Origin of the sequence: Ktedonospora formicarum (assembly GCF_016587355.1) — a bacterium.
GTDB classification, from domain to species: Bacteria; Chloroflexota; Ktedonobacteria; order Ktedonobacterales; family Ktedonobacteraceae; genus Ktedonobacter; species Ktedonobacter formicarum.
In genome coordinates this window covers 288,357-346,027 of sequence record NZ_BNJF01000002.1, presented here as the reverse complement: position 1 = coordinate 346,027, position 57,671 = coordinate 288,357, and the positions used below count along the sequence as shown (strand labels likewise).

Sequence of the window (57,671 nt, the reverse complement as noted above, 5' to 3'; positions counted from 1 at the left end):
TTGCCTGCCATGAATTGTCTACTTTGCCAGTCAGGTCCTGTAACAGTCCGCTGGCTGCTAGGTCCCATTGGCTCCCAGACCAATACGAGAGAATATCCGGCAACTGTTCTGATTGTCCCGCAGTGGTGAGTTTTGTACGGTAGGCATCATCAGGATTATAGGCTGATACTTTGACGGTAATACCGGTCTTGCTTTTGAAATCATCCGCGATGGCTTGCAAGCCGGGGATATGCGCGACCTTCCATGTCCACATGGTTAGCTCTGAGGAGGAGCCTGAAGAGCCGTCTCCTCCACAGGCCGCCAGCAAGACGCTAAATAATAAGAGACACATGCCGAGTAACTGTGTCCTCTTAGACATAGTGACCTCCTTGGGATAAAGCATGCTGTCCAAGCGGGTTGGGCCATCCGGTACCAGCATTCCCACTTGTGCTTCTTACACGACAATAGAGAAATAGAGAGCAAAGAATCAGGAATGGCCTGTAGAAAGGCCTTCCTCATCCAGACCCATATTGCCAGAAACATTATTATGGCAGGATGTCTTAAACTGAGTTTGTCTGAAACTCTAGTCTTAACGCGCATCTTCCTTGACGTTCAACGAGTAGATGGGGAATGAAAAAGCGCGCGGTGAAAGCAAGTGAGTGATAGACCTCCTTCGGTATCGGCATATATATCAAGCAACATTGCTAATGTACTAAAGTATGTCCAATAAATCTGTCTTTGTCAATATTTGTAGGGTACAAATTCGTACCATACAAAGCCGGACAAATATATCTGGCCTCAAGGAGAAGGCATAGAAGCAACTTCTCTAAAAACATGGAAAACCTGCTGAGGCTTTTCCAGAAGCCTTGCGAAATGGCTCTAATGGCTCTCAAACCTCGGAGTTTCCACCGCATCTGACTGGCATATTTGCATGGAATATGCTATGCTCTTTTCTAGACTTTGTATGCTTGTAGATAGCTGCTCCGGCAACGATACCTGACAATACTGTGCCTGGCGGCTCATAAGGACGGTTCACTTGACGCTGAAGCTGAATAAACACGAAAACGCAACGGCCCTCCACCGCCAGTTGCTCACCTATTTCCGTGAGCGTATTCTCGATGGGCGCCTTCCAGAAGGAACACGCCTCCCCACCGAGTTAGAGTTGGCTACGGAACATCAAATCAGCCGCGATACAATTCGGCACGCGCTTGGCCAGCTCGTCGAGGAGGGCTTGCTTGAGCGGGTACCAGGGCGCGGAACCTTTGTACGTCGTTCCACCGTTCCTTCTCCTCCCGTAGAAATTATCCCTACCCAGGATAAGCGGATCGGGATTGTCTTAAATAGACCCACGGGCGCCCAATTGAATATGGACATTCTGATCGCGGTCGAACAGGCTGTTAAAATGGGCGGCTACCACGCGAGTTTTACGTATGCTGAGGAGAATCAAGTTCAGTTCGCGCGCGACATTAAACGCCTGCGCGCGGACCATGTGCAAGGTTTGATTGTCTTCCCTATCTGCGATACAAGCTACGAAGAGACGATATGGCAGTTGCAAGCGGAGCATTTTCCGTTGGTCCTCATCGACCGTTATTACCCTGCCCTGGAGACCGATTATGTGGGATCAGATAATGTCGGTGGAGGTTTTCGAGCGACAGAACATTTGCTAATTCTGGGGCATCATCGTATTGGCTTCTGCCACTCGCCTATTGAAACGATCCAGACCACATCGGTTCGTGATCGCTGGGAAGGCTACTGCAAAGCGTTACAGGAGTATGGCATCCCATACGATGAAAGCCTTGTTGTGCCAAACAAGCAGGTGCCCAAAAACGAAATAATTGACCTCTATGAAGCTTTACTCCGGCGCCCCGACCGACCAACAGCCATTTTTGCTGCCAATGATCTCGCGGCGTTAGATGTGTTGACCGCTGCGCAAAATTGTGGTCTGCGTGTACCCGATGACCTGGCACTTGTGGGCTTTGATGATCTGGATTTTGCTCCCCGTGTCCACCCCCCGTTGACAACGGTGAATCAGCCTTTGGCTGATATCGGGTTATACGCGGGAAAACTTTTGATCAATCGCATTGAAGGTCAGGCTGGCCCTCCAAAACATATTGAACTTCCAACCCGCTTGATCGTGCGCTCTTCATGTGGAGCACGCCTGCGCGTCAAAAAGGCGACAGCCACGCTAGATCCCAGTTAATCAAGGCGGGCAATTTTTTGAACGAAACGAGAGGAAGGCATTGACGATGCTAACCATCAGGGATGTTCGAACTATTTTAACGATGCCAGACGGGTCGAATCGGCTGGTAATCGTCAAGATCGAGACCTCTGAGCCGGGAGTCTACGGACTGGGCTGCGCAACCTTTACGCAGCGTCCTCTGGCTGTGAGAACTGCCGTGGAGGAGTATCTCAAGCCATTTTTGTTAGGAAAAGATGTGCAGAGGATTGAAGACCTATGGCAAACAATGTGGGTCAATTCCTATTGGCGCAATGGACCCGTGCTCAACAATGCCATTTCAGGAGTCGATATTGCCCTGTGGGATATCAAGGGCAAGCTTGCCGGAATGCCCGTCTACCAACTACTAGGCGGCAAGTGCCGCGAAGCTGCGGCGGTCTACCGGCACGCGGATGGGAAAGACGAGGTCCAGGTGCTGGAGAATGTCCAGGCACTGATGGAGCAGGGATATCAATATATACGTTGCCAGATGGGAGGCTATGGCGGTAAGACCGAGCGCAAGCGCTCGCCAGAACAGGCACAGCCAGGGATATACTATGACCCCGATTCTTACGCGCGTAGCATACCACGGCTCTTTGAGTATATCCGTGGACACATAGGCTTCCAGGCAGAATTATTGCATGATGTCCACGAACGCCTGGTACCCATTGAGGCTATAAATCTGGCGAAGAAGCTAGAGCCATACGAATTGTTCTTTCTTGAAGATCCCCTATCACCAGAGCAGGGTAACTGGCTTGAGATGCTGCGACAACAGTGTGCCACTCCCATCGCGTTAGGCGAATTATTTAACAACCCGCATGAGTGGACGACATTGATTACGCGACGCCTGATAGATTTCATCCGCGTGCATATAAGCCAGATTGGCGGATTGACACCTGCCAAGAAGCTGGCGACCCTGTGTGAAGCCTTTGCCGTGCGTACCGCGTGGCATGGACCAGGCGATACGTCACCGGTCGGGCACGCGGCGAACTTGCACCTGGATGTAAGCTGCCATAATTTCGGCGTACAGGAGTGGAGCGGCTTCACTGAAACGGTGCGCGAGGTCTTCCCAGGCTGCCCGGAAGTGCGTAACGGGTATATGTATCCCAATGAACAGCCAGGGCTGGGTATCGATATCGATGAGCGACAGGCCGCGCGTTATCCTTGCTCAGATGGGCCACCACAGTGGACTTTGGCGCGCACACCAGATGGCACGGCGGCGCGCCCATAGCATTGAGCTTATTTGTATGATCAGGAGGGGTCTACCGCATCGGATGCGGCTAGCCTCTCCGTCCACTGATACTGAGGCTTGAAGCCTAGTATCTCAGCGGCACTCGTGCCGTCGAGCAAGGACCAGCGTTCAGGCCTATTGCCAGGACGACGTGGGACGGTAGGGAACCAACGGTCCACAAGCTCATCCGTAGGGAGCTCTGACGTTGTATCGTTGGCGGTAATATAGAAAGGATAGTGCCCCTTAAATGGCGCTGTAAGGGCGAGTTGGCAGGCCTGCGCGACATCACGAACGTCGACATATGACCACAACAAATGTGCCGAAGCCCCAGGATCATGTCTTACATGGGCGAGAATACGGGAAATATCAGCTTCATTCTGCACAACAGTAGAGATCCGCAGACTGGCTGCGCTGCCACCAGTGCGACGACAATAGGCGGCAGCGATCTCTTCCCCATTCGCCTTTGAGAGGCCGTAAGCATCTTGTGGGAGAAGGGGATGCTGTTCATCAATAGGGAGATAGAGAGGTTCGGACCAGCGATGCTGGTAGGGAAAGCCCAGAGCCGAAACGCTGGAAGCACTGACCACACGCTCGATCCCTAGTTGAGCGGCGGCCTCGAAAACGTTGAACTGGCCCATAATATTATTGCGATAGACAAGCTCCGGCGGACGACCAGTGGGGGCGGGAATAGCCCCAAGATGGATAACAGCGTCAGCACGAGCCAACGCTCCAAATACCTGGCCGAGATCACACAAATCAATCGTAATCATGGGCGCATCAGAAAAACGCGTGCCTTGCTGGTCTACTCCGATTACCGCGAAACCTTGTTGCATGAGATGAGTGACCACTATGCGACCAAGGTGGCCGTTTGCACCTGTTACTACAACACGCATACCTGCTCCTTTGTAAAGTTCTTAATACTACATTACACCATTCTTTATATAATTGTAAATGCTTAAGATGCTTTTTATTAAATTGAGGTTATAAGTGCTAAAGATTTGTTAGCGGTATAACTCATCGCACAAAACATCGACGCAGGGCCTGTCAGTACAAGAAATTCTCCACTCTCTCTTGACCCTTTCGCATCCGCTCTTTTGACGTATCCCTCACTCTTGATATACTCACCCATCGCTGCTTCATATATTCATCATGCTTGTGGATGTGGCGCAAGATTTTGCTTAAAGAGAGCAAGAATGTAAGTGATTGCTTAAACCCTCTAAGATACCCTTATATGGATGGAAACTGATGTGAGTCTGATTCACTGCTTTTCATGATCAACAAGCACTCTAAAGCTTGAACAAAGGAGATAATCCATGTCCGATAAGAAAACCGCTCTTGTGACTGGCGCCTCATCCGGTATCGGTCTTGAGCTAACCAATACCTTGCTTGCCAGGGGCTATCAGGTCGTTGCCAACTCACGAACGATTACGAGCGCGGGAACACTGACCGCCTCTGATCGCCTCGCTCTCGTTGACGGGGACATTTCCAAGCAGGAAACCGCTCAAAAAGTGGTAGAAACTGCCGTACAACGATTCGGCGGAGTGGACCTGTTGGTAAATAACGCCGGTATCTTTATCGCGAAACCTTTTACTGACTACACCACTGAGGACATTGATCGACTGATCAAGACGAACCTGCTTGGCTTCTTCTATGTGACGCAATACGCCGTTGAGCAGATGCAAAAACAGCATACCGGGCATATTGTAAACATCACAACGACACTGGCTGGTCAGCCTGTGGCAGGCGTTTCAGCCTCTATGGCCCTTTTAATTAAGGGGGGATTAAACACGGTAACCAAAGCACTTGCTATTGAGTATGCGAGTGAAGGTATTCGCGTCAATGCTGTTGCTCCAGGCAATATTGACACCCCTCTGCATAAGAACGATGATCATGGTTTCCTTAGCAAGATGCACCCCATTGCACGCATGGGCCATGCTTCCGAAATAGCCGACGCGATCTTGTACCTGGATGCTGCACCCTTTGTTACTGGCGAGGTCATTCATGTGGATGGAGGAGCACATGCAGGTAAATGGTGATCAAAGCAGCTTGAGGAATCACCGAGAAAGATTGGAAGCGCTTGGTATCGAGCTTCCATCTCCCCCAATGCCACTTGGGCACTATGTTGAAACATCGTTGGTAGGGAACCTTCTTTTTACCAGTGGTATTCTTCCTGTTGTCGATGGGAAACTCATGTTTACGGGCCGATTGGGTGCTGATCTGACGATAGAACAGGGACGAGAAGCAACCAGATATGCCGCATTGAAGGCACTGGCAGCGGTGAGTCATTTCCTGGGGGATGTGAATCGTATTCGGAAAGTGGTACGACTCGGAATCGCTCTGGTGACGACCGAGGACTTTACCCAGCATGCCGGAGTCGCGGATGGTGCCTCAGATCTGTTCGCACAGATCTTTGGGGATGAGCAGGGGCATACTCGCCTAGTCACTGGGGTCTATAGCTTGCCCGTTCAAACTCCAGTTGTCCTGGATACTATCTTCGAGATTGTTGGGTAAGATCTCGTTGTCTGGGTACTCACAACCCTTTCTACCTGCAATACATCTGCGATTTTCGTTTTTGCGGGCCAATCAAAGGATGTGATAAGATTGCAACCATTCCAAGATGAAGGCTCTCCACTTCTTAGTTTGCCTCCAAATTGGAATGGTCCCTTTCGCACTTAGCGCGAAACATTTCTCAGGGAGAAGTTATTGCTCGGTATGTGTGCTCCAATCTTCTAGAGATGGTCCGCCCCGGTTATAGGTTGTCGTATCCAGGACTGCCAACCAATCGAAATTGGTGAAACTTTGGGCATTGAGTGGTTCTACATAGGATCCGTTCTTCTTACTGCCAGAGCGAATCGGAAGCGCCGCTATTTCCTCTGCGGGAAGCCCCTGCCCTTGAGCGGTGGGAATGAATCGTCCGGGTCCGGGAGTCGAAGTCAATAGAGCCTCAAGCGCCCCGGCTTCTGGTTGGCCTATCCCGTTGGTTGGTGATTCGCCTATCGCTGAGCCAATGATGACATAGCTGCGACCAAACATTTCATGAAGATGTGCCCCAGCGGGCGACCATATCAATGTTTCATCTCCCCATTGCCATAGTGTCTTGCCACGCTTGACATGGCTATTGTGGGCAAACACTAATACATTGCCTCGGTTCTGTTCACGGGAGACGATGTACTCCAGATTCTCTGCCATCATTGTGTCACGTATGCCAAGCATTCTGGCCTGGCGATTAGCAGACGTTTTCGCTGACTCTGCATGATAGTGTAAGACCTGCCGTGCCTCCACAGCAAATTGTAATGCCTCCATGTAACTCATCTGGTCGCTCTTTTCCACTAATTCGGGACGTCGCATACGCAGTTCTGCTATGAGGTCCTCTGTTTCAATGCGCAATGCCTTCGCCTCAGCCGACTGACCTATCGATTGTGATGCATCGAATACTGCGGCAGGATTTTCCCAATTCGCATCTTCCCCAAGCAGCCGGTCGATGCGGTTTCGATACTCCTGGGCTAGTGCCTCATCAACTGAACTGAGATAATTAAGCGCGACGTGGAGTGTCTGGCGGGGACTATCTGTGCCGGTCATTTCGGTCGGACTATCAAAACCATAGAACTGAAGTTTCCTCTGGTGTGTTGGATCAGCATTGTAATGTTTCATCCACTCGATAAGTTCTCGATTCGCATCGAGCTTTCCGAAACCGTGGCTCAATCCAATCTCTTGCACCTCTTCATAGGAGGCCGTACTGCGCCCAAGCACATAGTCGTTGATGGTGAAGCCCCTGGGGAAACTGCTCTCAATGGCAATGGCGCTGTAGCCATAGGCTTCTACAAGGCGCTGGAAGAGTTGGTTGCGAAGGACAAGCAACTCTTCTCCTCCATGGAGTGCTTCTCCAAAGCCAAGTAATTTTACGGAATCTTCAAGTGAGCTGATCATCTTATCAATGGCGGCGTTGAAGTTTGGGCGAGAAGCGAGTGAGAATGGGATCGCCTTGTGTGCTATCCAATCGTTTAATGTTGCATATATTGCTGTCGTGTGTGTCATTGGTTTCACCTTTGTCGTTCCCTGTATCATTCACCCAATGAGAATTTCTCTCCTTCTGCTATCTTCCATGCTCACAGTTGGGCGATGAGGGCATGGAAGTCTGGACATGTGAGAATAATCTCCAGGTTCAAGCAGATTGAGTATTTGGCTGCATGCATGCATCTCCGATCCAAGCTGGTCGGGCTTTTTCTGGATCACGATTCTTACTGTACAACACAGATGCAAGATTAGAGGGTAGGAAGAGAGTTGGAAGCGCGTGTATGGATATAATTGGTCCATATTCTGCTCAATCTATCTGGCTTCCTCCGAGAGAACGAGGAAGATGCCACCAAAAAGCCTCAACAATAGAATTTAGAGTTTTGCTTGAAGCTTGAGTGTTGTTTTCAAGAGGGGAGAAGAGGTGAAACAGGAATGCTGGCCCTGTTTGTATTTACATTGTTAAATATTTGGTTGCTGTTCATTGGTATCGCGAGATTTAGCTCATTTACAATGGTGATAAATCGGATGGTTCCTGGTATTCTCTACTTGAAATCTTTCTTATGGAGGTATCTATTGAGATGAAAGCCAAACTTCCTTTCTCTCCTTTCATCGCCTATCTTTTCCTTTTTTATGGTTTATGGATTGGATGGGTCTATCTGATCTATCCCCCAATACAGGCACTGGGACCAGCAACTCCCACCTATGCGCTTGTCAATATTGTGTCGAGATTGTTGATCTGGGTCATTCCCGTGTTTGTCTACTTGCGCTATATTGACCATGTTCATCCCATTGCCTATTTGAAGCTCAATCAGTACTGGAAGAGGGGCGTCTTTCTTGGTTTTGCATTCTCTCTGCTCAATTTTGTAGGGATGTTGCTGCGTTTTGGTTCGCCGCATCCCAGTATATCCTCTATCACCTGGAATAACATACTCAGCACCTCTCTGCTGATCGGGGTATTTGAAGAAATTCCGTTTCGGGGCTTCATTTTCCAGAAACTCAAGGAGAAGTTTCCTGTCTGGATCGCGAATCTGCTTTCATCACTGCTGTTTCTAGTCATTCATCTGCCGGGCTGGATAATGCTGCACGTGCTGACATGGTCGAATGTGTTCTCCATTTTTGTGCTTGGAGTGATTTTCGCCGTCATTTTTTACTTTTCTAAAACACTCTGGAGTAGCATCATCACTCATAGCCTCAATGATTTTCTTTCTTCAGTCCTTTTTCATCTCTCATGAGCAAACTTGCCAGAAAATCACACAATGAGTCTGTACTGTGTATTGGCCTCTACCAGAAGATGCTTCCCTTCCATCAAATTCTCATATTATGAGAAGACCAGAAGCGCCGTATTTATTAGGCACGAAATTATGAAGCTCTTCATTGATGGTTAATCAACTGTCGACGAAGGGTTTCTGGTGGAGGCTGGTATCCATCTTCCTCGTAGGCGAGGAACACAGCACATCGTGCCGAAGGCGATCAGGATCAGGAACGCTGCCAGAAGAAAACTGTCATGTAGAGCTAAAAGTTCACTTTGTCGCAGCAGGGTCACTTTTGAGAGACCTTGTTCAACAAATGTTTGCTGAAAATGCTGACTTCGTATCTGGACGAAACTGGCAATGATGGCTACACCCAGAGGTGCTGCCGTAGCTCGCAATACCGAAAGAAGTGTCGAAGCATTTGCAATCGCCTGCCCTTCTTCCTTCTTAATCTGTGATAACGCGGAAACCCCTACCTGATTTGTCATGGCATTGGCAGCGCCTAAGAAGAGAAACAAGCATACCAGTATCCAGATAGGGGTATCCAAAGCCAGCATTACTAGCGCCGCGAGAGCGCCAGCCAGTAGGAGTAAGCCTGGAATGACAGCAGCGCGCGGACCGATCCGATCAGCGATCCATCCTCCGATGGGCAAGACAATCAGCGTCGCCAGAGAAATGGCCCCCTGGATTATTCCCGCTTGCAGTGGCGTCTCCTGATGCAGTGCTTGGAGATAAATAGGGAGAAGAAAGAGGACCCCAAACCAGACAAAAAAGATCAGAATCTGAGTGAGTACACTGAAAGTAAAGGCACGATCATGGAAACGACGCAGGTCCAGTAAAGGCATCCGACCCTGATGTATGAGTCGCCGTTCAAGAGCTACAAAGAGCGCCAGGGAAATAAAACTCCCTACAAGCAACAAGGTATTCCAGATGGTAGGCCCGTTGGTTATCATGTCAGGAGCCGCATATAGGAGCAGCGCAGTCCCACAAGCGGAGGCGAGAAAGCCCCCGCTATCAAAGCGCGTTCCAGCTTGCCCTTCCACAGGCTTTAAGACCTGCTGCGCTAAGATGACTGCGATTATTCCCAGGGGAATATTGATGAAAAAGGCCCATTGCCAGCCAAAGGAACCAACCAGATAGCCACCCAGAAAAGGGCCGAGCGTGGGGGCAACCATCAAGGCGAGACCCATAACACTGCCTGCCTTCCCACGTTCTTCATATGGGAATGCCTGCATTTGCAGAATCATCACCATTGGCAACAAGACGCCGCCTCCAATTCCTTGCAAACAACGAAAAACGATGAGGGAAGAAAGATTCCAGGCGCAACCACAGAGTACAGACCCCACCAGGAATGAACTCAATGACCAGAGATAGGCGCGTTTTGCTCCCAGAAGTGTCGTGAGGTAGGGAGCCAGAGGTATCACTATCGCTTGCGTGATCATATAAATAGTAGTAATCCACTGGACGTCATGAAGGCTTGCCGCAAAAGCTCGCTGCATCTGAGGAATGGCAATATTCACGATGGTGGAATCCATCATACTCATGAGCATGCCCAATGCAACGGTAAGCATGACCCACCATTTATAAGCAAGTCGTCCCTGAAAACGAGAGAGAGAAAGCATAGACCGTCACTTTCTTACCTTTATAAACTTACACGAGTAAGTAAGACATTTTATTTATGTCTCCCTCTTGACTTACTCGTGTAAGTTCTATTATAGTCAGGAATGAAGATGAGTGTCAAGGGAAAGGATGAGCGATTATGGCAAAGGCATCTGAAAAACATCGGGTAACGAGTGCAGATGTCGCGCGGGCCTGTGGTGTTTCACGGGCAACAGTCAGTTATGTCTTAAATAATGACCCGCGTCAGACGATTCCGCCGGAAACACGTGAGCGTATTCTCCAGGCAGCACAGAAGCTTGGTTATAGCCCTTTTGCTCCCGCACGGCTCCTCCGTTCTGGTCAGAGCCAGCTTGTGCTAGCGGTCTTGCCTTTTGAACAGGTTGATCCGGCGCTTGCCCGCTCTCTGAAGGAACTTGAGCAAAGGTTAGCGCGACATGATTTGACGCTCCTCTCTTATGTGGGGATGCATCCCAGTATCGGAACGACGCACCCATCAGCCCATATTACACCAAGTGTTCTCCTTTCTTATGCCGACCAGGATGATCCGCTAGTTGCTGCTTTTTTACAGCAATTCCATGCACCAATTCTCCACCTGTTAGGAGATGCTAGATTAGAAGAACAGATTGGGGCAATGCAAGCTGAGTATCTGATTCAGTGTGGCAAACGTTCTTTGATCTTCCTTGATTCTGAGCGTAAGGATGTGCAACGACTCTCATCCCATCGCTTTAGAGGAGTACAGCAAGCATGTCTGCGATGGGAATGTACAGAACCTGTGCTCCGTACTCTTCCTTCTTCACGCGAGGAGGCACGAACGATTTTGCGGGACACTCTCGCCTCATGTGACCATTCGTGGGGTATCTGCTGCTATAATGACGAGGTTGCCATTGCTGCTCTTGCAGCGTTGGCTGATGAAAATATCACAATTCCTCACATGGCAGCGGTAGTTGGATGTGATAATATTCCGCTTGCCCAATGGAGCCTTCCTGCCTTGACGACCATTGCGTTCCACAATGAATCTGCGCTTGATCCACTCATCGAGGCAATTGTGGCTCTGAGCCGTGGTGAAACCGTTACCTGGAAGACACAAAAGACGCTGACGCTTATCAAACGCGCATCCGCATAATAGGTTTCGATGGCATATATTCCTCTAGGTTCCATTGGAGAGAAGGTATAGAGGTTAGCATACGCTGGAATAGCGTGTCTATCCTCTATACTATGCTTTGTAACGAGGGGCGATGGGCTTAGAAAGAGACTGGTAGTGTGTTCAAGCCCATAATGAGCGAACCAGGGCGCCAGGTGAGTGTCTGGGGATCGGCATTCAGGCGCAAGTCTGGAAAGCGACGTACAAGGGTTCCGATAGCAATTTGGCCTTCGAGACGTGCGAGTGGCGCACCAAGACAGTAGTGGATACCTTTGCCAAAAGCCAGATGACGGTTCTCGCGGCGTGTAATGTCAAGTTTGTCTGCTGCGCCAAACTCCTCATCATCGCGATTGGCAGCGGAGAGGGCGATAAGGATATGGTCGCCACGTTGAATGTGCTTGCCTTCATACTCAGCATCCTCACGCGCCCATCGCTGAGTTGCTAGCATGAGTGGTCCTCGGTAGCGCAAGAACTCCTCGATAGCAGTCTTGATGAGTTCAGGCTGTTCTTTGAGTAATTGAAATTGTTCTGGATGTTCCAGAAGTGCCAGGACTCCGTTGCTAATGAGATTGACAGTAGTTTCATGTCCCGCGATGATGAGGAGGAAAATCATCGACACCAGTTCTTGCTGAGAGAGTTTGTTTCCTTCAGCTTCTGCCAGAATGAGTTTGCTCAGAAGATCATCGGCGGGAGTCTGGCGCTTATCTTCGATCAGTTGCACCATATACTGATAGAAGGCTAGAAGTTGATCCGCAGCCTGACGAAAAGCTTCTGGATTGCCTGCCGCTTCCACGACCAGATTTGACCACGAGCGGAACTTAGAGCGATCCGCATCAGGTACGCCAAGCATTTCAGAAATTACCATCATGGGTAGGGGGAAGGCGAACTGATCGATAAGGTCCATCTCCCCCTTGTTCTCAATAGCGTCGAGCAGTTCATCGGTCAATGCCTGGATGCGTGAGCGCCACTGCTCTACGAGGCGTGGCGTAAAAGAGAGATTGATAAGAGAACGCAGGCGTGTATGGTCTGGGGGATCAGCGTTGAGCATATGTTGAGAGAGAAAGTTAAAGGAGGACTGCTGCGAGAAGAGAGATTGTTGCTGTGCAATTTCTTCGGGTGTGAGCGAATTGCGCATACTTTTAACAAAGCGCTCGTCGCGAAGTAGCTTCTCCGCATCCTGATAGCGTGTGACCAGCCAAGCGGATCGTCCATTTTGGAGTGTAATCTTATGTAATGGATCATGCGCCCGCAATTCGGTGAAAACAGGGTATGGATTGGCCTTAAAGGTTGGTGATGCTAGATTAAGTTCCTGTGGTTGGTTCATAACTCATCCTTACCAGTGCCAACGAGCGTAGCTCGTTGTATGACAATGTTCTGTCCCCACTTTTTACCACTTCCATAGTCCTTGCGTACTATAGTACGCAAGAGCGTCAAGGTCAAGGTAAGAGTGTGGAAGCCAGAGCAATTTCATTTTCTCCCGACGAATGCCAAGGTCCGCACAGCAATCATTTAGGGGAAGGGGGAAGGGCACTAGCCTCCTTTCATCTTTTGGAGAGTACTAACGGGGATGGCAATCATCGGTTTCCAGATATAGCTGCATTCCTGAATGTAGATGTGGGAGATGGGTCGGGCGGTAGCCGCTGGAAAAGGATACTCCTTGAAAAAGGCTGAGAAAACATCTAGCATCTCTAAACGTTGTAATGACCATTCGCCGCGCTCGATTTCTAGATCGTAGACTATAGCGTGTTCAGGATCATAGGCATAAGCATGGAAAAGCTGGACCAGGGTGTTTTTTTCTTCCTCAATTGTGGCAAAGTCTTCAGCGGGAGGCAAATGCTCGGCTGATCCCTGATTGCGCAGATAGGCGACGAGATCACCCTGTTTGTCCGCAGTCTCCACACTGACCAGCAGTTCTTGATGGCGCTGGAAGAGCGAGATGGCACCAGTATGAAAGAAATGAAAGCGAAATTCGGTAAGACGATTCCCGAAATAATTCATCACGGGATCGTTGCTATCCGAGCGCAAAAAGAAAACGCCTCTGCGTTCACGACCGTCTAGATCGCGCAAGCAGACCACGGCTCGATAGACAATCTGATAGTAGCTCGTCCCCAGAAATTCAGGTAACACACCGGGCCGCATGCCCCGCATGTTGCCTATGACAATGGAAATATAGCTCCTGCCATTATGGATATAAGGATGTATATAGGCGGGAAGCAGATCTGCCAGGAGTGGGGGCGGAACAGCATAGGTGAGTAACAAGATATCTTGAAAGGTTGTTTTCATGGCGATGGGAAGGCGATGGGTGGAATTGCTCATAGCTGCCTCGCGGGATGTGGAACGATAGTGAGACGGTAATAAATACCAAGAGCCACTAGAGCAAGACACCAGCATCCCCCATAGATCACGAATTGTGCTTGAGGGAAAGCACTCATAGCAATCATAGTAGCGAGGAAGACAACAGCATGGATGAGGAAATAGCGATGCGTAACCATTGCCATCATTGAGAAGGCTACAGCGGCTAACAAGCTAAGAATGGGCGCATTGAAGAAGAGCGGCAAGCCAACCGCTTCATTGAAAAGGCCAGTACATGTCGCGGCGAGAATAAAGGTCGTCCAGATCCACCAAATGAAAGTTTCCGTTGTGGTACGCTGACCGCCGCTGCGTCGGTGAATAAAGAAAATGATCGGCGGTATAAGCAAGATATGCAGACCCCACAGGCCAATATATATAAGCGAACGATGCTCACCATTCCACAAAAGTAATTGGGTGATACTATTGGTAAGCAAGATTTGAATACCCATGACAATCCAGATTAGCCACCAGCGTTCAGAAATGATACGCCCACGAATATCGCCGCCAATTTCAGCGACGAGCGTGAATACTCGTTCCGCATTATTGCGCTCCATAGTTCGATGCTCTCCCGATAGTTGATAAAAAACCTCCTGGGCATTTAATGCTGCCAGTGTAACGCGAAATAGACAAGTTAACCAGTGAGTCGACCCACTTCTTTTATAATGTGTCGCTTAACGTTGGGGCTGCTTTCCCAACGGTGTCAGTCCAAAAAATCACAAGCAGAGCAGATTATGGCCTGTGTCACAGCATTAGGGGCCGAAACATTGTATGCTTGCGGTAGAGCTTTTTAGAGCCTGTGGATGTTGGCATGGTTTCGAGGGGGGAGTCACATGTCACTTATGAGCGAAGGAATCCTCAGGGAGCAAGCATATGTATTGTGCGAATTGTGGCGTAGAGAATACACCTAAACAGCGTTTTTGCCCAAATTGTGGACAGTCCATGCAAAATAATCTCTATGAAAAGATGCAAGAAATCGGGCGCGGCAAAATGGCGGGAGTATCCTCCTCTCCGTCGCAAGCTTACAGAATGGGTTGTCGCGTCGTCTTGTCCCAGATATGGAAAAATGGCGGGGCGACAATTGTTTGTATATTGCTTATTCTCGTGTTCTTCCTGGTGATAGAACAACAGGTGAAGTCTTTGGAGGGACAGGTTCCACGTGTCAATTTCTCTGGTCATACAGAGGGAGTCGTAGAAGCTGCCTGGTCTCCGGATGGAAAGTATGTCGCGACTGGTAGCAGTGATAAGACTGTGCGTGTGTGGGATTCTGGTAGCGGGCGACAGCTCTTTAGCCATAGCGGTTATCATACCGATGCTTATAGTAAAGGTTTCACATGGTCACCTGATAGCAGGCGCATTGCATCAACAGATGAAGATAATGCTATCCATATATGGGACGCGACTAATGGTGACAATGAACGCGTCATTCATCTCTCTCTGGACCCATCCTCCCTGTCCTGGTCGCCAGATGGAACCCGTCTGGCGGTCGCTAATAGCAACAGCAGTGCTGGCATGGTGCAGATTGTGGAAGCCGCAAGTGGGAATGTTCTTTATACCTACAAAGAGGACACATTTCTCAATCAAGTAGTCTGGTCACCAGATGGAAAGCGAATTGCTTCGGCGAGCGAAGATGGGGCAGTGAGTATATGGGATCCGACAGGCAACGGTTCTACTCTGATCTACAAGGGATACCAGAAAAACCACGGCGTGGCAAGATATCTGGCGTGGTCACCAGATGGGAAACGTATAGCCTCAATTGGTAGAAGCAGCAGAACCGATCACGAAGATACCGTCCAGGTCTGGGAAGTTGCGAATCAGCACCTCCTCTATGATTATTATCCTGGGTATGGTCGCCACGTGACTGGCGTGGCGTGGTCGCCGGATGGGAAGCGCATAGCCATGAGTGCCGATCCCGATCTGATACAAGTGTGGAATGCTGACATTGGGCATCCAATTTATAGCTATTATGGCTCCTCCGGTTGGGGTTTGATACTCCAGACTGGTCACCTGATAGCACAAAGCTTGTCTTCGCTTCAGGTGGGCACAATGTCTCCATCATAGAACCACGTGCTACCTTCGTTGGGCAGGCTAGCCGCTTCGATCTGATCGACATTGGTATGTATGGTGCTGGCTTCCTCGTGATTGCGCTTGTGATTATGTTCGGAATGAAGAAGAAGGTCAGCCCAGTGCGCATAACTGGCATAGCTTTGCTCATTGTCACGGTCATGGGTGGGTTAATGGTGCTTATGGTTGCTAGTGGCTGGAATCCCGTGCTTTTCCTGTCAGTTCCAGAGTAAACATTAACATTAGGCTGTTGATTTTCGAGGAATTCCTCTGCTGATGAGAAGACCTTTTTCCTGGTTAGTGACTGAGAAATCACCTGATAAGGCCAAAGAGGAGTAAGGCAATCACGAGGATGTTTCCCCGAAAATCGATGGCTTTATGTCCACGTTTTACACCAGGGGCGAGTTCAGCCCTCAACCCACTGCTTTCCTCACGAGCGCGGCGATTTTTGCCTCTTCTGTATCAGTCAACTCTTTTAGTGCGAAGGCGACCGGCCACAGAGCGCCTTCATCGAGATTCGCGCTGTCGTTGAAGCCGAGTGTTGCGTACCTGGTGTTGAACTTGATCGCAGGTTGGAAGAAGCAGACAATCTTGCCATCTATGGCATACGCGGGCATTCCATACCACGTTCTTGGTGCAAGCACTGGGGCGTTTTCTTTGATGATCTCATGGATCCGCGCGGCCATGGCGCGGTCAGGTTCCGGCAATGCGGTGATCTTCGTGAGCACGTCGTTTTCCCCTTCCTCCCTGTTCTTGTTGGCACGTGCCTCCGCCTTCTGCTCTTTCGCGCGCTCCTTCATCGCAGCTCGTTCCTCATCGGAGAAGCCCTTGTATTTCTTGTTGGTTGTTTCGGCGTTTTTTGTGGAGTCTTGCGTGATTTTCTTTTCAGACTGGCTCATAGAATCTCCTGATTTTTTCTATTTCAATTTGGGTAAATTGGATACAGATTTAAGCATCATTCTTCTTGTTCTCGCTCGCTTCAAGCGAGAGCAGGGTCAGACCGAGTCGGATGATCTGTAGAAGCACTCCATGCAGCGCAGCCTGATCTGGCAGCGTTCCCGAAAGCAGCGTCGTTCCGGTCTCCTGTTGCTCGATGCTGAGCCCGCCAAAGCGGTCTTGCCAGGACGGGCTCAGGTGCCCTTGGATCCGTATAGTATAGTACATCTGCCTCCTTCACTGATCTCGTGCGTTTACAGCCTTCGCGTCGTGCTAGGAAAAGCGAACCAGTCAGATCACCAGGATCGCCTCACCGCGTCTACACAAAGAATAGCAGAACGCGAGGCATTCCACAGTCGCCAAAGGGATACCAAAGGGAGTAGTTGCCTGAGTTGCAAGGCCACTTGTTGGGAGGAATCTTGTTAGAGCAGGGAGCGGGCTCGCGCCAGGGCAATTGCCTGGGTTCGGCTGGTAGCTCCTAGTTTGCCGAGCAGGTTGCTGACGTGCTTCTTGACGGTGGGCAGCTCGATCACCAGGGTCCTTGCAATGTCCTGATTTGAGGCTCCAGTGTTCAGCAGATGTAAGACTTCCTGCTCACGCTTCGTAAGGGGAACACTCAGCTCGGATGGACTGACGGATTCCTGCCGGGCTGGGGAGAGTTCAGGTGGGAGTGTTGCCACCTGATATCTGTTTGTTTCTTGCCGCTCCTGCTCGAAAACTGCCAGCAGTTTTAAGATGTAGGCTCTAGTGGAGGGTGCCAACTCATGTTGCTGAGGGTGTTGTGTGAGCAGCCCCTCAAGCGTCCGGCGCATCGGTTCGCCTTCATCCAAGTATACGCGCAGGTGGCCTTCTGGTTCGGTCAAGGCAAACAGGAGCGCAACCGCTTCGCAGGATTGCTCGTTTTTGCCTGTGTGGTGTAGGGCTATCATGTACTGGGCTAGAAATGGCAGGGCGATTTTGCTGTTGGTCGAATGACCTAGACTCTTGCTAAAGCGCTCCAGCAGCTCCAGTGCCTCTGTCCAACGATGCTCTGCAAAATACACACGCATTACAACTGGGAAAGCGTCATACAAGCTACGTTCCCATGCCCCTTCTGGAAAGACAATGCTTATCGCCCAGTCGGCTGCCCCTTTTATTTGTCCTTGAGCCAGTTTATATTGTGCTCGCAGAATTGGTAGCCTGTTCTGGCTGTGATATCCTCCCAACTCCTCAAGCGCTTGCAGCGCTTGCTGGGCTGCGGACAGATCACCTCTCGCTAACTCAACTTGCATCAGATGGATGTATCCTGCCAGGAGTAAATCTTTCTGCTGCCAGGTAGTGGCATCCTGAATGGCCGTTCGCAGCCAGCTACGTGCCTCTGCCAGCCTATTCCACTGATACAACACCATCGCCAGGACATCCTTAAAATACCCTTCGAGTAGGGCATAACTTGCCGTCTGCTCAATCAGTTCGAGGGCGGCTAGACTCTCCTGATAGGCCAAGTGCAACTGTCCTGCCTCTTCTGCTGAGAGTGCCAACCATTGTATGATTCTGGTCGTCGCAAAATGGCTTCCTGATTGGTGCGCCCTCTGCTTGGCCTCCAGTAGTTGTGGTACAAGCTTTGCTCTCTCTTGCCGGACTGTATAGTAGATGACATTACAGAAGAGTGGGAGCATGTGCCAGATGATCTCCTCGTCCTGGTCAAGCTCCTGCAATTCCTTATGTAGGGCAAGCAAGCGTTCATTCTCCGAGGTCTCTATCACCTCATACAAGGTCATTCCTGCGCGTAGCAGGCGTAGACGTCGATGCAGCAGAGCCTCCTCGGTGGCGCTGGTTTCTGAAGTGGTGGAGCGAACGGTTGAGCCTGCTCGCGTCTCCTGGATTTTCTGGTTGATCCCATCCGTTTGATGCGGTAAGGCGGTTTCGACGCGTGCCATGAGCCGCTTCACCTGCTGGTGACGACTTTCTCGTTGCTCACGGGTCGAATATGCGATGGGATGGAGCAGGTAGTGCGCTGTGGTGAGCACCAGATGTGCGTATTCACGCACCAGAGTACCAGGCAGCGCCAGTACCCAGCGTGCCATCGTAGCTGCCTCTCCACCCATCCAGAATTGCTCGACGGTTTGCTCCATCAGCCGCGCTGCTGTTGAGAAGTCAGTGGCGGCAAGTGCATGAGTAATGGCTTCAGCCCACTGCCCCTCGGATTCATAATAGCCAGCGGCCCGATGATGCAAGAGCGTGACCATCTCTGGTTGACTGGTATAGAGCGCTGAGAGAAGGGCCTCACGAAAAAGATCATGTAGCCGATAAGTGCGCCGCTCCTCGTCCAGAGGTACCAGGAAGAGGTTCGCTCGCTCCAGCAACGCAAGCATTTGCTGACTGGCCGCTTTCGTTGATGCGTTGGTAACAGCCTGGCACGCAGCAGCGTCCAGGCGCGAGAGGATGGCGATGTGGAGTAAAAAGTCGCGCATATCGAGGGACAGGCGTGCAAGGATGTCCTCTTGCACGTAATCCAGCAGATAGCGCTGGCTACCAGTTAATGTCTCAAGGTATGCTGTGCGATCCTCACGCTTCTGCATAGTAAGCGCGACCAAATGCAGACCGGTGATCCAGCCTTCTGTCCGACTCATCAGTCGTTGTAGCTCTGCTTCCGAGAGCGGCGGGGAGAGCATCTTGCCCAAAAACTGATTCGCTTCATCCGACTGGAAACGTAGCTCGTCTGCACGAATTTCGGTCAATTGCCCATGGGCTCGTAGACGTGCAAGGGGCAGGTCTGGATCTACGCGACTAGAGAGAATAAGATGCAGATGAGCGGGTAGGTGCTCTAGGAAGAAGGCCATGCCCTGGTGAATGACCGGTTCTTCAATCACTTGATAATCGTCTAGAATGAGGCTGATGGAAGCAGGAGACGTTTGCCGGTTTTCCAGCTCATGGAGAAGCACGGAAAGACAGGAGAAAAGCGGTGGTGGCTGGGGTGATTGCAACTGTGCTACCACATTTTCCCCAAAGTTTGCTGTTAGACTGGGGCAGCGGCGTAAGGCCGCAATCAGCGCAACCCAGAAGCGTGTCGGGCTATTGTCTAGTTCGTCCGGTGCGAGCCAGGCTACCTGTGTCTTTTTTTGCCGGTGCGCCCAAACCGAGAGCAGCGTAGTTTTTCCCCAGCCCGCCGAGGCTGAGAGTAGGGTCAATGGTGTTGAAAGTGCCTCGTCAAGCGCAGTCAGCAAGCGTTCACGTTCCACCAGGGCGTTCGGTAGTCGAGGCGGGGTAAGTCGGCTGGAGAGCAGCATTATCCCAGGTTCGGTCGTGGTCGCAGACGGCAGCGCTAGCGAGAGCGCCGTCTCCTCTAACCGCGCTAGCGAGAGGCTTTCTGTTTGTCCGAGATAGCGCTTGCGGGTGCGGCCCTCTTTGGTCTGGTAGGCATACCAGTACGAACCCCCACGCGGCCTTTTCTCCAGGTAGACATTCAAACTTCCAGACGCGCCGTGGAAGGCAAAGGCGGTTGCCTCGTAGAGCCAGGCCTGCCACACGGCTGGCTCTGTTGGTCGAAAACGCTGCTTCAGCTGCCCATGCGTGTACAGCTCATAGATACGCTGGTCTCCAGACCACATGAGGGCATGAAGAGGTGTTCTTCCCATCAGACCTTCTCTGTGCCTCCTTTGTTTCCGACTGCCCTCAATTCCTCCCAACAGCAAGAAGTATACCAAAGAAGAGGTCAACGGACAACAAGTTTGTGGCGACGCATCGGCTTGCGCAGATGATTCTTCTGGATTCTTTGACAAAGGTAGAGCGAGAAGAATGGAATGTGAAGATTCTCCATGCGCTTGACGTTGTCGTCCCTGAAATAGCTGATGCATGCGCTTTATGCACAGCTAGCAGAAGAGTATCACATTCTCTTAAAAAACGACCTGTAAAATCTACGGTTCGATGAGAGGCAGCGGGCGGAGTGATGTCAATGGTAGATGAAATTGCTCTTGTATCGCGAAGTACTTCGCGATCAGGCTCCTCTGACAGTCATATCCGCCCACTGAAAGATTTGTTATTCCTCCAACCCCCTATGTCCATATCACTTGGCAAATTTGCTAAACCCGTTGGCTGATGACTCCTGGTTCCTCTTTAAGTGTCTTCTCAAGCGTTTCGGGTTATGCTGAGTATGCCTTTAGATTGGATATATCAGGATTGCGGAGAAACGGGCTTCCCATTTGAAAACGTATTCCCACTGAATATATTTCCTGAACCACTAGCATTCCAATAGGCAACTGGGCCGTAAATACCACATTGGGGCCAATATTCGGTTGAAAACACATTGTTTGTCACTTTGATATTTGTCGATCCTTGTCCGCCACCATAGAGTGCATAAGCACCACCAGCAATCCAGTTATTGGTGATTGTGGCATTGGTCACTGGACCATCATCTGCAAAAAGGCCAATGGCAGCCGAAGCACCTTGATCAGCAGTGAGTTGATTGAGGAGTGTGTTGTGCGTGATGGTTAAACCAAGAGGATCCGCCCCGTCTGAAATAAACGGGTCTGCATGGTTCATTTGATTTGACATATTCCTAAACGCTTGCAGATCATGGACGTAGTTATCATGAATATATCCATGACCCATAGAAATCACGTCACTAAAGGCAGAGATGTTGTTGTAGCCGACTTCGATGGAGCCATTACCCATATTGGATACTCCATAATCTTCGCCGCCATTATCTGGTCCTTTGCCGACTACACCTACGATGGTGCAATGGAGAATCTTTAGGCCGCTATAACCTGACCGTAAGTTAATTCCCCACCAATTAGACGAAGAAATGCGGCTATTCTCAATAGTGACGTTATTTGCGTACACATCGAATGAGCCAGTGAGGTCAACTCCACTTATTACGGTATTGTTGTCGGTGATACTGATATTTCCGCTTTGTGCCTTCAGTGTGGTGCCCGATGGAACCCCAGTGTTGCTGGCATCTGGGAAGCCACATGCGCTGAAATTCGAGCATGTCCCAGGATTGGTTGGAGGTGTAGCGATCACTGTTGGAGTAGGAGTTGGTACCTGTATGGTTGGTTGAGGTGTTGGCGTTTTCGGCTGGGAAGTTGCGGTTTGGGTAGGAGCCTGGGTCGGAACCGAGGTTGGTTGTGTCGAAGACTGTGGAATAAAGAGCACATCAACCCAGTAGTTGCTGGCAAGGTAGGTTTTCGTTGGGAAACCTCCACCGTACTTGTAGAGGCCCTGTGTGGCTGTTAATGCGCCCACTGTATGGCTTTTATTAAAAAAATTGTAGGTATAGGCGTAGTGAGCTGATGGTGCGAAATAAGATGCGATATAAGTGGTATTGGCTTTAACTGCCACTGGTTGACTAAAGTTCATTTGCTGCCAACCACTCTTGCTCTCGTTCGTGAAGGTGGATGTGGCAAGTCGCTGACCGCTCGTATTCCATAGGCTTCCTGTATGGGTTCCATTATTGCCGTTGCCTTTGTAGAAGCGGATCCCATAGATAGATCCATTGGTATTGGCGGTGAATCGCATGCCTAATTCGGTGGCTTGATCATCGGTCGCACTCGTGTTGCTTGGAGTTGTATTTCCCCAGAGACCAACTGGAGTAGGATTCGCTGCGGATGTCCTGTTTATGGTGTTTAGGGTAATAGCGCCTACTAGACCAACAAGTACGATGGCAATACCCACAATTAAGGTGTAACGGTGCTTCCATTTGTTGATCGGCTTTTGAGGTGAATCATGAAGATTAGGTGAATCATCATGAGAGGTGTTGGTGGTTTGTGTTCGTGTATTCTTCATCAGGAAACTCCAAAAAAATCTCTCATTTTATGGTTGTTTCTCAATATGAGAAAGAATCGAGACTGAGCAGATGCAATGTGCAGGAATTCATCACGATCTTGATCAGAGCCTAGTTGTTGCAGGGATGTCTCGCGTGATTAGGATAGGGCTGACGCTAGTGGGTGATCCTGGAGATAATGAGCTCAATGAGACCTATTGTTGGTTGAAGGCAAAGGCTCTTTGGAAAGTGATTGTCTAAATCAATATTTTCGCCTATGGACACCAACAGTCCTTGTGAGGCAACTACTGCGCAAAACAGGGGAACTGGTATCGATGGTCTCACACCCTGTATGGATGTGTTAGTTTGCCTCTGGAATAATGCTGACACCAGATACCTAACAATTCTCATTGAGCTTCCGTACGATTGGATGGATATGTATGCCGATTTCGGGCTTGGCGGTAGATGGTGTTAGCTTCTCTTTATTCTCTGTGCCTCTTTTTTAGGTGCTCCTTTCTCCTTACCATTGGTGCGCTGTCGAGCCTCACCTATTCAGTAAAAACGGTATATATCTATTTATACTGAATAGGTGAGGTAAAGCAAGAAGGAAGTACTTTTTACTTCCTCTTTTGCCTGTTAGGATACTCAGTGTTGTTCAGGCTTGATATCAGTTGGCGCTTTCATTATTCCTATAAAGGTTCATGTCAGCCAATTACTACCAGCAGCCTTGAGTTTAATCGATAGTAGGCACTATTCCTTCTTTGTCTATGGACTCTACACTTTGTTTGTCATATAAGGGGCCTGACTTTTGTTGCATGGGCATTTTTCCTGGATTACGTCGTAGGGGTTCGCGCCTGGCTGGTTGGATTGGTTTTGGCCTTGCGTTAATAGAAGGGATTGATCGCGTTATTGGTGCATCAGAGGATAGCACTATTTCTTCTCCGTGATGCAATACCTTTATAGATTCGCCCTCTAGGAGAGAATAGGTTGCCTCTGTATCTCTAATCTCAACGCGTATTCGGCACTTCTTAAAGAGAAGACGGAACGCAAGAGAGGTTATCTTTTCTGGCAAGCGCGGCATAAATGAAAGCGAACCATCTTGCCAGCGCAGACCCCCTAATCCCTCAACCAGAGCTGTCCAACTTCCTGCTAGTGATGCCATATGGAGACCATCCTGCGTATTATGCTCTAGATTATAAAGGTCCATAAAGGCGGCTTCTCCTAGATAATCATAGGCGAGCTGAAGTTGTCCTACCTCAGCGGCAAGCACAGCTTGGGTCGATGCTGATAAAGAGGAATCACGTACAGTGAGGGCCTCATAGTATTCAAAATTTCGTGCTTTTTGTTCAGCAGAGAAGGCATCACTAAATAATTGCATCGCAAGGACAAGATCAGCCTGTTTCACGACCTGCTTGCGATAGAGATGCGCATAGTGAAAGTGAAGAAACAATGGATATTGATCTTCTCTGGTCTGCTCAAAATCCCATATTTCATGTTCTAAAAATGTTTCATCCTGCGGAGTGATTTTACGTTCTGCGTCATATGGGAGGAACATGCGCTCTGCTGCCCTAAGCCAGTTAGCTATCTCCTCATCATGTACTTGCAGCTGCTTCGCTGCTTGAGCATGTCGACTTGCGACTTCTGCTGCGCTGCGTAAGTTCAACTGGGCCATAAGATTGGTATAACTATTGTTGTCCACCAGCGCGCTGTATTCATCAGGTCCTGTTACTCCATCAATGCGAAAATGCCCAGCATTATCTTCATATCCAAGTGAATACCACAACCTGGCAGTCTCAATGAGCAAGGGCAAGCCAATTTTCTCCTCAAATTCGAGATCGCCTGTTGCCCCTATATAGTGGACGACAGCATAGGCAATATCGGCATTGATATGGAACGCAGCAACGCTTGCAGGCCAGTATCCAGAGCATTCTTCGCCTGCGATAGTACGCCAGGGGAATGCCGCACCTTGTAAGCCGATTTGCTGAGCTCGCTCCTTTGCTTGCTCTAAAATAGAATATCGCCAATATAACGCGTCTGCTACGGCTGATGGGTTGGTCAGCGTCAAAACAGGGAGCACAAAGATCTCTGTATCCCAAAATGTATGACCATCGTAGCCAGGGCCAGTGAGTCCCTTGGCGGGAATTGGTCGCCGTTCCGCACGTGCGCTTGCTTGCAGGACATGAAAGAGCGCAAAGCGCACTGCTTGTTGAATCTGGGGATCTCCTTCAAGCTCTACATCAGCCTGTGACCAGAATGTATCCAGGTAGGAACGCTGCTCGGACAATAACCCATTCCAACCGGTCATAAGTGCCGCGGAGAGCGCGGCAATAACCTGATCGTGTATAGCGGGTCGTGAGCGAAGGCTTGACCAGCCATACGCGATAAACTTGACGAGACGTATCTTCTCACCTGGTTTTACCTGCGCGGTAACAGTCATACGAGCGATGTCGGGTGAGCTGTCTGCGTCAATCTTCATAGAAGAGGGGCCCTCGATCGTGTGATCCATCCCTGCCCCGATGCGTAGCCCACTTGTTGAGGTACGATGGATAAGGAGTCCACGCGTTTCTTGGGCTTGATGCTCCTCAGATAGTAACTTGGTCGCAATTCCCCTGGAAGAGCGAGGGTCCTTTGATTGGGGCAATAGCTCTTCATTTGCTACCAGTTCAGACTGAAGAACAAAGCGCATTGGCATATCAATAGGCTCCACCTCATAGCAGATGGCAGCTATTGCTCTTTGAGAAAAAGATACGAGCCGTGTAGAAGTGACTTTAATGGTTTGCCCGGCGGGCGAAGTCCAGTGTACGCGCCGATTCAGAATACCATTGCGTAAATCGAGCTCACGCGTATGACTATGGATAGTACCATAGCGAATATCAAATGGCTCATCCTCTACGGTGAGGCGAATGAGTTTCCCATTCGTCACATTGATAATGGTTTGACCAGCTTCTGGGTTGCCGTATGCTGACTCTCCGTAAGGGATAGGATATTGCTCATAGACTGAATTTAAATAACTACCGGGGAGCCCGTGTGGTTCGCCTTCGTCCAGGTTTCCTCGTAACCCGATATGCCCATTTGAAAGAGCAAAAATAGATTCTGTTTGGGCCAGAATATCAGGTTGAAATATTTCTTCAAAAATACTCCATTCTTTAGTAGAGAAGTTTGGATGCTGGATCATGTTCTTTTTCCTTCCAATTACAAATTTAGAGATTAACTAAATGTATAGTGAAAAGAGTAGGGCAGGTTAGAATTTGCTATTTTGCGTTTGCTTTTGCTCTCTATTCGGTACCTTTAAATATGGTTACGATTAATGGAATGAAAAAGATGAGTCTAAATATTGTTCAGTGTCTAAAGAGAGCGAAGACAACTTTATGTTCACCGTAAAAGGGCGGCAGGTTGTGGTAAATGTTCGCCCGCATCTCGAATGTTCCGTTGAGTTCAGGCAACAGGTGAAAATTGCCTATAATCCTCAAAATCCTTCACACCTTCAGTTTGTGCATATGCATTATCATATCCATTGTGCTGAACAGTCTCAATAGCTCCCAGCCGCCAGATACAAGCCGTTAGGACACTGCCCTAACGGCTTGTATCTGGCTCACCCTTCCATTTCCAACATTCCTAGGTAAACAAACGTGACAAGCAAGAGTATCCTGCTACACCCTCTTGCAGCATTCTATCCCCTTTTTGACTACTCGTTATGGAGCACATCGAGCAGGAGCGATGCCGTCCATGAGAACTGATCTGTTCCATGTCCTTCTCCGTTGAACGGATTATAGTATTCGAAAAAGCCATGCCGTTGTGGAAGATCAATGATTGTCTGGCGCAAACGCTGGGCGTATTCGTGATATCCGTAGCGGCGCAAGCCATGAGAGAGAAGCCAGTTCATGTTGATCCATACTGGTCCTCGCCAGTAGCGATTGGGGGAAAATTCTGACGTGTTTCTATCGTAGCTAGGTATGGCATATGCCTCTCCACCTAAAGGGCTGAAAGAGTCTGAGTTGAGATAGGTATACATCCGCTGTGCGCGAGCCTGATCTGGAATGCCCGCGAAGAGCGGCACAAAACCCGCAACGCTATATGCATCGATCTGTTTGTTCTCTACGAGATCGAAATCGAGGTAGATCCCGTGTTCGTCATCCCACATTTTCTGATTGATGGCCTGGGCCGTCAACTCAGCCCAGTGAAGAAATGGCGTTGGGTCCTCATTTAGGATAGATGCAATCTCAGCAAGATCTTTGTTTGACTGGCAAAGGAGGGCATTGAAGAGTACATCTTGTACCAGGAAAGGACAATCGCGGCGGATCTGTTCTTCATTGTAGTCCCGTGCGGCAAAGAGTTTGACGAGATAGGCATAGCGGTCATATTCCATCTTAGTAGGCCGATCCTCGGCATTCACAAGCTGAGTATCGACACGTTGATAGGCTGGAATCTCGTTAACTTGCAGATGCATACGTTGGAGAATAGAATCCCAGACTGGCGAGTTATCCAGTGATTCCCATGGATGCTGGATATAAACGAGTCCCTCTCCTTGTGCGTCACGTTCCTGGTAGAGGTACGTGTGCCAGGCCTTCAGGTGGGAAAACATCTCAGCCAGGAATGCTCGCGCTTGCGTGGTATTTTGCGCGTGATGGTACATGTGTAGAATCGCTGTCGCGTGTATCGGGAGCTGTATAAGGCCTGATGTCTGTCTATCACGAGGAGCATAAGGGTAGCGCTCGACCTCCCAGAATTGTAGACTCTCCTGGTAGTTATTTGCCTGAGGATTGAAGATCATGTGTGGGAGCATCCCGTTTGACCATTGGCCCTCAAAGAGAGTGCGCAGTTCTTGTTCGGCTCGATCCTGATCATAATGGATATAGCCCATTGCAATGAAGGCAGAATCCCATGACCACTGATGATGATAAAGAATGGAGCCAGGTCGCGTAAAGGACCCCGTCCAGTTTCCCTGAAGGACCTCAATTGCCTTTTGTCTGAGTTGCTCATATTCGTGTTTCATATCAAATAACACTCCCTTTAATCTTTTGTCACAGCTCGGAAAGAGTGCTGCACAATCGGGTGTAGTTCATTTTTTTGCAACCCCCTACGATCCCCATGGTCGCACGACATTGCGTCCCCAACGTCTTTGGGCTTGGGTGCGCCCTTTGGGGGAAACAGGACGCGGAGGTGCTGGGGGAGAGGGAAAGCAAGCGAGGAGCAGAGGCAGAGGCAGGCGCAGCCATGTGAGCCACAAGCGCGTCTTAGCTCGGACCACTCCTGCTGCTCGCCGCTGGCTTGCACGCGTTTGGCGGCTCTGGTGCCAGCCTCCCCGAATCAGATGCCACCCTTGCAGCCAGCGGTCGCTGCCCAACGTCGTGCGCAAGGCCAGCATGGGATTGACGTTTTCCCGCTTCCAATGCATGCCTGCTCCTTTGAGACGAGCCTGGACCACGAGCTTGTTGCCACTCTCTGCCATCCCCGAGCCAATGGGCCAGCCCGCCCGTTGATAGGTCGGAGAGTCCATCTGGCCCTCTCGCTTGCGCAGGTACCTCAGCTTCTCGTGCATGTCTGGGGCTGCAAACGTGAGGCAGAGCTGCTCTAAGGTGGCCAGAACCGTGCGTGGTCCCTGCTGCTTGAGGGTCTGCAACTGCTCTTGCAACCACGACGCTGAGAGGACGGCTCCCTGACTGCGAGCCAGTTCCCCCAACTCACTCACATACTGGGCGGCATGCGCAAAATCGAGAATGCGTATGGCATCAGCTCGATGCCCTTGCACGAAGCTCTGAATCCACTCCGCCCCATCCTGCAGCGCTGCCACCTCGCCGGCACGCTCCACTCCTCGTCGGCGCATCTCGTAGGAAGCCAGATCGGCAAACGTGTTGGCATCGCTCAAGCGGGCAAAATACGAGAGATGCTCACCGTGGGCGACCTGCTTCTTTTTTCCCTCGCGCACCTCGGCGATGGTCACCATTTTGACTTCGGCCCACTCCTTTGGCCGGATCGGCACCAAGACGCCATCAGTCGCCAGTGCCAAGCGGGAATGGACTGGTTCCTGGCTTGAGGAGCCGGTCAGAGGATGCGCCTGCTGATCCTGCCACTGCTGCAGGCACGTTCCTGCCTCCTCGGTGAGCCGTCGCACCGTGCTCGTGCTCACGCGCACGCCCAGCAGCGTTTGCAGGTGCTTGGCCGCCTGGGCAAATGGGACAACGGCTCCCAAGAGCAGCAGTCCCTGATGGGCATGCGGGGTCAACCCACTGCAGGGCAGGTCCAACTCCTCATCGAGGGGGAAAAAAGCCGCTTCCACACTGCGGGCACGTTCCATAGCTGCGTGAGAGCTTGACGTCTTTTCCTCCTTGCGTGCTCAGGATCCGTTCGTGCTTGCCTCGCGCTTGCAACGGCATGCCACAGTGTGGGCAACGGGGCCGTTGCCCTTGTTCTTGTCCACTCCAATCGCGCTTCTCACTGTGCTGGGCCAGGTCAACCAGCATGTGGGCGCGCAATCCTGAGAGTCGGGCATCGAGTTCCTCTTCAATCTCCTTGAAGGTGGCTTGGGGGTGCTCTTGGCGCCAGCCTTCCATCTCTTCAAAGACGCTTGCACTCAGCGCACGCCAGACGTCTGCGAGCGGGGAATGTCCCATGTGGCAACCTCCTTGTTTGGCTTCTGCTCTTGCTTTCTATTGTATCATCTCTTGCCCTCCCTGCATCCATGATGGCGCTTGCAAAAAAATGAACTACACCCTGCACAATCTTTTCACTGTTTATCTTGCCCTTTTCCAGGTATGCTGTTGTATAGGGCATGTTTCTCACCATGGATAAGCAAGCTCTCGGTGTTATATGCATACTCATTGTCGCATGCAGATCAGGAGGTGTCCACCTTGTCTCAAGGCGAGATGGCAGGTAGAGGGTTATGATTGGGATGAAGAGAGGCTGTCTCGAAGGCAAAAAGAAAAGGGCCACAATACGTGACCCTTTGCAAATGATGCATTAAGTATATACATCAGTTTTTGGGAAAAGTCAAGCGAACGCTATCGTAATGACATGATTATCGTATTTGCCATACCTGCGCGGCTCCATCAAAGTTGCCAGTAACAAAGCGTCTACTATCGGGTGCCCAAGAAATACTGGTCATATAATTGTCTTTATTCCCTTGATAGAGCGCGACAATGTTTCCATTTTGGGCATTATACACATGTATTGAGCCATCTTTTGATACAGCCGCTATATATTTTTCATCAGGGGACCATGCGACTCCCCACACGCTATCCTGATAATCCTTGCGAGGTTCAAAGCGATTAACGCCTGTGCTGACATTCCAGACCTGTAATGTGTTGTCTGAGCTTGCCGAGGCTATATATGTATCATTTTTCGACCATGCAACATAATAGACAGATGTGCGATGCTTTTTCGTGTAGGAAAAAATGGCTGTCTGGGTTGCTAGATTCCATATGTCGACTGTGTTATTTTCGTTCGCTGCTGCCAAGTATCTCCCATTGTGCGACCATGCCAGACCATGTACTCCATCGAGATGTGATTTGATCTCATAGACCTGCTTTTGCGTGTTCACGTTCCAGACCTTGATAATCCCGCTTAGATTGGAGGAAGCGACTAGCGTACCATCTGGACTCCATGCAACCCCATGCGCTAAATTCTCCTGCTTGACAACGAAGAGCAGGTTTCCATTCATCGCATTCCATACCTGCAGTGTCCTATCATTTCCCACCGAAGCGATGTATTTACTATCAGGGGACCATGCCACTCTCCATACCAGCTCTGTGTGACCGTGATAGGTTGTGATAAGTCTCCTGGTTTGAGCATCCCAGATCTGAACAGTTCGATCATAGCTTCCAGAGGCGATATATTTACCATTGGGGGACCATGCGACTCCACTTACAACATCATTATGTCCATTATAGGCTGAGAGTAGCTGGGGTTGAGGTGGGACAAGCAGCGGTGGGACAAGGAAGTAAGCTCCAATTACGCATAGTACCACAAACATAACAGATGCTATGAGCAACCAGCGTTTAGATTTTTGCCTTGATACCGTGCCTTCATGTTTGCGGAAATTTTCTAGCTCGTCCTTTTTTCTGCGTAAATCTCGCAGCTTCTCTTCAGTGATTTTGTTGCCTGGATCAAGTTTGGCAACCTTTTCAAAGTCTGTAACGGCGCCTGAGAGGTTATTCAGTACCTCATAGACCTCGCCTCGCTTCCTCAGGGTTGTGATGTTATGGGGATCAAGTCTCAATGCTTGCTCGAAGTCATTGAGCGCTTGTTTATGTTCCCTGAGTTGCATATAAGCTGTGCCGCGCTCGATATAAGCTTGTATCGACTCTTCGTCCCGCTCTAGTGCGTCATTGAAATATTTAATGGCGGTATCTGGTTTATTTTGTAATACTAGTTCTCGACCTAATTGTAAGAAGTCGCTTACGGTACGTGGAGAGGTGGGAAGGGGGTTCTGCCCGTTAATAGCATCTTCAAGCGCCTTATGTAGTTCCCCCTCATTGGGGAGGCGGCGTCTGGCTTTCCTATACCAGGAAATAGCTTCGCGGATGTCGCTACTCTGATATGCTTCGGCCAGCCGCCACCACAGGGCGGCCTCAAGCTCCATACTGTAAGCGGGTAGTGGAGTGGGGAAGGCAACTTTTTTCTCACTCACAAGTCTGACCAGTTGGCGTAAACTTGTAAACTCATCACGAAGCGGCTGGAGGCTATGGCTGAATACAAGGCATTGGTCAGCCCAATCCCAGTAGGAACGGGTTGGTTCACTCATGGCGTTTTCAAAGAATCGCCCTAATTGGCTGGCTTCGCGATTGGTTTCGCGCTGATAGATACTGGCAGCGTACATAAATGGGAGGAGGGATTTTACGCCTTCCGTAGGATTAAACCATAATTCCAGTTCGGCATAGTCCAGGTAGAGTTGTCTCCACTTATGATCTCCCATACGTTGACGCAGGTTACTATAGGTGTACTGCTTCTCTCTGTCCTGTAATTGCTTCGTAATAACAGAGCGTAAGCGCTTGATGACGTCCATTACCTCTGATCTGGCACGATTTTGTAGTAACCAGAGGCGCAGAAAGTGGCGCACCTCTTGATGTAGCGCAGGTTGCCCATGCTTAGTAAAGATAAAACCGTAGCGACGATGGAGGCGGCTCAGTTCTGTCTCTAATCCCTGAGAAACATTAAGAGCCGCAGCGAGCAGCGATGACTCTGTGTCTGGCTCTTCGATACGCCTGAGCAGAGCAAGGCCGTACAAGCGTGTACGATCAGAAGGATTAGAGCGCGTATGGATAAGGTAGCGCTCGACCATCTGCTCAACGATTTCGCGCCTGCTATCGATGCCCTTTGTGATAAGCTCCATATCAGGTTTTTCAAGATATAGGCTGGCGGCAATTTTCACGGCCAGGGGAACGCCCTGCGTGACATTGAGAATTCGTGTTGCATTCTTCTGGGCATCTCTTGTGGGCCATGGCGTATTTGTCTTTTGGCACAGAATGTTGAAGTATTCCTCGATATCACTCAGAGCAAAGTCTCCGACGCCATCAGCGCTAAAGTCCACTACTACACTGAGATCTGGATGCACAAGTTCGCGATAGCCATACTCCGGGTCCAGCCAGCGCCGCCGCTGCGTCAGACCTGACCATAAGTTATCTCGCCCTGATAGTATCCAGCCGACCCTATTGCCAGCGGCCCCTATGCAGATCTGTAGCAGTTTATCGCCTTCATCAATCTCTTCATACGTATCGAAGAATATGAGTATAGGGTGTTGCTTTGAGAGGTGGGCCAGATCTTTCCCCAACGCCAGACCTAGTTGCAATGGAGCATCCAGGTAGCCGCTTAGATCATCTTCTATCCGCTCTTCCAGATGCTTGCGCAACCGCTCCCATTGCTCTTTCCCTATTCTGGCTCCTGACTCAATAAACTCTCCAGTTTTCTCGCGCACCAGTTCGTTGCTGAAGAGGATACTAAGCCCTTCGAGGGAATTGGTAGAGGTAGCGACGGATAAGAGTGTCAAAAGCGCGTCTCGTGCGAGACCAAGACCGCGCAGCCAGGCAAAACTCTCATCCTGTTGTAGCTGATCCAGGACTTCGTATGCCTGTTTCCTGGCCCCTGTCGCTGCCTGCTGCGCCTTACGAAAATTACTGAATTCTCGGCGTTGCTTCCCTAATGCGGAAGCGATTCTTTTATAGAGCAGGTTGTAATATTGATATGCATCAATATTTTCACGATCAGTTACATTAAAGAGTGCGCGTCTATTCTGGGCAGCAAACTCCCAGTCCACAATCTCACCAACTTGCAATTCATTTTCATATTCCAGCGCGATCTCACGATAATGCCTGAGCAATGTGCTTTTCCCAAAACCACCACGTCCATACAGGAACACGAAGAAGCTCTGGATCTTGTTATTAGGGGCGGGAGGCATGGTAAGAGGAGAAACAGAAGAGAGGTTTATTGAACGTTTCCATCTCTCCAGGTAGAAACGAAAATCATTTAATTGTCGCTCACGGCCAATAAAAATTTCATTGAGATCCAGGTCTTCAGGTAAGACAAACTCGCCTGTCATAAAGAGATAACTCCCTTTGTACTCTCAAACAGATTTCTTAGGCGACAAATGAGTGCTATCATGTCCCTTGCGATAGGACCATGCCTCTTAATTCACAAATGCACTGATGCTCATATCGCATGCCGAGTTTGGCGTTTAACTCTGCTAATACTATTGTAGTACACCACAACTTTACGCGCAAAGCAACACACGCTAACTGTTTATTTTAACGCATAAAAGCTGTGTAATCAAATATGGATCCTAGAGAATGTATTCTCTGGTGCACTTGCTAGCAAATTGGGACAGGGCAAGAACGAACTCTTGTTATAACCGCGAAATACAGAGATAGCGTGTTCAAGGTGAGACGGACTCGCAAATAGCTTTAAATCGCCTGCTCTCGTACGGCAGCATACTTTCCCATCAAAATGGCACCCGGTGACCAGATTTGCTATTAATTCAATGGGTGAAACCATTCTCTGAGACTAGGCCAGACTTTTGACTGGATGTGGGAACCATGGATCGGACGAATGACCAGTATAGACATTGACAGTCTGGCGAGCGCGACATCCCAGATGCGTACGGTGCTATCAAAATTCGATGAAGCGAGATTGCGTTCATCAGGAGACCAAGCAAGATCGAAGATGACATCATTGTGTCCAGTTAGTTCGGCTACAATGCTTTGTCGCTTAATGTCCCAAATGACAACATTGGCGAAATTTGGATCGTTGTAGCGTCGTGCTGTTGCGAGATAGCGCTCATCAGGAGATCAAGCCAGCGCGAAAATGATAGTAGGCCCATCAAGGGATTTAGGGTTATAACGTAATGTATGCAAGTGCCTTCCTGTAGTAGCCTCGAATGGCTCAAAGGTCGCCAACTATCGCGACCTTTGAGCCATTCGAGGAGAAGGCACAATTGCCAAGAATGCCGTTAAAATCGTCAGGCCAGTCATAGGTCGTCTCATCAGAACCAGTAAAGGCGTTCCAGGAACGTGCATCATAGCTCTCGGAAAGCACACGGCGTCCATCGGGTGATCAGGCAACGCAGTTGATACCGTTTGGTTGATTCGAATAGGTGTATTTTGTTTGTCCAATACTGTTAGGAACATCTGCGCCGGCATTTGCTTTTGGTATTCCCCTAAATGAACCTCCGCTGAATAGAGCCACTAAACATATACCAGATAAGATGAGACAGTACACAGTTTTTTCAACTCTTTTGCATAAAGACGCATGCGCATAAAATAAAAACCCCTTTCCTCAGAAAGATACGCTGGGCCTGATAAGGATGTTTAAGATGGTATTGTCTATTATCTTTGCTCATGGGTCTCTGTAATAAAATGCTGGTCATGTCCATATAATCGCATTAAGTTCTCCAACTGGTCTGGGTGACGTCACGAGGATTCCACCGAAAGGCAGAACAAAGAAGGGCGCGTATCAACTCTTTCTGTCCTGTTTTGGGTATTTATTCTTGAGCATCTATTGAGTAGATAAGAAGCACACAATGATGTTACATTGAGTGTGTGCGTGAGATGTATCTTTTTGGGGAATGTGGGCGGCGAGGCATCTATTATACACCACAAATGGGGATTTCTTGGTTTTTGACAATGAGGTGACTAAGAGCCGCAGCTTTCGCGATTAAACGAATATTTTGCTCTTGCTTCTGCTCTCTTTGGGGCTTTGCTCTTCAAGATGTGGGACCACGGGCGTATTTCTTGATAGAAAAATCTTTTACGGCTCAAAATGCTTGTCGCGAGCTCTTCTACGCATCTGTTTCAGCGCGATCTCTTCCTCAATCCGTCGACGTTCCTCTTTGCTGCTCAGGCCCCAGTCCATCGCATTATAGCTGCCTCCAATGCCAAATAAGCCAGCGACAGACCCGCACACAAGCGTCATGAATAAGAAAAAGGAGGCATGCGTAACCGCAAATCCAATGCCAAAACCAATCACTCCTCCGATACCAAGTATGACGATACTGGCTACAAGTTTTGTCTTTCGGTCGAGCGTGATGCCCAAATACCTCCAAAGTAAGCGCCGAATATGGTCCATATTTTTTGCAGCCCTCCTGAGAAGAGTCTAAATCAGAGGTGACTTAACAGTGTAATATTCTATATGATCGATATTGCATTTGCCTCCTTGACCGTTCATTCTTCTTGAAGAATGAACGGTCATTTGATTTGTTGACTTATATACTTTACGTCCATAACAACCAAGAAGTTGAATACTTCTTTTCGAGATGGTGTTGACACTAATGCGTTTAGCCAGACAATGAGCAATTTGATGGAAACAAGGCCTGGCGCTTGGTGAGCTTAGCTGGTTGGGACTGAGAATTGACCGCCTCCAGCTTTTCGCATGGCCTCTAGAGCTTCATCCATCGTAAACAGCCTGGTGATCTCATTTACCTTCATAATCCCCGAAGCTTTGACAGCCAGACTCACCGCAGAAGCAGTAATGTCATCGGGAACTTCAAAAAGCACCATACCATCATACTTCCCCAGAGAATAGTACAAACCAAGCAATTTTCCACCTAACTTCTGTACTAAATCTCTGCTAGGAATGGTGCGGTCTTGAGGGTTCTTTACAAGTGTAGTCCAGGTTTCAGAGGTATACGTCATCTGCACCATATAAAGAGCCATAGTATAATTTCCCTCCTTTATTCGAGATGTCAGCTACGAGAACGTGAAGGTTGTGTGAGCCAGAATGTCTACTTGGTCATTCATGATTTGATTGAGCTTTATCCGCCTGTGATTGTTAAATGGGATTCTCCTGGCTTAATTCTAACGTACTGGTTCAGATCAAGGGGAAGGCCCTATTTGATGCTGGCTTTTTGCCAGGAGGGCATCTGCTGGAACGTAGCCAGCCTTTGCAAACTTTGATGAGTGGCAGCTCGCTATGGATAAGGGCCTCAATGAACTCTTCGCAGCAGCTCTGCTGGACGTTCGCCGTAATTTTCATGGCAGTGTAACATATGCGTCCGGCGAGTGGGAAGAGATTGACTGGTCAGTTTTCGACATTGTGAGCATAGATCTTTACCGCGCACAGCATAACGAAGCTATCTACCAGCAGCAGCTATCGACGTATATTGAATATCAAAAACCAGTGGCAATCACTGAATTTGGATGCTGCGCGCTCAAAGGTGCCGCTTCACTCGGCGGTGCCGCCATGTTTGCGGTACTTTCGGCGCAGGACGGTGGGTTAGTCGTAAACGAAGGCTGGCAATACAAGAAGATGAGCAAGTGGGCTATTTACAAGAATTGCTACAAGCCTTCAAAAAAGCCAGTGTTCTGGTCGCATTTTGGTTCACGTTTGCCGACTACGAAAAACCATATAGCAATGACCCAAAGCATAATCTCGATATGGCTTCCTACGGTATTGTGCAAGTGCGCACCCAAAAAGGCGAGACTTACACCGATATGAATTGGGAGCCTCGTAAGGCGTTCGAGGAGTTCAGAAAGCTCTGGTAATAACTTCGATTTCAGTATTGCCCACTTTATTATCTTCATCTTCGTCAAAGATCCTGCGCATAACCATGATAATCTGGTTGTGTCGCTTTGAGTCCGCTCTGGGTAAGCACGCAATCGGACATGGGCTCTTCCTCTATGCCTCCAAACCCAGCGGCAATCGCATTGAGGTATCATCTGGAGGCTACATGATCTTTGCACCTTGGGAATAAATGCCGTAATTGCTCATTTTTGGCTCTTCGCTATTGTAGGTGACAGGTTCTCAGTATCAGCATGAAAAAAGGGACGATTGAGATGTGTCAAATTCTTGATTTATTAAGATGTTTCTTTCTAGAGTGTATTCTGAGATAACAAACATTTTTGAGTAACACATTGACGAAGAATGAGATATATGAGTAACTAAGGTTACAGTGGATAATAGGATAAAATTCGTCGTAAAGTTATTAATCATAGTGTGGCAAGCAGAGAAAGAGATTTGCATTCTTTCTCTGCACCTCGACGGGGGGCTTTCTCTTGGTAGAGGCGTTGCAGGATAGTAGCAACTTGGGCAGCATGTGGAAGCAGAAAACGACTAAGTATTCATCTCCTCAAGTTCGGCCCAGAACACCTGAGGAATGGGTAGATTAGCTAACGCAAGCGTCTCATCAATCCGTTCCGGACGACTCATACCAACAATTGTTGATTCAATGCGTGGGTCACGCAGAGAGAATTGCAAGGCGGCAGCCGCTAGAGGAATTGCGTGCTGTTGACAGAGCCCCTCAATGCGTCTGGCTTGCTCAAGCAGAGTTCGATTGGCCTCCGCATACATATATCGAGGATATGTTGATGGTCCTTTAGCAAGCAACCCGCTGCCAAAGGGAGCAGCATTCACAGCAGCAATCTCATGTTGAGCGCACATGTCCCAGAAAGGGTGGGCATCTCTATTGAGCAGCGTATAGCGGTTGTGAGAGATGGCGACTTCGAAGAGACCTGTTTGCACGAAACGAGTCATCAAATCAATGGGGCCACCGGCAACCCCAAGATGAGCAATCAAACCTTCTTCCTGGCATTGCCTTAAAACCTCGACAGGGCCACCGGGAGCCATTGCTTGTTCAAATGTGATGTGTTCTGGATCATGCAAATATACTAGTTGTAGCTGTTCTACTCCTAGCAGACGTAGACTGCGTTCCACGCTCCTGCGCATTTGGGCACCGCTAAAATCGCCAGTTTTTAAATCGCGATCCGCTTTTGTCGCCAGCACCATCTCTTGCGGGAGCCCTCCTCGCTCGCGAATGACAAAGCCCAGGCGACGCTCACTCTCGCCATCTCCATACGAGGCCGCTGTGTCAAGAAAGGTGATGGGGCTGTCAAAAATGGCGCGAATCGTCGCCAATGCTTGCTCTTCTGCTACCTGATAGGCAAAGGTCTCAGGCATATTCCCAAGAGCTGCGCATCCCACACAAAGCGAGGTTACTTGAAGACCTGTTTTTCCCAATGAATGACGAGGTAGCGAGGGAATCTGTGGCATAGAGTCTCTCCTGTCAGAACGATTCATATGGTTTTAGCAGTCGACGTTGCGAAAACACTATAATCCCCGAAATAAGTGACTCTTCCCATGGAACTAGTGGGGCAAGGATTCAAGGACGTGTTATCCCAGCAACGCGACCACTGTGATCTGTTTATAGAATGCATTGCCGTTGGTTGCCAGTGAATGGATGGTCACAAGACTAATGGCCAGCCAAATGAAACGATAGCATACAGTCTATGTCCCTCTAATGTAGAACGAATATCCCTGGCTGGTCAAGAGTGCGGGAACTATCTGGCAAAAGAGTAAGCGTTGCGATCTGCTCGGAGGCTAAAATCTGAATTCCTTGTTGTTTGTCTTACCGCTGTTTTTTAAATCGTTATTCGCCGTTCCGTGAAAGACTTCTCTTGTGTGAATGTGTTTAGGTGTGTTGAAGATGGAGAGTAACGTGTAACCCAAAATAGACCCACTATCATTACCAAGCAGGCAATTTGGTACTTTTAGAATTTTTGGGTGCGTTTTTATTCATGCAACGATGACTTAAATAGGCAGGAAGAAATTGATTAATCCTGCATTTAAGCTGTGAACACATGGTGTGCCATTGAGTTGACCATATCAAGTTCACGCAATTCATTGTTGAAATATGAGGAGAAAACAATGCGCTTATCTCTAGCAATGGTAGACCGTGTTGTCAGGAAGCTTGGACCAATGAATGCCCTGGTGGCGAACCTCAGCGAGCGTGTGTTGCCCAAGAAGGATGCTCTTGCCTCCGGTCATTGCCCAACTTCCTATTATTGGTGTGGCAGCGCTCCATGTGGTAAGGGTGGAATCTACTATGGTCGATACGCTACAGACCCTTGTGCTGGGCTGACATGGTACGTTGCTTGTGACTGCTAAATAAAGACAACGCAGGCAGGCAGGCAGTCTGGCTCTGTTCTATCAGAGAGGCTGCCTGTTGGTCTCTATTTGCGCGTCATGCCCTCAAAGGTATCCTCCATGTTATGAAAAGCAGATCGACCATCGCTACCAAGCGAGCAAGTTAGTGCTTTTAGAATTTTATGTTTCATTTCTTATACATACAGCGATATTATATTAGCAGGTAGAAAAAGATTATTCCTGCGTTCATGAAGTGAACTTAAAAAGTGCCATAGAGTGGATCATATCGAGTTCACGCAACTTAATTGGGCTGTTTTCAGCAAATACTAGATCTTGTCTTGCGAGATCGAGAAGGAAATGTATGGTTGCATCGTTTCTCCTGGCGTTCTGTCGCCTGGTACTCAGCTTCGTTTTTGCCCTGTCATTTGTTGGGAAGCTACGCGACGTACGTGGACTTCGACAAACGATTCTCAACTTTCACATCCTGCCCCACTGGCTCAACTGGCTCAGCGGAGTTATCACATTCTTCGTTCTTGTCAGTGAGCTGCTGGTCATTATGGGTGGTGTTCTTGGCGGTATGTTCCTTTTACCAACATTTGTGTTTGCGGCGTTTCTCCTGATCCTGTTCTCAGGCACACTTATGTCAGTACTGGTTCGTCAGGTGCATACCTCTTGTAATTGTTTTGGCAAGAGTGACAAACCTGTTTCGGTCGGAGATCTCTGGCGCAATGGAGGTTTGCTCTGTTGCGCGCTGGGGGGAAGCGCCCTCTTCTTCTGGTCACAGCAAGAACAGGCCAGCCTACCATGGGCGGCCTGGTTTCTCGCAGGAGGGGCAGGGATCGTGTTCGTCGCCCTCTTGTTCTCGATAGGAGATCTGATCGCGCTCTTTCAGTCGTGGTAACAGTTTCATTGACGTTGCGCTGCATGAAAAGAACTTTTGGAAGAAATAGAAGGAAAAAACTATGCGCGTATCATTAGCAATGGTAGACCGTGTTGTCAGCAAGCTCGGATCGGTGAATACCCTGGTAGAGAACCTCAGCAAGCGCTTCTTGCCCAAGAAGGAAGCACTCGCCAGTGGTGCATGTTCCTATGATTGGTGTGGCACGACACCATGTGGAAAGGGAGGAGTCTACTATGGTCGGTACAGAACGTACTATGCTGTTTGTGAAACACCAAGGACAGTCTATGTTGCTTGTGACTGCTAAGTAAGACCAATGCATGCAACCGGGCTCTGGCTTACTAGAGCCGGGTTGCATGCCGGACTCTATTTGTGAGGAAATTCTTTGGAAACCATTCTTGTCATCAGTTCAGTGCTCCTCTGGGTGGGAGTACTCGGCAATCTACTCCTAACCCTGGCTCTCATACGTCGGGTGAACACCAATATGCCATCGACGATGTCATTAACCGCATTATCTATTACTGGCCTGCAAGTGGGTGACGTGGTACCACCGTTTACTGCGCGTACGCTTGATGGTCAGGCGAAAACTCTTGATGAATATATTGGTCATGCCACTGCATTCGTCTTTGTCTCTCCTGATTGTGAACCCTGCCATAACGTGCTCTCAACGCTGGTACAGGTGAAACCTCAAATTCAGCAAGGTGAGACAGACCTGGTGTTGATTTGCAATGGCGATGAGAAGCAGGCACGTACGCTCGCTGAACGATTCCCTGTTCACGTTCCTATACTGATCGCGCCTCGCAAGGAAAATTCTCTCATTCAAGACTATCAGGTACAGGGGACACCCTCTTTCTACATCCTGGATGCGCAAGGAAAGATCCAGGCCGCTGGTCATCCTGAACCGCATAACCTGGAGTGGCGCAAGGTGTTCGAACGCTGGACTCGTGAATAGGCATACGCAAAAGGTTTTTTTTGATGATTCCCTCTCTCCTGACTCCTGTTCTCGTTAGCATCGGCGTGTTTGTGGGCGTCATTGTCTGTGGCATCTTACTGATGCGTTCTCTCTTCCTGTTTGTCACTGTTCAGGGTGGGAGCATGGCTCCCACCCTGAAGCCCCAGGATCATGTCCTTGTACTGCGCAAAGGGATGACGAGAAAACTCAAGAAAGATGCTATCGTGCTGCTCAAGAATCTTTCAGAACAGCATCTTCTCCCATCTCCAGAAGCTTCTTTTATCAAACGTATTGTCGCGATAGAAGGTGAGACCTACATAGATACAAGCAGCGAGAAGCTCCCAGAGTCTCTGGATGAGTATCATACTCTGGATGAACTGGGGAGACGGCACTGGCGTATTCCTTCAGGAAAGGTCTTTGTCTGCGGCGATAATCGGGTGGTAAGCCGAGATTCCCGCATGTGGGGTCCAGTCTCTTTGAGCGATATTGAAGGGGTCGTCATTCATCAGTTTCGACGGAGAGAGAGAGTATCCGTTCCTGAGAATCCGATTACACCCTCTCTGCTCGCCATTGGGCAACAGGCTCCGGACTTTAACCTATTAGATACTCATGGCGAATATGTCAGGTTACAAGATACGCGTGGTCAGCGTCTTCTGCTCTTATTCGTTGCCTATAATCGCCTGGCGCATACGATGTTGCCCCCAATCCTTACAAAAGCAACACATATTGCCAGCAAGGGGGTGACCGTTCTCATCATGTGTGATGGCTCACTTGAGCGTGCCCGGCTCTTGCAAAAGGATTTCGCGATTACCCTTCCTGTCCTGGTCGCGTCTCAGAGTCAGACATCCGTCTACACGGATTACCAGATATATGGAAATCCCTGTTACTACGTGATTGATGAAGAGGGGCACGTCGCAGAAGCAGATATTGCCAATGCGCATTCCTGGCAATGGGACTAGCTCAATACGCGTAGAGATTGGAGACATGTGATATGGAGAAATTACACGCCTGGTTGCGCGTTGTACGCGAGTTATTACAAACGATACAGATCATCTTCAGGTTGTTGTGGAAGTCGGATCGGGGAGGCGTGATGACTTTATTAGTGCTTGAAGTTGTACAGGCGCTGGTACCAGTAGGGGCGGCATGGCTCAGTAAGGTCCTCTTTGATACTCTTGTGCGAGGAGTACAACAACAGAATACCGCGACATTACTTTCTAGCCTTCTCCCGCTCCTGGCACTACAAACGCTGGTCGTGATTGCTGGGCAGGTGATTACGCCCACGAACAAATATGTCAACGAGCAATTATCACTGAAGCTCACGTTTACCATGAAGTGCAGCATCTATCAGAAGTTGAATAGCCTGGCGGGTCTGGCACACTTTGAAGATCCACGTTTTCATGATATGTTTCAAATTGCTAACACCGCACACTTTATGCCGAAGCAGACGCTATCGAGCTTTCTCTCCATTATGCGGTCTCTTCTTACCTTTCTATCAGTCGTTGGCATCTTTTTCATCTTGAGTCCTCTCCTGGCACTTGTGATTGCTATTGCCACAATACCTCATCTGTATATCCATTTACGGTTAAGCAAAGAACATGTCCAGATGCGATTTGAGAATAATCCAAAGGAGCGCCAGGCGGATTATTACGGGCGAATTCTTTCCACGCCACGCTATGCCAAAGAGGTGAAATTATTTCAGTTAGGCCCCTTTTTTCTCCAGAGCTTCTTATCCCTTACAAAAGTGCTTCAATTGCATGAACGGAAGCATCAAAAGCGTGAATGGTATTGGCAATTGGGGCTCTCTGCTCTGGCTGCTCTCATATCCAGTGGCGCATTTATTGTCGTTGTTATGCAGGCTTTTGCCAGGCAGATTAGTATAGGCGATGTTGCCCTCTACATTGGTATCGCAGCAAGTGTGCAGCAATCGCTGCTCGTAATTGCGTTTTCAATTAGCCAGATAAACGAATATATTCTGTATTTTAAACGGTATAATGATCTACAAGCGTTGCCGCAAACAATCTCTCTTCATCGTACACCTCAGCGGGTGCCCATTCTGAAAAAGGGCATTACTTTTCAGAATGTCTCATTTCGCTATACCTCTCAGCATCCCTGGATACTCAAAGACGTCAATCTCTTTCTCCCTGCGCATCAGTGTTTGGCCCTGGTAGGTTTGAATGGGGCAGGCAAATCAACACTTGTAAAACTCCTGACGCGCATGTATGATCCAAGTGCTGGCGAGATTTTGTGGGATGGAATTGACATTCGGGAATTTGATGTGGATGAGTATCGTGGGCAAATTGGAGCCATCTTCCAGGATTTTTCACGCTATGATCTCAGCGCTCAAGAGAATATAGGATTAGGAAATACCACTCACATGAGAAATAGTGACCTGATCCAGAATGCCGCGAATAAGGCTGGTATTCATGAGCGTATTATGAACTTGCCGCAGGGATATGAGAGCATTCTCAGCCTGTGGATGGCAGGGGAAAATCAGGACAATGGGATAGATCTTTCTGGAGGCGAGTGGCAGAAGGTTGCCCTGGCACGCATGTTTATGCGCAGTTCCAGCATGCTTATCCTTGATGAGCCAACGGCCGCGCTAGACGCAGAGGCTGAGTATGAGCTGTATGCCCACTTCCAGGAGCTTATGCGTGGACATACGAGCTTGCTCATCACGCATCGTTTCAGTACGGTACGCATGGCAGACCATGTTGCGGTGCTTGATGGGAGCCAGATTGTCGAATACGGAACCCACGACAATTTGTTGGCGCTCCAGGGGCAGTATGCCAGGATGTATAATATGCAGGCTCAAAGTTACCTATCTGATAATGAAAGCCTCAATGACGTAGTTCTCTCCAAAAGCTGATAGGACAAACTCGTTCTTTGATACATCCCCGTAGCTTATCCGCATCTTTTTAGAGGGCTTCATAAGGAAACATAAGGCTTGGGCGGAATAAATCCCCACAGGTTATGTATGTATTGTTCCGCCCAGGATGCTCCAAGTGATCAAGCATTCATCATTGAAAGTGTAATAGAAATTTCGCAGGATTAAAAATGTATGGCATGCATTTGGAGAGCTATCCTCAAATACTATTTGCTATGCAAGCAAGCATATATATGGCATAATCGCAATATATTTGAGATCACTCAATATCTCCAAGGATGTGAGGAAACAGAACATCTATGCAATGCCGTAATTGCCAAGCCCAAATGAGTGAAGGGAGTCTTGTCTGCCCTTCCTGTCAGGCTCCAGTTCAATTCCCAATCACGCCAGATGAGCAGTTTGCGGAACCAGCCCCTTTTCGTGAATATTCCGACGTAACTAGCCCCTACATTCAGCAACCCATAGCGGCTCCAACCTATTCTCCGGTTGCGATGCCAGAGCCCAATGCCATTGCCGGAGTGCTACCGCTAGTCGCGCCAATGAAACCCCGAGTCAGAGCAAGGTTGGGTTGACCATTGCTTTCGTCCTGGTAATCATAGTCTCAATGAGCACTGGAAGTTTGCTCACCTATTTATTTATGCCGCGTGGGCAAGTTACCCAGGCATCCAGTTCTGACACAAGTCAAAAATCACTCAACTATGCTTCTGATGATCCACAAATAATCTATACCAGCGTAACAAGCAAAACACCAACTCGTGTTGATCCGTTGAATGATATAAGCACAAGTTATTGGGGCAACACTCCATCATGCTCTTTCAAAAACGGCTCGTTTCATGTCGTCGAAACAAAAGCAAGATACTTTGATTCATGCACATCAGAGATGATCTATAGCAATTTTGCCTTTCAAGTTGAAGTCAATATTCTTCAGGGAAACGCGGGAGGAATGACCTTTAGAGGCTCAGGACGGACACATACATATTATGTCTGGAGAGTTGATACTACTGGAGCGTATCGCTTGATTGTTTATAACAAAAGTGGCACAAGTCCTGTCTTGCTGGAAGGCGCGCATATACCCTATTTTAAGAGTCGGTACAATCAGAAAAACCAGCTGACCGTCATCGCGTACAACTCTGATATATTGCTCTATGTTAATCAGCACAATATTGGCCGTGTGAAGGACACATCCTATACGAGTGGATATATCGGACTTCTATCGTACAATAGTAGCGATACCACCGAGATCAGTTTCACGAATGCGAAAACCTGGATCCTCTCATAAGGAGTATGCATGTTACTGCTAATTTCATGGCTCGTTCGGTACGGACACGTTCTAGGAGCGGCTCTCTGGGTTGGGGGTATAATTTGTTTTCAAGAATAGGGACAAAAAGGTACAAACATGGACAGGCCTTCCCTTGCAACAGCAGCGACTTTGTGGTATATTTGTTCTACATTCACCACAGAGGAAGAAGAGCAGAAGATGGTACGTGGCTATCGAGGAGAACTCGACCTCAATAATGTACAGAAGACACTCTGCCGTAAACATGCTGGAGCCGCTCGCTGGGCCTTCAATTATGGTCTTCGCCGCAAACAAGAGGCCTACAAAGCTGGGCAGATAACGCCCACCGCCATCGATCTGCATCGCGAGATCAATGCTCTCAAGCCCTCTGAGCCTTGGATGCGCGAGGTCAGCAAGTGCGCCTTCCAAGAGGGCTTGCGTGACCTGGATGCCGCCTTCAAGCACTTCTTTCGCAAGTGCCGGCTCAAAAAAGCGGGCACTTGGAAAGGCAAGTGTGGCTATCCCCGCTTCAAAAGCCGGAAGAAAGCCATCGGTGGCGCCCGCTTCACCGGGAGCATTCGGGTGTCTGCGGGTGCCATCCAGTTGCCTCGTTTGGGAAGGCTCCGACTCAAAGAGCATGGCTATTTCCCTCTCAACGGCAAGATCAGCAGTGCGACCATCCGTGAGCAAGCAGGCAGATGGTTTGTCTCCATCTGTGTGCATGAGGAAGAGAAAGCATCCCAAGCAGCCACAGGCGACGTCATTGGGGTTGACCTGGGGATCAAGCGACTGGCGACCCTCTCTGATGGACGCACCTTCGAGAACCCCAAGGCGCTGCGCAAGAAGATCACGGCATTGAAGCGAGCTTCACGACGTCATAGCCGCAAGGCCAAAGGATCACGCAATCGCCAGAAAGCCAAGCTGCGCCTCTCACGGATGCATGCCCGCATCGCCAACGTGCGCCAAGACGCTTTGCACCAAGCAACCGCCCAGATCGTGGCGAGAACCAAGCCCGATGCCGAGCGACCACGTGTGATCGTCCTCGAGGATTTGAATATTGCAGGCATGCTCAAGAATCGCAGGCTGGCTCGAGCCATCGCCGATGTGGGCATGTACGAGTTCAAGCGGCAGATGCTCTACAAAGCCGAACAGGCAGGGGTGCAGGTGCTGCTGGCCTCGCGCTGGGAACCCTCCTCAAAAACCTGTTCGTGGTGTGGCTGGATCAATGAGGCGCTCGCCCTTTCGGATCGGGTCTTTGTCTGTCTGGAGTGTGGAAGCGTGCAAGACCGAGATGCCAACGCCGCCACCAATCTCGCGGCGTTGGCACAATAAACATGGCGTACCGCAAGTTCTGCGGGAAGTGACGCCTGTGGAGCAGATGTAAGACAAGCGAAAGGCTTGCTGTCTGCATTGAAGCAGGAACCGAATGCTGAGCATGGTTTGTCCATGTTTGGGTAAGTTTCGGAGAACGGATACGCACTCCTGGCCTTGTTCATCATACCATTGATGAACAAGGTGAAGGATGAGGCACTCATTCAGCGGGCAATCGCTATCGAGCGAGCCCTGACATATGTAGGAACATTCACCATGATCTTCGGTCTCATTCTCATTATGAGGACGCGTGGTTTTGGTAATCTGCTTGGGAGTACATGGGGAACTCTTATCATCATGGCCTTTGGTCTCGCCGTCGTGCTCTTAGGCGTTGGCGATAGTGGATTGCGTCCGGCGTTGAAGCACATCAAAGAGCAAGGAGAGGCGCCTGCCCGCCGTTGGGCTATTATCGGTTTTATCCTGACGGTCCTGGCTGTGGGAGTGATGACAGGTGCGACGTATGTCATTTGACGATTCAGCGCTTTGAGAACATAATTTACACCAATTTCACAACATGCCTGATCATATATCATTGCATTGTTAGCGAGCATTGGCGAAATATTTCAGCGCTCGCTCCATCTCGGCGATAAAGCCTGATACACCATGTGGGTTCTGGTGTGCCGCATTTACCATGAGCATTATCAGCGCTTCTCGAAGCAAGACAAGGCGAAAAAGAGGTTTATAGTTCCCCATAAAGATCTCCTGATTACCATATGAAGCCATTAGCTTGCTTGTGGGGACAAGTTCACAATAATACGCATCCCAGTTGACAAAATCGATGATCGGGTGGTTGCCAGAACAATCTTGCATGTCGATGATGCCGCTGATGTGATCGCCTTCTACAAAGATATGTTGTGGCCCAAAGTCTCCATGCACGAGGACTGGCGAAGTAAATTTGTACAGTTCGCGATGCGTGTCTAGTATCTCCAAAGATGTTGTGATTTTCTGTGTCGGGATATGCCAGTGTGCTGCTGCTTCATATAGTTCAGCCTCTCGTTCATTTGCCATAAGCATGATCTCAGCAAACGAGGTTTGCTGGCCCTTTGCATTCGCCTGGAGATAGCCGAATCCACCGATGTTGACGCTATGCAACCTGCCGAGGATCTCTCCAATCTGGTTAATAGCCTTGTTCACGTTCGATGTTCTCGCTTCTTTCAGCAGAACATCTAGTGGTCTGCCTGGAACTTTTTCTTCGATACAGAACATGATATTTGCCTCATCATATTCTGCCTGCTCGACAAGTAACACACGGGGTGTTGGCACACCAGCAAGACGTGCGGCATTCAGTGCCCAGCGTTCAGTTGCGAAGCGATGATTCGCTTTACGTGAAATTCTGACAATAATTTGGTGATGGTCAGTCGTTGTCACATCATACACTTCGTTGTCCTGACCAAGAACAACCCGGCTTGATTGCGTGATGGCACTTCCAGTTGCCCGGCGGACATAGTCGTGTATCACGCTGTCTGGTGTCTTCCATTGGTTGTGCTTTGTTTGAAGCCAATCATTTAAGGAAGAGGTCTCTGTCATATGCTTATCCTCACAAAAAATGAAATATTATAGACGATACATCCAAAAATTGCTCTTTTTATTTACCTGTGGGTGTGCTCCCCATGCCAGAGTCGACGCATCTCTTCATTCTTGGCAAGCAGACGTTGCAACGCCCTTGTACCTCTATCTTACCTTCCTTCAGAAGGAGAATGTGATCTGCCCCGCGTAGTGCTTCATGACTATTTGAGACCACAAGGTATGTGCTTCTTGGATGTGCAAAGAGACGTTATTGCGAGAAATATATAAGGAAACCTGTCAAATAATCTGAAATCGGTTAGCATGCGCAATTTACCTTTCCTTGTGTTGGCTACATTAGCTCTTTCGCAGATATAAACGTAAATCAACTCAAACATTGAAGGGATTCCAATAGATCAGATTGGTTCATCTTGCAAGGATGACCCGTATGTTATTGGTAAAATATTTCAATACATTGACATTTATTGCAAACATATGTTATATTTTTGTTGGGTATGTCAATAATTATTCAATTGAATAATTATTATTGCCAATAAAAAGTTAAAAATTAGCCGGCAAAGGTGCGTGTTGATGTGATTGAGCATTATTGTTGAAACATTTGTGTAATCATGCAATTGAGAAGGGATTTCTAATGAACAACCATCGCAACATTCTGATCTCGGGAGCGAGCATCGCCGGGCCTGCGCTTGCGTACTGGCTGAGTCGTCATGGCTTCTCCCCTACTGTCGTGGAGCGTACACCAACCTTTCGTGAGGGTGGCTACAAGGTTGATATTCGTGGCGTAGCAGTTGAGGTCGCTGACCGTATGGGAATCTTGAACGAAATTCAGCAGGCACGCACCGATATGCAAGAATCCATCTTTGTCGATAGCTCTAATAAACCAATTGTTACCCTGCCTGCTGACTTTATGGGAGGACGTGTAGGACGTGATGAAGAGATTATGCGCGGCGACCTGGCGCATATTCTCTACGAACATACTCGCGACACCACTGAGTACATTTTTGGTGACACTATCACCTCTATTCAAGAGGATGAGGATGGAGTTCAAGTGACGTTTGAGCGTGGTGCTCCACGTCGCTTTGATCTAATAGTAGGAGCTGACGGTCTGCACTCACAGGTACGCAATCTTGCCTTCGGAGACGAGACACAATTCACCCAGTCTATGGGTGGCTACCTTGCTTTCTTCTCTCTCCCAAATTTCCTTCAACTTGATCGTCAGGAGGTTTATCACGGTTTGCCAGGGAAGGCCGCCAGCGTGTACAGCATGGGAAAGGATGCTGAAGCGAAATGCGTCTTCTTCTTCTTTTCGCCGACGCTGAACTATGATTACCGCAGTGTTGAGCAGCAGAGGCAAATTCTGCTCGATGCCTTTGCCTCTGATGGCTGGCAGATTCCACGGCTCCTCGAAAGTGCTCGTCACGCCAATGACTTCTACTTTGATGCGATAAGCTTGATTCAAATGGATCGTTGGTCAACTGGCCGAATAGCGCTCCTGGGAGATGCTGCCTACTGTGCTTCACCAGCATCAGGTCAGGGAACAAGTCTCGCTCTGGTGGGAGCATACGTCCTGGCTGGTGAACTGGCTGAGGCTTCCGGCGATTACCAGGAAGCATTCGCTCGCTACGAAAACGAGATGCGTGCATATGTTGAGGCGAATCAGAAGTTCGCAATCAATTCAATAAAGAATATGATTCCCAGGTCACGCACACAAATATGGTTCCAAACCCAGATGATGCGCCTGCTTCCGCACCTGCCTTGGAAAGGCGCCTTTTTCGAGAAAATCACAAAAGAAATTCAGAGTGCGGCCAACGCCATTACACTCAAAGAGTATCAGAAAGCCTCCACAGAAACACCGAGCATATAGCCTCGCAATCCATACAGGGGCAAATTGAGCAACGTTGCCGTCATGCAGCAAAGGAGTTGCACATTAGGTAATTGAGCTTATCTATTACGAGTTTCAATCAACAAACGGGCTTAGACCGCATGGCAGATCTTTCCTTCATTTGTTTCTGGGGTGACCAGAGTTGAAAAGATATCAGGTGAAAGTAATAGTTGTTTCATTGGTAAGAATCAAGGTTATTGAGAAAGTTGTTTATTCTACTCAATCAGGTCGGCAAGCAGATCGCCTTGAGTTGCAAATTTAGGAGGCTTCATAAGAGCCTCCTAATGAATAACCCTGTTGAGCGCTGGAGAGGCGGCTTTTAAACGGTTCTGCTTCAACGCTCTTTACGGGCTCCAAGAGCGATACCCACTTTCTGTTATAGAGTCAGAACAGCCCTGAAATGTACTTGATTGGACATCATATGATCATACGCTTCGTTGGCGTGTTCGAGGGGAAACGTTTCAACCAGGGGACGAACACCTCGAAGCATACTGAAATTCAAGGTGTCTTCTGAATCCATGGCAGTACCAGAGGCCCATCCTTGAATAGAGCGGGAGCCGTTGATCAGTGAAGCCAGGTAGAGATCCGTTGCGTCGCCAGGTGCAGCTACAATAAGAAGCTGACCGTTAACCCCGACCCCTCCCAGGATCGAAGCAATCGCTTTGCCGCTGGGTGCCGTGGCTAGTATGACTTGTGCTCCTTCCATGCCCAGGAGTTCCTGGGCTGGATCGCTGGCTTTGGTATCAATATACGCGTCCGCCCCTAGCTCTCGGGCCAGGCGTTCTTTATCTTTGCCACGCGAGACCGCGACTGTCCTGAAGCCAAATCGATTGGCAAACTGGACGCCAAGATGACCAAGACCGCCCAGACCTTGCACCGCCACAAGATCCCCCGGTTTCGCCACACTATGGCGCAACGCATTGAAGGTCGTTATACCGGCACAGAGAAGTGGAGCCGCTTCAGCTGCATTGAGCTGGTCTGGTACACGGGCCAGCGCTTCTTGAGGCGCTACCATATACTCAGCATATCCGCCATCATAGGAGACGCCAGTGACTTGAGCTTGCTGGCAATGAATAAAATCTCCCCGACGACAGGGGATACACACAAAGTCGTGCCCACCATGCCAGCCTACGCCCACCCGTTGTCCAACGCTCCACGGATGCACGCCTTTGCCGACTGCGTCAATCACGCCGATCACTTCATGACCAGGAATACGAGGATAGGAGATGGAATAAATTCCACCGCCACCTTCCTTCACAATAATGTCGCTATGACAGACACCGCATGCTTGCACTTTGATGCGTACCTGATACTCTTGAGGCTCAGGAATTGGTCGCTCGACCAGTTCAAACGCACCACCCGCCCGAGACACCTGTACAGCCTTCATCGAGGACATAGCTCACCCCCCTTAAAGTTTCTCTACAAACGAAAAACCAAAATTCGTCTCGTAATTATAGCCCGATGCCAAAGATTGCCTGTTTTCCGCGCTTTCTTTAGCAGGGAAAGGCCGAGTGGGCATCATCACTCTCTTGAGCACATGAGAAGGCAGGGCTATTGAAAAGTCAGCAAAGAGACAAGCGAGAGCCAAACAGAGAGCCAGGGCCTGGCATCAAAGATACTCGCCTACTGATCTTTTCGCTCACCTCCATAAATATTTTCCATTCAGCAACAATCTCCTCATAAGCGAACATTATCATTTCCGTGACCAGATCAAGTAAAATCTGCCTTGAGCTCTTCACAGAAGTTGTTGGTGTTATCTCTTGATACTCAAGACACTGGAAAAGCAAGTAGGTAACACACAGGGTAAATACGTTCACAAGCGTTGTAGGAAATAGAAAGCGAAGATAACACATATCCACATTTCTTCGAAATCTTTCAGGCACCAATCTAGCCTGCTTGATTGGAAATACAAAATGACTTTCTTCTGTAATGTCATAGTCACTTTATAAATAATTTGACGGAAGCTCCTCTTTTATATATTGTATAAAAAACATTTACAAGATAGGAATGGTGTATGTCTACTCTCTTAGGACGGATGCAGTCGCGCTTTTCACGATTTCATGAGGTGGGTGATGTGGATCAGCAGGTGAAAATGAATAGGAAAGAGATCCCGCAGAAGAAGACCATTGCATCGCTTGATGGAGTTCGTGCCATTGCATGCTTTACTGTTGTAGGCTATCATATCAATCTGATCACGCGTGATACTGGGATCTGGGATCCTAAGGCCTCGTCATTTGGACATGCATGGATGACTGCATTGTTCCTCTCCGGCTTTTCAGGTGTGACTCTCTTTTTTGTACTCTCTGGTTTTCTGCTATTTCTTCCTTATGCTCGTGCCCTTTTGCTGAAAACGCCTTGGCCTTCACTACGCCTCTATTGTCTACGACGGGCCTTACGCATTGTCCCCGCGTACTATATCACACTCGCATTATTGCTTCTGTTTTATGATCGTAGCTATCTCCAGTTGCAGCATCTGGGGCATATTGGTCTTTTTCTAATATTTTTCATGGATTCCACAAAGGATACCTATCAGAAGGTTGAAGGACCATTTTGGACACTGGCTGTTGAAGCGCAATTCTATGTGCTCTTACCACTGCTCGCGTTGGGCATGCGTTGGCTGGTGCATCGCCTCTCTATTGTAGGACGTGGGTGGGTGCTTATTGGCTGCTTATGCGCATTGATGGTGTGGGGGGTGTGCATACGCGCTTGGGGAATAGAGAGCGAGCAGTTGTCTGGTCAGTTTTATGATGCCATTCAGGTTATTCGAATGTTTCTCTACGGACAGACCGGCAAATATCTGGAAGACTTTGCGGTTGGTATGTTGCTAAGTCTCTGTTATGTGGCGACCCAGCATCCCAAAGGGGGGTATTGGGCTGCTCGTCTGCGCCAGTGGAGCTATTGTATAGGCGGCATCGGCCTCCTGGCGTTGGCGGGGATGATGTGGTGGAACACGCATTTCGTATTCCATTTCTCGCCCTGGGAATTTCTCAATACGGTGTCTCATACGTATCCTTGGGTTCACGAATGGCTCTTTGCGTGCAGTTATGGCGCGTGCCTTGTGGCGATCCTTTATGGTCCGAATCACCTTCAAAGATTTTTTTCTTGGAAGCCGTTGCGCTCATTAGGCAATGTATCTTATAGCATGTATATGTGGCACTTTCCCTTGCTTATGATCTTTATGATCCAGGTGGGATACCGATTACAAAACGGCAACGGACTGATCATCTATGGGCTCTACTGGCTCTATGCGTTTCTTCTGATTGTTCCCTATTCAACCCTTTTCTATCAGCTCTTTGAGAAACCCGGTATAGCTCTCTCGGCAAAGATAGGTCATCGCAGCCGCCCCTTGGCTGAGAAAATTGAGCTGCCTTTCTCGGGGGAGGGAGAAGAAAGAACACAGAAGAGCAAGATTACTGTGGATGTATAATTATGAGTTGCCAATGATGCGCAGTACGACTCGGACTTCAATATAGATGTTGTTGGGCAATTGACACTTATTGAGAATAAGGATATTCTATTGTAGAAAGAAATATGGATGTCTGCCCTGGATCATAAAGGAGTTTGTATGTACAATCCCAATCAATATCCGCAGCAGCAGAGCTACCCGCCAAATCAGTATCCCCCACAGCAAGCATATCCACCTTATAATGGGCAATATCCACAGGTGCCTGGATCTGCGCCCAATCAATATCCTCCACAGCAACTCCCGTATGGACAGCACTCTTCTAAGGGAAGTGAGCAGAGGCGTGTCTACCGGCGACAGAGACGTGCCAATCAGTTTCAGATTCGTATGGGAGCATTAAGTTGTATCGCCATTGTAGCGGGATTCTATCTTATCGTTAGCGGTCATGCGAAAAACCTCACAGCAGCATTTGGGCTGATTGGGGGAGGTATACTGATTCTCTTGATTGTTGTACTCTCGTTGCTTCCACGCCGTTAGATGAGTATATCAAGGAGTGTGGAGAGTGGTTTGCTATGATGTTGACTCGGTTGAGCAGGCTCTCAGCCATGCTTTCCCCTTAGAAGAAGGCGTATGCTGCTAATGCAGCATACGCCTTCTTCTAAGGGGAAAGCATATGATGAGTGAAATTAAAGCAATTTCTTAATTGTACAATAATTTGTGGGAGGGAGGAGGAAGGCTGTTTTGCCTGAATGTATCCCCTGCTGAAAATGTTTCGCCACGAGACGCTGTATACGCACATCAATAGTCAGGTAGAGATCATCTCCTAAGAGCACTGGATTGCCGTAGGATTGCTTCGGCGAGAGGAGATAATGAATATTCGTGGATATAAATAGCCAGCATGATCGGACCCTTCGGTATTTCTTAGAGAGAAGCCATTGGAGAACACCATCCTTTGTCTATTGTTATCACTCCTTCGAGTGTGATGCAATGGGTAAGGTAAACCAGAAGGTCGCACCTTGACCAGGAGCGCTCTGTACGCCCACACAACCGGAAAGTTTCTCAATAAGCGTTTGGCATAGATAGAGGCCTAACCCTAAGCTCAGGTCCAGTTCGTGTTGCACAGAGCTTCCCCTGGCGCGATAGAAGCGATCCCACAGATGCCTTTGTTCTTCGACCGGGATTCCTGACCCTTCATTATGAACAGAGACCTTGGCGATCCCATTATTGACCGTAGTATGCACAGTTACAGGCTCGTCCGCAGGTGAATAGGTAAGAGCATTCGTCAGATAGGTGTTGAAGACCTGTTTCACCCGCTCTATATCGATGAGCACAGGTATTCTCTGATCTACCGATTCGAGCTTCATAACGATCTCATGCCCGTGACTTTGCTGTTGTTGCTCAATCACAATCTCATTGAGAAGCATATTCAAGTCACAATATTGCAGAAAGAGTTCAAGTTGATTGGTCTGGATGCGTGCATCGTCAATGATATTGTTGATCATCCGTTGCTGGATACGAGCGCTCTGTGAAGCAGAAGCTAAGGGTCGCCAGGCCTGCTCGAGATGCTTACTTACTTGCTCAGGCTGGGTGGCTACTTGCTGATCAAGTATTTCTAGCCGACGTTGGGCTAATTGCAGATTGCCCAGGATGCTTGTGAGAGGGGTTCGTAACTCGTGGCTTGCCAGAACAAGGAAATCATTGCTCAGTCGCTTCACTTCATGCAATACAAGTTCTCTGGTCTGATCCTCAGTTTGCTCATGCAGATAGTTGAGACATTCTACCACTAGCGTCGCCTGTGCTGCGACGGCCCTTACCAGTTCTATTTCCTCCTGAGTGAACATACTCTCCACCCCTTCCTTGAGGATACAGATCAACCCAACAAATCGTTTCTCAAGAAACAACGGCATCATTAGGATACTCATAGAGGCTAGGCTCTCTAAATCAGGTGGGAAGTGGACATGATTACCAGGAATTGTCACCTCTTTATTGGCGAAAAGGCGAGTAAGCACTGGCTCCTCAAAAATATCTGAGAGCGTTATGAGTCCACTTGTTGCTCGCTCGGGCGCTTCTTGTTCAGGAGTAAAACCGCTACCAGCTACATAATACACACGACCTGCCTGTCCAAGAGCCTTAAGGCTTACTCGGTGGCACCCTATAACATGACGAACTACATCCACCAGTTGCTGTGAAATGAAGACGACAGGTGGTGTTAGGAGAAAAGATCCTTCTGTCCAAGCAATAGTTAACTGCTCAGGAATGTATTCGGGGAGGTGCGTGATAGATTCTGTTAGAATCTGCACTGCTTCATGGACGCGCTGAAGATGAAGTGCCTGCTGATATTTCTGTGAGACTTTATGGAAAATAAACACTGTTCCCCGAATGTGTTTTTGCGCGTCAAGCACAGGCGAACAGGACACACTTGCGGCAACGCTCAGTCCAGAAGTGGCCTGGAACATGATGTTTTGCTCAGTTGGGTGCATACCGTGCACAGTAGGTTGCATAAGCCAGTGAACGGAAGAGAGGGGGTGCTGCTGCTCATCAAGGACAGCCCGACTTTCAAGGAGCTCCCGCATGGTTCTGGGTCGATACTGAGGCTCGCATGTCACTTCAAATAGACTCAAAGCAGCATCATTCATCTTGCGAATCATTCCATCTTGATCGCAGATAATGACTCCATCCAGGAAAGGAGCGAAGATCGCATCATATTGATTGAATAGCTCAGCCTCATTCTGTGCGACTGACGGCTCTACTGTTGCACACAGATTTGAGCGCTTCTTCACAGGTATTGCGCTTAATCTCTGTTGCCTCATGATATGTTGCTGGCTTTTGCTCATCTCGTTCTTCCCTATATATAAGGAACGCTCAACCATTCCATGAAAGAAGAGAAACAGCGATAGGACAGGGTTATTATATATCGCCAGCACAAGATTGCAATCTCATCCGATTCTACGTTAAATTTATGAGATGCTCCATGACGAGTATCTCTTTTTGTATCTTTGAGTGCGCTGTCAGCTTGTCTGCCTCATGCTATGCTCTCGAGACAAGTTTGATACTTACATCTTGAATAACCATAGTGGAAGGATACAAAACATGCGATTATCTATCCGAATAGGAGATGTCCTTGTGTTTACTGGGTCTCTTGTCGCTTTGATTTCCTATCTCGGTTTTGTGATTTTGAAAAGCATGAGCTATACCACCCCATTGCTCTCCTGGCTGATACTCGCAGTGCGATATGCCATTGAGACACACAACAACATTTCGTTGCTAATATTAATGTCCCTCTGTCTAGGTGTGGTTCTCTGGCCTATTGTGGGGGTCTCGCTCTGCCTGCTCTCATGGAAAAGGATGCGATTAAGTGGAGGCGCGCTTAAGCAAAAGAGAAGAGATGCCAACTGGGTCATTGGGTTGGGGCTGCTCTCGATACTTATTCTTCTTGGGCTCTTTTGGGGATCACGTGCAATTATGGTTTATAAGAGTATACATCTTATGCTCTTGGTGCCCCCGGCTGTGGTTCTGGTAGGAGGGCTGATAGCAAGATACACTGATGGGGGTCGTTAGAATCATACCGGTTGTGATCTGATTTATTCTGTCTGCTGTAACTTGTATCGTTTTTTGTATCGAAAAAGAGGTAGATACAAGATCCATCGCTTACTATATTTGTAGCAGGAGAAAGGAACATGTGGAAAGGAAATGTTACTCAACGATATAGAAGAAAAGGAATTCAGATTATATGTTCTCAATGAGAAGAATGATGAGAATCAGTAGTATGTTGGCTATGGGATGGTTTCGGTATATATCTACAGCTCATGCGCAATCCCCTACACTGCAAAAAGCCAAAGTACAAGATCGCCTTGTCAATGAAGATTTGAGTGCGTATTTTCCCAACTATAAGGACGCAACATTTGTCTTATATAGCGAGAAAGAGCACCAATATACTATCTACAATAATGAATTAAGTGCTACGAGGATGTCTCCATTCTCGACGTTCAAGATTGCCAACTCACTTATTGGATTGGAAACAGGAGTCGTCAAGGATGAAAATATCGTCTTCAAATGGGATGGTTTGCAGTATCAATTCCCCAACTGGAACCGTGACCACACTCTCCAATCTGCTATTCAGGGGTCGGTTGTCTGGTATTACCAGCGCGTAGCCGCTGAGGTTGGTCGAACCAGAATGCAGCACTATCTGAATGCTATACCCTATGGTAATGCAAATATGTCTGGCACCTTAATTGACTTTTGGCTGAACTCTTCTCTCAAAATTTCTCCACGAGAACAGGTTGACCTGTTGAGGAGATTACATAACAACGACTTGCCTTTCTCTAAGAGAAGTATGGAGATAACCAGAAAGATTCTGGTTATGGACAAGCAAAATGGCGCAACTTTCTCGGGAAAGACAGGGACTAATGGCTGGTTTGTTGGGTATGTAGAGACCCAGGGAAATACGTATTACCACGCGACCAAATTGGGGAAAGAACTTGCCCCTGGACAAGCGCTTATCTTCAATGGCAGCGAAGCTAAAGCCATTACACAGAAAATTCTTCAGGACAAGCATATTTACAACTCCTCTACAACACAGGCTCAGCATTTTTAGCAAGTAG

47 protein-coding genes (1 of these 47 only partly in view) are annotated in these 57,671 nt (G+C 48.8%); 24 read left to right on the top strand and 23 right to left on the bottom strand.

Annotated features, from left to right (window positions below):
- Positions 1–358, bottom strand: the start of a protein-coding gene (locus K3T82_RS20555; RefSeq protein ID WP_220195420.1) for an ABC transporter substrate-binding protein. Its footprint begins 1,001 nt before the window's first position; only the first 358 of its 1,359 coding nucleotides appear in the window; the start codon lies at positions 356–358; its stop codon lies beyond the left edge, outside the window.
- 657 nt (positions 359–1,015) lie between these two features.
- On the opposite strand from K3T82_RS20555, the gene K3T82_RS20550 reads away from it, so the two are divergent.
- Positions 1,016–2,179, top strand: coding sequence for a GntR family transcriptional regulator (locus tag K3T82_RS20550; protein ID WP_220195419.1), 1,164 nt, complete (start codon positions 1,016–1,018; stop codon positions 2,177–2,179).
- A gap of 46 nt (positions 2,180–2,225) precedes the next feature.
- On the top strand, positions 2,226–3,425 hold the full coding sequence (locus K3T82_RS20545; protein ID WP_220195418.1) for an enolase C-terminal domain-like protein: 1,200 nt from the start codon (positions 2,226–2,228) through the stop codon (positions 3,423–3,425).
- Positions 3,426–3,445: 20 nt separating this feature from the next.
- Here K3T82_RS20545 and K3T82_RS20540 read toward each other — a convergent pair whose 3' ends face one another.
- A complete protein-coding gene (locus tag K3T82_RS20540) occupies positions 3,446–4,318 on the bottom strand; it encodes an NAD-dependent epimerase/dehydratase family protein (protein WP_220195417.1) in 873 nt (290 codons plus the stop codon).
- Between the two features lie 420 nt (positions 4,319–4,738).
- Between K3T82_RS20540 and K3T82_RS20535 the strand changes: the two genes are divergently transcribed.
- On the top strand, positions 4,739–5,461 hold the full coding sequence (locus K3T82_RS20535; RefSeq protein ID WP_220195416.1) for an SDR family NAD(P)-dependent oxidoreductase: 723 nt from the start codon (positions 4,739–4,741) through the stop codon (positions 5,459–5,461).
- Entirely contained in the window at positions 5,445–5,936 is a 492-nt protein-coding gene (locus tag K3T82_RS20530; protein ID WP_220195415.1) for a RidA family protein, read from the top strand. Before K3T82_RS20535 ends, K3T82_RS20530 begins: the two co-directional genes overlap by 17 nt.
- 189 nt (positions 5,937–6,125) lie before the next feature.
- Here K3T82_RS20530 and K3T82_RS20525 read toward each other — a convergent pair whose 3' ends face one another.
- A complete protein-coding gene (locus K3T82_RS20525) occupies positions 6,126–7,460 on the bottom strand; it encodes an erythromycin esterase family protein (RefSeq protein WP_220195414.1) in 1,335 nt (444 codons plus the stop codon).
- A 557-nt stretch (positions 7,461–8,017) separates the two neighbouring features.
- On the opposite strand from K3T82_RS20525, the gene K3T82_RS20520 reads away from it, so the two are divergent.
- Positions 8,018–8,671, top strand: a complete 654-nt coding sequence (locus K3T82_RS20520; protein ID WP_220195413.1) for a CPBP family intramembrane glutamic endopeptidase — start codon at positions 8,018–8,020, stop codon at positions 8,669–8,671.
- Between the two features lie 149 nt (positions 8,672–8,820).
- On the opposite strand, the gene K3T82_RS20515 is transcribed toward K3T82_RS20520, so the two are convergent.
- Positions 8,821–10,311, bottom strand: a complete 1,491-nt coding sequence (locus K3T82_RS20515; RefSeq protein ID WP_220195412.1) for an MDR family MFS transporter — start codon at positions 10,309–10,311, stop codon at positions 8,821–8,823.
- A gap of 137 nt (positions 10,312–10,448) precedes the next feature.
- Between K3T82_RS20515 and K3T82_RS20510 the strand changes: the two genes are divergently transcribed.
- Positions 10,449–11,432, top strand: coding sequence for a LacI family DNA-binding transcriptional regulator (locus tag K3T82_RS20510; protein ID WP_220195411.1), 984 nt, complete (start codon positions 10,449–10,451; stop codon positions 11,430–11,432).
- A gap of 118 nt (positions 11,433–11,550) precedes the next feature.
- Here K3T82_RS20510 and K3T82_RS20505 read toward each other — a convergent pair whose 3' ends face one another.
- From K3T82_RS20505 to K3T82_RS20495, 3 genes are all read right to left on the bottom strand, one after another.
- The gene (locus K3T82_RS20505; RefSeq protein ID WP_220195410.1) at positions 11,551–12,774 is read right to left on the bottom strand and encodes a cytochrome P450 family protein; all 1,224 of its coding nucleotides are present in this window, start codon (positions 12,772–12,774) and stop codon (positions 11,551–11,553) included.
- Positions 12,775–12,980: 206 nt separating this feature from the next.
- Entirely contained in the window at positions 12,981–13,766 is a 786-nt protein-coding gene (locus tag K3T82_RS20500) for a DUF2071 domain-containing protein (protein WP_220195409.1), read from the bottom strand.
- Entirely contained in the window at positions 13,763–14,356 is a 594-nt protein-coding gene (locus K3T82_RS20495; protein WP_220195408.1) for a hypothetical protein, read from the bottom strand. The genes K3T82_RS20500 and K3T82_RS20495 overlap by 4 nt, the downstream gene beginning before the upstream one ends.
- 316 nt (positions 14,357–14,672) lie before the next feature.
- On the opposite strand from K3T82_RS20495, the gene K3T82_RS20490 reads away from it, so the two are divergent.
- Entirely contained in the window at positions 14,673–15,860 is a 1,188-nt protein-coding gene (locus K3T82_RS20490) for an eIF2A-related protein (RefSeq protein ID WP_220195407.1), read from the top strand.
- Positions 15,779–16,096, top strand: a complete 318-nt coding sequence (locus K3T82_RS20485) for a hypothetical protein (protein ID WP_220195406.1) — start codon at positions 15,779–15,781, stop codon at positions 16,094–16,096. Before K3T82_RS20490 ends, K3T82_RS20485 begins: the two co-directional genes overlap by 82 nt.
- A gap of 180 nt (positions 16,097–16,276) precedes the next feature.
- Here the strand turns inward: K3T82_RS20485 and K3T82_RS20480 are convergent, their stop codons facing one another.
- The 12 genes from K3T82_RS20480 to K3T82_RS20425 all read right to left on the bottom strand — a co-directional run bounded on the left by K3T82_RS20480 (position 16,277) and on the right by K3T82_RS20425 (position 35,675).
- The gene (locus K3T82_RS20480) at positions 16,277–16,762 is read right to left on the bottom strand and encodes an iron chaperone (protein ID WP_220195405.1); all 486 of its coding nucleotides are present in this window, start codon (positions 16,760–16,762) and stop codon (positions 16,277–16,279) included.
- Between the two features lie 49 nt (positions 16,763–16,811).
- Positions 16,812–17,027 (bottom strand): hypothetical protein, encoded by a 216-nt coding sequence (locus K3T82_RS20475; protein WP_220195404.1) that lies wholly within the window; start codon positions 17,025–17,027, stop codon positions 16,812–16,814.
- A 194-nt stretch (positions 17,028–17,221) separates the two neighbouring features.
- Positions 17,222–20,413 carry a DUF6788 family protein gene (locus tag K3T82_RS20470; protein ID WP_220195403.1) on the bottom strand — a complete coding sequence of 1,064 codons (3,192 nt, stop codon included), beginning with the start codon at positions 20,411–20,413 and terminating at the stop codon, positions 17,222–17,224.
- 535 nt (positions 20,414–20,948) lie between these two features.
- On the bottom strand, positions 20,949–22,559 hold the full coding sequence (locus K3T82_RS20465; RefSeq protein WP_220195402.1) for a DUF4082 domain-containing protein: 1,611 nt from the start codon (positions 22,557–22,559) through the stop codon (positions 20,949–20,951).
- 710 nt (positions 22,560–23,269) lie between these two features.
- Positions 23,270–25,711 (bottom strand): glycoside hydrolase family 65 protein, encoded by a 2,442-nt coding sequence (locus K3T82_RS20460; protein WP_220195401.1) that lies wholly within the window; start codon positions 25,709–25,711, stop codon positions 23,270–23,272.
- A 510-nt stretch (positions 25,712–26,221) separates the two neighbouring features.
- Positions 26,222–27,529 carry an amylo-alpha-1,6-glucosidase gene (locus K3T82_RS20455; protein ID WP_220195400.1) on the bottom strand — a complete coding sequence of 436 codons (1,308 nt, stop codon included), beginning with the start codon at positions 27,527–27,529 and terminating at the stop codon, positions 26,222–26,224.
- An 84-nt stretch (positions 27,530–27,613) separates the two neighbouring features.
- Positions 27,614–29,147, bottom strand: a protein-coding gene (locus tag K3T82_RS20450; RefSeq protein WP_220195399.1) for an ISKra4 family transposase whose coding sequence is annotated in 2 segments (ribosomal slippage) — positions 27,614–28,801 and positions 28,803–29,147 — 1,533 coding nt in all. Because the reading frame shifts where the segments join, the coding sequence is not laid out codon by codon here.
- Between the two features lie 404 nt (positions 29,148–29,551).
- Positions 29,552–33,067, bottom strand: a complete 3,516-nt coding sequence (locus tag K3T82_RS20445) for a WD40 domain-containing protein (protein WP_220195398.1) — start codon at positions 33,065–33,067, stop codon at positions 29,552–29,554.
- A 430-nt stretch (positions 33,068–33,497) separates the two neighbouring features.
- Complete coding sequence (locus tag K3T82_RS49965) at positions 33,498–33,722, bottom strand: hypothetical protein (protein ID WP_420799329.1); 225 nt, start codon at positions 33,720–33,722, stop codon at positions 33,498–33,500.
- A 184-nt stretch (positions 33,723–33,906) separates the two neighbouring features.
- On the bottom strand, positions 33,907–34,059 hold the full coding sequence (locus K3T82_RS20435) for a hypothetical protein (protein ID WP_220195397.1): 153 nt from the start codon (positions 34,057–34,059) through the stop codon (positions 33,907–33,909).
- Between the two features lie 711 nt (positions 34,060–34,770).
- Positions 34,771–35,088 carry a hypothetical protein gene (locus tag K3T82_RS20430; RefSeq protein ID WP_220195396.1) on the bottom strand — a complete coding sequence of 106 codons (318 nt, stop codon included), beginning with the start codon at positions 35,086–35,088 and terminating at the stop codon, positions 34,771–34,773.
- 260 nt (positions 35,089–35,348) lie between these two features.
- A complete protein-coding gene (locus tag K3T82_RS20425; RefSeq protein WP_220195395.1) occupies positions 35,349–35,675 on the bottom strand; it encodes a GYD domain-containing protein in 327 nt (108 codons plus the stop codon).
- 256 nt (positions 35,676–35,931) lie between these two features.
- Here K3T82_RS20425 and K3T82_RS20420 point away from each other — a divergent pair, with 256 nt between their 5' ends.
- Positions 35,932–36,456, top strand: a complete 525-nt coding sequence (locus tag K3T82_RS20420) for a hypothetical protein (protein ID WP_220195394.1) — start codon at positions 35,932–35,934, stop codon at positions 36,454–36,456.
- A gap of 615 nt (positions 36,457–37,071) precedes the next feature.
- On the opposite strand, the gene K3T82_RS20415 is transcribed toward K3T82_RS20420, so the two are convergent.
- Entirely contained in the window at positions 37,072–38,007 is a 936-nt protein-coding gene (locus tag K3T82_RS20415; protein ID WP_220195393.1) for an aldo/keto reductase, read from the bottom strand.
- Between the two features lie 654 nt (positions 38,008–38,661).
- Between K3T82_RS20415 and K3T82_RS20410 the strand changes: the two genes are divergently transcribed.
- From K3T82_RS20410 to K3T82_RS20360, 10 genes are all read left to right on the top strand, one after another.
- Positions 38,662–38,901 carry a hypothetical protein gene (locus K3T82_RS20410; RefSeq protein ID WP_220195392.1) on the top strand — a complete coding sequence of 80 codons (240 nt, stop codon included), beginning with the start codon at positions 38,662–38,664 and terminating at the stop codon, positions 38,899–38,901.
- A 340-nt stretch (positions 38,902–39,241) separates the two neighbouring features.
- On the top strand, positions 39,242–39,781 hold the full coding sequence (locus K3T82_RS20405) for a MauE/DoxX family redox-associated membrane protein (RefSeq protein ID WP_220195391.1): 540 nt from the start codon (positions 39,242–39,244) through the stop codon (positions 39,779–39,781).
- Between the two features lie 61 nt (positions 39,782–39,842).
- On the top strand, positions 39,843–40,085 hold the full coding sequence (locus K3T82_RS20400; protein ID WP_220195390.1) for a hypothetical protein: 243 nt from the start codon (positions 39,843–39,845) through the stop codon (positions 40,083–40,085).
- Positions 40,086–40,163: 78 nt separating this feature from the next.
- The gene (locus K3T82_RS20395) at positions 40,164–40,730 is read left to right on the top strand and encodes a peroxiredoxin family protein (RefSeq protein WP_220195389.1); all 567 of its coding nucleotides are present in this window, start codon (positions 40,164–40,166) and stop codon (positions 40,728–40,730) included.
- Positions 40,731–40,753: 23 nt separating this feature from the next.
- On the top strand, positions 40,754–41,689 hold the full coding sequence (lepB, locus tag K3T82_RS20390) for a signal peptidase I (RefSeq protein WP_220195388.1): 936 nt from the start codon (positions 40,754–40,756) through the stop codon (positions 41,687–41,689).
- Positions 41,690–41,721: 32 nt separating this feature from the next.
- On the top strand, positions 41,722–43,596 hold the full coding sequence (locus K3T82_RS20385) for an ABC transporter ATP-binding protein (RefSeq protein WP_220195387.1): 1,875 nt from the start codon (positions 41,722–41,724) through the stop codon (positions 43,594–43,596).
- A gap of 317 nt (positions 43,597–43,913) precedes the next feature.
- Positions 43,914–44,186, top strand: coding sequence for a hypothetical protein (locus tag K3T82_RS20380; RefSeq protein ID WP_220195386.1), 273 nt, complete (start codon positions 43,914–43,916; stop codon positions 44,184–44,186).
- Entirely contained in the window at positions 44,183–44,893 is a 711-nt protein-coding gene (locus tag K3T82_RS20375; protein ID WP_220195385.1) for a hypothetical protein, read from the top strand. The genes K3T82_RS20380 and K3T82_RS20375 overlap by 4 nt, the downstream gene beginning before the upstream one ends.
- Before the next feature lie 117 nt (positions 44,894–45,010).
- Positions 45,011–46,222, top strand: coding sequence for an RNA-guided endonuclease InsQ/TnpB family protein (locus K3T82_RS20370; RefSeq protein WP_236031425.1), 1,212 nt, complete (start codon positions 45,011–45,013; stop codon positions 46,220–46,222).
- A 174-nt stretch (positions 46,223–46,396) separates the two neighbouring features.
- Positions 46,397–46,732 (top strand): hypothetical protein, encoded by a 336-nt coding sequence (locus K3T82_RS20360; RefSeq protein WP_220195383.1) that lies wholly within the window; start codon positions 46,397–46,399, stop codon positions 46,730–46,732.
- Positions 46,733–46,801: 69 nt separating this feature from the next.
- On the opposite strand, the gene K3T82_RS20355 is transcribed toward K3T82_RS20360, so the two are convergent.
- Positions 46,802–47,788, bottom strand: coding sequence for a phosphotransferase family protein (locus tag K3T82_RS20355; RefSeq protein WP_220195382.1), 987 nt, complete (start codon positions 47,786–47,788; stop codon positions 46,802–46,804).
- A gap of 628 nt (positions 47,789–48,416) precedes the next feature.
- On the opposite strand from K3T82_RS20355, the gene K3T82_RS20350 reads away from it, so the two are divergent.
- Positions 48,417–49,649 (top strand): FAD-dependent monooxygenase, encoded by a 1,233-nt coding sequence (locus K3T82_RS20350; protein WP_220195381.1) that lies wholly within the window; start codon positions 48,417–48,419, stop codon positions 49,647–49,649.
- Between the two features lie 394 nt (positions 49,650–50,043).
- Here K3T82_RS20350 and K3T82_RS20345 read toward each other — a convergent pair whose 3' ends face one another.
- The gene (locus tag K3T82_RS20345) at positions 50,044–51,063 is read right to left on the bottom strand and encodes an alcohol dehydrogenase (protein WP_220195380.1); all 1,020 of its coding nucleotides are present in this window, start codon (positions 51,061–51,063) and stop codon (positions 50,044–50,046) included.
- Between the two features lie 618 nt (positions 51,064–51,681).
- Here K3T82_RS20345 and K3T82_RS20340 point away from each other — a divergent pair.
- Positions 51,682–53,094: an acyltransferase family protein gene (locus K3T82_RS20340; RefSeq protein WP_220195379.1), complete on the top strand. Its 1,413-nt coding sequence runs from the start codon at positions 51,682–51,684 to the stop codon at positions 53,092–53,094.
- Positions 53,095–53,232: 138 nt separating this feature from the next.
- Positions 53,233–53,607, top strand: coding sequence for a hypothetical protein (locus K3T82_RS20335; RefSeq protein WP_220195378.1), 375 nt, complete (start codon positions 53,233–53,235; stop codon positions 53,605–53,607).
- A gap of 428 nt (positions 53,608–54,035) precedes the next feature.
- On the opposite strand, the gene K3T82_RS20330 is transcribed toward K3T82_RS20335, so the two are convergent.
- Positions 54,036–55,904: a sensor histidine kinase gene (locus K3T82_RS20330; protein WP_220195377.1), complete on the bottom strand. Its 1,869-nt coding sequence runs from the start codon at positions 55,902–55,904 to the stop codon at positions 54,036–54,038.
- A 256-nt stretch (positions 55,905–56,160) separates the two neighbouring features.
- On the opposite strand from K3T82_RS20330, the gene K3T82_RS20325 reads away from it, so the two are divergent.
- Positions 56,161–56,628 (top strand): hypothetical protein, encoded by a 468-nt coding sequence (locus K3T82_RS20325; RefSeq protein ID WP_220195376.1) that lies wholly within the window; start codon positions 56,161–56,163, stop codon positions 56,626–56,628.
- Positions 56,629–56,836: 208 nt separating this feature from the next.
- Positions 56,837–57,664, top strand: a complete 828-nt coding sequence (locus K3T82_RS20320) for a penicillin-binding transpeptidase domain-containing protein (RefSeq protein WP_220195375.1) — start codon at positions 56,837–56,839, stop codon at positions 57,662–57,664.
- The last annotated feature ends 7 nt before the right edge of the window (positions 57,665–57,671 follow it).

Excerpts from the sequence above, each read along its gene's own strand:
- K3T82_RS20545 (WP_220195418.1), top strand. The coding sequence starts at position 2,226 with ATGCTAACCATCAGGGATGTTCGAACTATTTTAACGATGCCAGACGGG.
- K3T82_RS20540 (WP_220195417.1), bottom strand. The coding sequence starts at position 4,318 with ATGCGTGTTGTAGTAACAGGTGCAAACGGCCACCTTGGTCGCATAGTG.
- K3T82_RS20535 (WP_220195416.1), top strand. The coding sequence starts at position 4,739 with ATGTCCGATAAGAAAACCGCTCTTGTGACTGGCGCCTCATCCGGTATC.
- K3T82_RS20530 (WP_220195415.1), top strand. The coding sequence starts at position 5,445 with ATGCAGGTAAATGGTGATCAAAGCAGCTTGAGGAATCACCGAGAAAGA.
- K3T82_RS20525 (WP_220195414.1), bottom strand. The coding sequence starts at position 7,460 with ATGACACACACGACAGCAATATATGCAACATTAAACGATTGGATAGCA.
- K3T82_RS20520 (WP_220195413.1), top strand. The coding sequence starts at position 8,018 with ATGAAAGCCAAACTTCCTTTCTCTCCTTTCATCGCCTATCTTTTCCTT.
- K3T82_RS20515 (WP_220195412.1), bottom strand. The coding sequence starts at position 10,311 with ATGCTTTCTCTCTCTCGTTTTCAGGGACGACTTGCTTATAAATGGTGG.
- K3T82_RS20510 (WP_220195411.1), top strand. The coding sequence starts at position 10,449 with ATGGCAAAGGCATCTGAAAAACATCGGGTAACGAGTGCAGATGTCGCG.
- K3T82_RS20505 (WP_220195410.1), bottom strand. The coding sequence starts at position 12,774 with ATGAACCAACCACAGGAACTTAATCTAGCATCACCAACCTTTAAGGCC.
- K3T82_RS20500 (WP_220195409.1), bottom strand. The coding sequence starts at position 13,766 with ATGAGCAATTCCACCCATCGCCTTCCCATCGCCATGAAAACAACCTTT.
- K3T82_RS20495 (WP_220195408.1), bottom strand. The coding sequence starts at position 14,356 with ATGGAGCGCAATAATGCGGAACGAGTATTCACGCTCGTCGCTGAAATT.
- K3T82_RS20490 (WP_220195407.1), top strand. The coding sequence starts at position 14,673 with ATGTATTGTGCGAATTGTGGCGTAGAGAATACACCTAAACAGCGTTTT.
- K3T82_RS20480 (WP_220195405.1), bottom strand. The coding sequence starts at position 16,762 with ATGAGCCAGTCTGAAAAGAAAATCACGCAAGACTCCACAAAAAACGCC.
- K3T82_RS20475 (WP_220195404.1), bottom strand. The coding sequence starts at position 17,027 with ATGTACTATACTATACGGATCCAAGGGCACCTGAGCCCGTCCTGGCAA.
- K3T82_RS20470 (WP_220195403.1), bottom strand. The coding sequence starts at position 20,413 with ATGGGAAGAACACCTCTTCATGCCCTCATGTGGTCTGGAGACCAGCGT.
- K3T82_RS20465 (WP_220195402.1), bottom strand. The coding sequence starts at position 22,559 with ATGAAGAATACACGAACACAAACCACCAACACCTCTCATGATGATTCA.
- K3T82_RS20460 (WP_220195401.1), bottom strand. The coding sequence starts at position 25,711 with ATGATCCAGCATCCAAACTTCTCTACTAAAGAATGGAGTATTTTTGAA.
- K3T82_RS20455 (WP_220195400.1), bottom strand. The coding sequence starts at position 27,529 with ATGAAACACGAATATGAGCAACTCAGACAAAAGGCAATTGAGGTCCTT.
- K3T82_RS20445 (WP_220195398.1), bottom strand. The coding sequence starts at position 33,067 with ATGACAGGCGAGTTTGTCTTACCTGAAGACCTGGATCTCAATGAAATT.
- K3T82_RS20430 (WP_220195396.1), bottom strand. The coding sequence starts at position 35,088 with ATGGACCATATTCGGCGCTTACTTTGGAGGTATTTGGGCATCACGCTC.
- K3T82_RS20425 (WP_220195395.1), bottom strand. The coding sequence starts at position 35,675 with ATGGCTCTTTATATGGTGCAGATGACGTATACCTCTGAAACCTGGACT.
- K3T82_RS20420 (WP_220195394.1), top strand. The coding sequence starts at position 35,932 with ATGGATAAGGGCCTCAATGAACTCTTCGCAGCAGCTCTGCTGGACGTT.
- K3T82_RS20415 (WP_220195393.1), bottom strand. The coding sequence starts at position 38,007 with ATGCCACAGATTCCCTCGCTACCTCGTCATTCATTGGGAAAAACAGGT.
- K3T82_RS20410 (WP_220195392.1), top strand. The coding sequence starts at position 38,662 with ATGCGCTTATCTCTAGCAATGGTAGACCGTGTTGTCAGGAAGCTTGGA.
- K3T82_RS20405 (WP_220195391.1), top strand. The coding sequence starts at position 39,242 with ATGGTTGCATCGTTTCTCCTGGCGTTCTGTCGCCTGGTACTCAGCTTC.
- K3T82_RS20400 (WP_220195390.1), top strand. The coding sequence starts at position 39,843 with ATGCGCGTATCATTAGCAATGGTAGACCGTGTTGTCAGCAAGCTCGGA.
- lepB (WP_220195388.1), top strand. The coding sequence starts at position 40,754 with ATGATTCCCTCTCTCCTGACTCCTGTTCTCGTTAGCATCGGCGTGTTT.
- K3T82_RS20385 (WP_220195387.1), top strand. The coding sequence starts at position 41,722 with ATGGAGAAATTACACGCCTGGTTGCGCGTTGTACGCGAGTTATTACAA.
- K3T82_RS20380 (WP_220195386.1), top strand. The coding sequence starts at position 43,914 with ATGCAATGCCGTAATTGCCAAGCCCAAATGAGTGAAGGGAGTCTTGTC.
- K3T82_RS20370 (WP_236031425.1), top strand. The coding sequence starts at position 45,011 with ATGGACAGGCCTTCCCTTGCAACAGCAGCGACTTTGTGGTATATTTGT.
- K3T82_RS20360 (WP_220195383.1), top strand. The coding sequence starts at position 46,397 with ATGAACAAGGTGAAGGATGAGGCACTCATTCAGCGGGCAATCGCTATC.
- K3T82_RS20355 (WP_220195382.1), bottom strand. The coding sequence starts at position 47,788 with ATGACAGAGACCTCTTCCTTAAATGATTGGCTTCAAACAAAGCACAAC.
- K3T82_RS20350 (WP_220195381.1), top strand. The coding sequence starts at position 48,417 with ATGAACAACCATCGCAACATTCTGATCTCGGGAGCGAGCATCGCCGGG.
- K3T82_RS20345 (WP_220195380.1), bottom strand. The coding sequence starts at position 51,063 with ATGTCCTCGATGAAGGCTGTACAGGTGTCTCGGGCGGGTGGTGCGTTT.
- K3T82_RS20340 (WP_220195379.1), top strand. The coding sequence starts at position 51,682 with ATGTCTACTCTCTTAGGACGGATGCAGTCGCGCTTTTCACGATTTCAT.
- K3T82_RS20335 (WP_220195378.1), top strand. The coding sequence starts at position 53,233 with ATGTACAATCCCAATCAATATCCGCAGCAGCAGAGCTACCCGCCAAAT.
- K3T82_RS20330 (WP_220195377.1), bottom strand. The coding sequence starts at position 55,904 with ATGAGCAAAAGCCAGCAACATATCATGAGGCAACAGAGATTAAGCGCA.
- K3T82_RS20325 (WP_220195376.1), top strand. The coding sequence starts at position 56,161 with ATGCGATTATCTATCCGAATAGGAGATGTCCTTGTGTTTACTGGGTCT.
- K3T82_RS20320 (WP_220195375.1), top strand. The coding sequence starts at position 56,837 with ATGTTGGCTATGGGATGGTTTCGGTATATATCTACAGCTCATGCGCAA.